Here is a 55927-nt window from a genome sequence, read left to right as displayed (position 1 = left end):
AACAAGCCTGCGGGCCTGGTGGTGCACCCGGCTGCCGGCCACGCCGATGGCACCTTGCTCAACGCCTTGCTGCACCACGTGCCGGACATCATTAATGTCCCGCGTGCCGGCATCGTGCATCGTCTGGACAAGGACACCACCGGTCTGATGGTGGTGGCCAAGACCATCCAGGCGCAGACCAAACTGGTCGCGCAGCTGCAAAGCCGCAGCGTGAGCCGGATCTACGAGTGCATCGTGATCGGCGTGGTGACGGCCGGTGGCAAGATCAACGCCCCGATCGGTCGACATGGCCAGCAGCGCCAGCGCATGGCGGTGATGGAAGGCGGCAAGCCTGCCGTCAGCCACTATCGTGTGCTGGAGCGTTTCCGTTCCCACACTCACGTGCGGGTGAAGCTGGAAACCGGTCGTACCCACCAGATCCGCGTACACATGGCGCACATCAACTTCCCGTTGGTCGGCGATCCGGCGTACGGCGGTCGTTTCCGCATTCCGCCGGCGGCGAGCCAGACCATGGTCGAGTCGCTGAAACACTTCCCGCGTCAGGCCCTGCATGCGCGGTTTCTCGAGCTGGATCATCCGACCACCGGTGAGCGCATGAGCTGGGAATCGCCGCTGCCGGAAGATCTGGTCTGGCTGCTGACCCTGCTCAAGCAGGATCGCGAGGCATTCGTCGGATGAACTGGCTGACGCCGGACTGGCCCGCGCCGGCCAGCGTCAAGGCCTGTGTCACCACCCGCGAGGGCGGCGTCAGCGAGGCGCCGTTCGACAGCCTCAATCTGGGCGATCACGTCGATGATCGTCCCGAGGCCGTCGCCGAAAACCGCCGGCGACTGACCGATCACTTCTCTATAAAGCCTGCCTGGTTGCAGCAAGTGCACGGGATTGCCGTGGCCCATGCTGATCCGTCGGTTGTAGCTACGGCCGATGCCAGCTGGACGGCAACACCGGGTATCGCTTGTGCGGCAATGACCGCCGATTGCCTGCCGGCACTGTTCTGTGACCGTGCCGGTACGCGCGTGGCAGCGGCGCATGCCGGTTGGCGTGGGCTGGCGGCTGGTGTGCTGGAAGCCACCCTCGACAGCCTGGATGTGCCTGCCGAAGACATTCTGGTCTGGCTCGGCCCGGCCATCGGTCCGCAAGCCTTCGAAGTCGGCCTGGAAGTCCGGGAAGTCTTCATCAATCAATTGCCCGAAGCCGCGACCGCCTTTGTCCCGAGCCACAACGCGGGCAAGTTCATGGCCGACATCTATAAGCTGGCGCGCCTGCGTCTGGCGGTTCGCGGTGTCACGGCTGTTTATGGTGGCGGTTTCTGTACCGTGACCGATCCGCGCTTCTTTTCCTACCGCCGTGCGCCACGCACTGGTCGCTTTGCTTCCCTCATCTGGCTCACCCGCTAAGCTTGTCTGACTTGCATCAACCCCCTGATGCTTGAATCTTCCAGAATCGACCGCATCTATAGCGGTATCTGGCAGGTTTCTTTATTCAGGATGGTTTTTTAGGTCCGGCCTGCTCAAAAGGAAGGTGACCCATGCGTATAGACCGTTTAACCAGCAAATTACAGTTGGCGTTGTCCGATGCCCAATCCCTGGCTGTCGGCCACGATCATCCGGCCATCGAGCCGGCGCACTTGATGCAAGCCATGCTTGAACAGCAGGGTGGTTCGATCAAACCCCTGTTGATGCAGGTGGGCTTCGACGTCAACAGCTTGCGTAAAGAGCTGACCAAAGAGCTCGATCAATTACCGAAAATCCAGAACCCGACCGGCGACGTGAACATGTCGCAGGATCTGGCGCGTCTGCTCAACCAGGCCGACCGTCTGGCCCAGCAGAAGGGCGACCAGTTCATTTCCAGCGAGCTGGTACTGCTCGCGGCGATGGACGAGAACAGCAAGCTTGGCAAGTTGCTGCTCGGCCAGGGCGTGAGCAAAAAGGCGCTGGAAAACGCCATCAACAACCTGCGCGGTGGCGAGGCGGTGAACGACGCCAACCACGAGGAGTCGCGTCAGGCGCTGGATAAATACACCGTCGACCTGACCAAGCGCGCCGAAGACGGCAAGCTCGATCCGGTGATCGGACGTGACGATGAGATCCGTCGCACCATTCAGGTCCTGCAACGCCGGACCAAGAACAACCCGGTGCTGATCGGCGAGCCTGGCGTGGGTAAAACCGCGATTGCCGAAGGTCTGGCCCAGCGCATCATCAACGGTGAAGTGCCGGATGGCCTGCGCGGCAAGCGTCTGCTGTCCCTCGATATGGGGGCGCTGATTGCCGGTGCCAAGTATCGCGGCGAGTTCGAAGAACGCCTGAAAGCGCTGCTCAACGAGCTGTCGAAGCAGGAAGGGCAGATTATTCTGTTCATCGACGAACTGCACACCATGGTCGGCGCCGGCAAGGGTGAAGGCTCGATGGACGCCGGCAACATGCTCAAACCGGCCCTGGCCCGTGGCGAGCTGCATTGCGTCGGTGCGACCACGCTCAACGAGTACCGCCAATATATAGAGAAGGATGCAGCCCTCGAGCGGCGCTTCCAGAAAGTGCTGGTGGACGAGCCGAGCGAAGAAGACACCATCGCGATCCTGCGTGGCCTCAAGGAGCGTTACGAGGTTCACCACAAAGTGGCGATCACCGACGGTGCGATCATCGCGGCAGCCAAGCTCAGCCATCGCTATATCACTGACCGGCAGTTGCCGGACAAGGCGATCGACCTGATCGACGAAGCCGCCAGCCGCATCCGCATGGAGATCGACTCCAAGCCGGAAGTGCTGGATCGTCTGGAGCGGCGCCTGATTCAGTTGAAGGTGGAATCCCAGGCACTGAAGAAAGAAAGCGACGACGCGGCGAAGAAACGCCTGGAGAAACTCCAGGAAGAAATCGACCGCCACGAGCGTGAGTACTCGGATCTGGAAGAAATCTGGAACTCGGAAAAAGCCGAGGTACAGGGTTCTGCACAGATTCAGCAGAAGATCGAACAGTCCCGTCAGGAACTGGAAGCCGCGCGCCGCAAAGGTGACCTGAACCGCATGGCCGAGTTGCAGTACGGGGTGATCCCGGATCTGGAACGCAGCCTGCAAATGGTCGACCAGCACGGCAAGAGCGAGAACCAGTTGCTGCGCAGCAAGGTGACCGAAGAGGAAATCGCCGAAGTCGTTTCGAAGTGGACCGGTATTCCCGTGTCGAAAATGCTCGAAGGCGAGCGCGACAAACTGATGAAAATGGAAAGCCTGTTGCACCAGCGTGTGATCGGCCAGGAAGAGGCGGTGGTTGCAGTGGCCAACGCAGTGCGGCGTTCCCGTGCCGGGTTGTCCGACCCGAACCGTCCGAGCGGCTCGTTCATGTTTCTCGGCCCGACCGGTGTCGGTAAAACCGAGCTGTGCAAGGCACTGGCCGAATTCCTCTTCGACACTGAAGAGGCGATGGTGCGGATCGACATGTCCGAGTTCATGGAGAAACATTCCGTGGCACGGCTGATCGGTGCACCACCAGGCTACGTCGGTTACGAAGAGGGCGGTTACCTGACCGAAGCGGTACGGCGCAAGCCTTACTCGGTGATCCTGCTGGACGAAGTTGAGAAGGCGCACCCGGATGTGTTCAACATCCTGCTGCAAGTGCTGGAGGATGGTCGCCTGACCGACAGCCACGGTCGTACGGTGGATTTCCGCAATACCGTGATAGTCATGACCTCCAACCTCGGTTCGATGCAGATCCAGGAACTGGTGGGTGATCGTGAAGCGCAACGGGCAGCGGTGATGGATGCGATTTCCACCCACTTCCGTCCGGAGTTCATCAACCGGGTCGACGAAGTGGTGATCTTCGAGCCTCTGGCGCGGGATCAGATCGCGGGCATTACCGAGATCCAGCTGGGTCGTCTGCGCAGTCGTCTGGCCGAGCGCGAGCTGAAGCTGGAACTGAGCCCGGAGGCGATGGACAAGCTGATTGCCGTCGGTTACGACCCGGTCTACGGTGCACGGCCGCTGAAACGGGCGATCCAGCGCTGGATCGAGAACCCGTTGGCGCAGTTGATCCTGTCGGGACGCTTCCTGCCGGGCGAGACCGCGACCGGTGTCGTGGAGAACGACGAGATCACGTTCAACTGACAGCTTTGGGTGGTGAAGTAAGGAAGGCCTCGCAATGCGAGGCCTTTTTTTTCGTTAGGCTGTTGAACTCAAAGGAAAAGGCTTGTAAAGTGCGCCCCGCAGTCAGTCACCAACACGGTTTCAGCTCACTGGGCAGAAATCTGAAATAAGTTGCAAATCATTAACTTGAAAGCAATTTAGGGGGTTGACAGAGGTGTTCTAGGTTGTAGAATAGCGCGCCTCAGACACACGAACGCAGCGATGCGAAAACGATGTCGAGAAGCTGCAAGTTTCACCGTAGTAAATTGAAATGTGTAGTTCCGTGATAGCTCAGTCGGTAGAGCAAATGACTGTTAATCATTGGGTCCCAGGTTCGAGTCCTGGTCACGGAGCCAATTTCAAGCCGGGGTATAGCGCAGTCCGGTAGCGCGCCTGCTTTGGGAGCAGGATGTCAGGAGTTCGAATCCCCTTACCCCGACCATTTTTGGGTCGTTAGCTCAGTTGGTAGAGCAGTTGGCTTTTAACCAATTGGTCGTAGGTTCGAATCCCACACGACCCACCATTTTTGAAACCAGTTAACGCTGGGATCGAATCTTAAGATCAGAGGCCAAAAGCGCTGATCGAAGAAGGCGATCTTTGAAAGGTCGCCTTTTTTTTACCGGGGTATAGCGCAGTCCGGTAGCGCGCCTGCTTTGGGAGCAGGATGTCAGGAGTTCGAATCCCCTTACCCCGACCATATTAAAAATCCTCGTATCGAAAGATACGGGGATTTTTTTGCCCTTCACTCAAGTCATCGTACAACTTGCCGATAGCCCGCTAACGAAAGGGGCCTGCCATCGATCGCCCCTTGAATCCGGCCAATACAAGAAAAAGGGCGTTCGTCATGTTGCTTCGTCAGTTGAATATTGCTCCCCGTGCCGCCTTGGGCTTCGCCCTGATCGCGGTGCTGGTGGCGTTGCTTGGCGTGTTTGCCCTGGGGCAGATGTCGAGCATCCGCGAGAGCGAGGTCGCGGTGGAGAACCAGTGGCTGCCGAGCATTCGTGGCGGTGACGAGATCCGCGAGATCATGCTGCGCATCCGCACCATTTCTCTGCGCATGGCGCTGGATCCGGACCCGAACAACGTTGCTGTTTACCGCAGCCAGATGGACACCCGCGACAAGGAACTGAGCGAGAAGATCGCCGCCTACGATCGACTGGTGACTACTCCGGAAGGCCAGCAGTTGTACGATCAGTTCAAGAAAACCTTCGCAGCCTACCGCGCCGGCATCGCGCAATCGTTCGTCCTTGCCCAGCAAGGCAAACGCGACGAGCTGACAAAACTGCTGCTGGTCGACATGAAAACCGTGGTCGACGGCTCGGGCAAGCAACTCAATGACCTGGCGGATCTGTTCGCCAAACAGGTCGCGGCAGAAAGCAGTAACTCCGCCGCTCATTACGAAACCTCGCGCACCATCGTCAGCCTGTTCATCGCACTGGCGGCATTGGCGACCGTAGCCCTGGCGATGTTGCTCACCCGCAGTATCGTTCGTCCGTTGAGCACCGCCGTCAGCGCCGCAGAAAGTGTTGCGAAAGGGGATTTGACCCGACCGATCGAGACCCAGGGCAACGACGAAGTCAGCCGTTTGCTCAAGGCGCTGGCGACCATGCAACAGAACCTGCGCGAAACCCTGCAAAGCATCAACGGTTCTGCCACGCAACTGGCGACTGCCGCCGATGAGCTCAATGCGGTCACGCTCGACAGCACCCAGGGCCTGCAGCAACAGAACAACGAAATCGAACAGGCCGCCACCTCCGTCAACGAGATGACCACAGCGGTCGAAGAAGTCGCACGCAACGCGGTGTCGACCTCCGACGCGACACGCCAGTCCAGCGAATCGGCGCATCTGGGGCAAGAACGGGTCAGTGAAACCGCCAGCGCCATCAACGCCCTGGCCGGCGACGTGCAACACACTGGCGAGTTGGTGCAATCACTGGCCAACCAGTCCCAAGACATCGGCAAGGTGCTGGACGTGATCCGCGCGATTGCCGAACAGACCAACCTGCTGGCGCTCAACGCCGCCATCGAAGCGGCGCGGGCCGGGGAGAGTGGTCGCGGGTTTGCGGTGGTCGCCGACGAAGTCCGGGCGCTGGCTTATCGCACGCAGCAATCGACCCAGGAAATCGAGCAGATGGTGCAGGGCATGCGCAACGGTTCGAGCCTGGCGTTGGAGTCGATGCAGGCCAGTGCCTCGCGTGCGTCCACCACGCTGGTGCTGGCCGAGCGGGCCGGTGAGGCCCTGCAAACCATCACAGCCTCCGTGCATGAGATCCATGAGCGCAACCTGGTGATCGCCAGTGCCGCCGAAGAACAGGCGCAGGTAGCACGGGAAGTGGATCGCAATCTGGTGAACATCCGGGATTTGTCGGTACGTTCGGCGGCCGGCGCCGATCAGACCAGCGCGTCGAGTCATGAGCTGTCGAAACTCGCCAATGCATTGCAGGGCATGGTGCGGCGCTTCCAGCTGTAATTTCTCAGGCCGCAAAAAAGCCGCGCTTCTCCTCAGAGAATGCGCGGCTTTGTTTTTGCCGGGACGGACTGAATATCAGGCGCCGTCACGCTCTTTCAGGTGTTCGAACAGGCCTTTGGGCATTTTCTTGCCGTTGGCTTCGTAGTTGGCTTTGACGTTGTCGTAAGCCTCTTGCTCGTCGATGAAACCATCGTGGTTGGTGTCGATCTTGTCGAAGTCGGAGTGCGGCGCGACCTTCAGGAATTCCGCGCGGGAGACTTTGCCATCACCATCGGTGTCGGTCTTGGCCATCGACGCGTCGCCGCATTTGCCTTCACCGCATTTGCCTTCCGGGGTTTTCACCGAGGTTTCGGCCGAGGCGACCATGTAGCCCTGGGCCAGCGGTTGCGCGGCGAACACCGAGCCGGACAGCATCAGGCCGCCGGCCAGTACGGCACCGACCAGGCCAAGAGAGGTTTTGCCGATTTTCGAAGTGCGGGTCATTTCATTCTCCTTCGGTTGCACTGCGCAACCACACGTTAAGGGCGATCAATCCGGAGCAGGTGTGCTCGGGTGTGGCCATTAAGCGATGGCGGTGTATCGCGTCTGTGTCGAGGAGAGAGGCGTTTGTAAGCGAAGGTGAGGAAAGCGGGGGCAGATACAGTAAAAGACAAAACGCTGTGGGAGCGAGCAGGCCTACCCCCACAGCGTTTTACATCAGTGCAGCTTCAGGCGTGGCTCGGTGCCGCGTCCGATCTTGCTGCCCAGCATCAGCATGGCGGTGCGGAACGGGCCGTACAGCGCCATCTGGTGCATGCGGTACAACGAAACGTAGAACATCCGCGCCAGCCAGCCTTCGAGCATCACGCTGCCGGTCAGGTTGCCCATCAAGTTACCCACAGCCGAAAAACGCGACAGCGAAATCAGCGAGCCGTAGTCGGTGTACTTGTACTCCGGCAGGCTCTTGCCTTCGATCCGCAGTTTCAGCGACTTGGCCAGCAGCGACGCCTGCTGGTGCGCCGCCTGGGCCCGTGGCGGCACGTTGCGATCCGAGCCCGGTTGCGGGCAGGCGGCGCAATCACCGAAGGCGAAAATGTTATCGTCGCGGGTGGTCTGCAACGTCGGCAGCACTTGCAGCTGGTTGATACGGTTGGTTTCCAGGCCATCGATGTCCTTGAGGAAACCCGGCGCGCGGATCCCGGCGGCCCAGACTTTCAGGCTGGCCTTGATCTCGTTGCCATCGGCAGTGATCAGGCTGTCGGCGGTGACCTGGCTGACCGACGCGTTGGTCATCACATTGGCCCCGAGTTTCTCCAGCGTCTTGTGCACCGGCCCGCTGATGCGTTCCGGCAGTGCCGGCAGCACCCGTGGCCCGGCTTCGATCAGGGTGATGTGCATGTTTTCCGGTTTGATCCGGTCCAGACCATAGGCCGCCAGTTCATGGGCGGCGTTATGCAGCTCTGCCGCCAGCTCGACGCCCGTGGCGCCGGCGCCGACGATGGCCACGCTGATCTGCTGAACCACATCGGTCTGCCCGGCGTGAGCACGCAGGTAGTGATTGAGCAGTTGCTGGTGGAAACGCTCGGCCTGTTTACGGGTGTCGAGGAACAGGCAGTGCTGCGCGGCGCCCTGGGTGCCGAAATCGTTGGTGGTACTGCCGACCGCGATCACCAGCGAGTCATACGGCACTTCCCGCGCCGGCACCAGTTCCACGCCGTTTTCGTCGTAGGTGGCGGCGAGCTGGATCTTCTTCTGCTCACGATCGAGCCCGCTCATGCGCCCCAGCTGGAACTCGAAGTGGTTCCATTTGGCCTGGGCGACATAGTTGAGTTCGTCTTCGGAAGAGTTCAGCGATCCGGCGGCCACTTCGTGCAACAGCGGTTTCCAGATGTGCGTGAGGTTCGCGTCGACCAGCATGATGCTGGCGGTGCCGCGCTTGCCCAGAGTCTTACCCAGACGGGTAGCCAACTCCAGACCGCCGGCGCCGCCGCCGACAATGACAATACGATGGGACATGGTGATAGCTCGCAAGGTTTTTAAAGGAAATCGTTGTCGTCGTAACCCAAGCGAGCGCGATGCAGCTCATAGCGTCAGGTAACTGATAAATCGGCTCAACAGGCCCAGACCGATGGTCGCTGCCAGTACCACCACCAGGAGCATCCACGGCCGGAATGGCCGGCGCTCGACACGGTGCTGGGACAACTGCAGGTACTCTTCGACATGCTTCTGGTCTTCGGGGTTCAGGCGGCTGGTCATATGAGGCCTCGTCAGGGATAGACGTTGCTGAATGCGCAGACGTTACAGCGGTTTGTCTGCGAGCGTTGAACGGCGCATGTCATCCGGGCGAATGATTGCGCTTTTGTAACATCCGGCCAGTGTTTGCGCCATCCTGCTTAGGGCTTACAGGCTGATCCCGACATCGAACAGAATGCTGCGGCCCAGATTGCTGCGCAGGAAATCCGGTGCATCGGGGTGAGCGAACAACACGCGGGCGAACGTCGGCCCGACCAGTGACAGCGAACGCCAGCCCTGACGCAGATATTCGGTGGGCGGTGGAAAGTGGCTGTTGAGGTCGAGCACTTCGCGCTTGAGGCTGGCGAAGGCGATGATGTCCAGCTCCCCAAGATCCATGCCGCGTTCCTTGTAGTTGTGCGCTTTCTTGCGCAAGGTCGGCGCCAGCCTCAAGAGGAATTCGTTAGCCGGAATCCGCCGTGGCTTGGCCTCGCGGCGTACCAGTTGGCTCAGGGAAAACGCACTGCGCCGACGTTGCAGCTCGTCGCGCCATTCATCGTTGAGCCGGCGGCCTTCGTCGAGGACGAAAAACACTTCGAAGTTGGCATCGCGAAACAACACATCTGGCGGCTCACCGGCCGGGGCGAATTCGTCGGCGCGATAGGGGATATTCAAGCCTTGCAGCAGGCGCTGGCAGACCCAACGCTCACGCTCCCATTTGCGGGCATTGGACAGGAACGCGTTGGCCTGCTCGGCCGCGATGGTCAGCAGGCGTAAATAATCCGAGTCATCCATAGGCCCAAGCTTAGCGTTCAATTGCGACAAGCAGAAAGCTTTGCATCGGCAGATTCACCCGGGTGGCGGTGTAGACTTCGACACAGGAGCGCCAATCAAGGGAGTCTGCGGTGCGAATGAAGGTGATGGGAACATGATCGGTGCAGAACTGCTGTCGTCGACGAGTCTGGCCATCGGCTGGCTGATTTACCTGCCGGTGCTGCTCTGGGCGATCTGCCGTGCGCCGTGGGTTGAATTGTTCAGCGACGGCCGTCGCCAGCACCTGCTGTTCGGCACCGTGTTCGCGCTGTTTCTGTTGTGGATGGTGCGCAGGGATTTCGACACGGGTGTGTCGTATCACTTCATCGGCATGACCGCCGTGACCTTGCTGCTCGACTGGCCGCTGGCGATTGTCGGCGGACTGGTGGCGCAGATCGGGCTGGTTCTGCTGGGCCGCCAGGATCTGGTGGCGGTCGGGGTCAACGGCGCGTTGCTGATCCTGCTGCCGGTGCTGATCACCGAGGGGGTGGCGATTCTGGTCGAGCGGGCGCAACCGCGTAATCCATTTGTGTATATCTTCTGCTCGGGTTTCTTCGCGGCGGCCTTGTCGGCGCTGTCATGTCTGATTCTGAGCCTGACCTTGCTCTGGTACGACGGCCTGTTCGCGATGCCCGAATGGCTGGAAGATTTCATCGGTTATCTGTGGCTGCTGATTTTTCCGGAAGCGTTCATCAACGGCATGGTGATCAGCGCACTAGTGGTGTTCTGCCCGGAATGGCTGGAGACCTTCAACCGCACCCGCTACCTTTCGGCGCCCTGGAAGGACGACGATCCCAAGTCTTGATCCACATCAAATCCACCCCGCGCGCGGCATTTCATGCTCGGCCAAATCCCTTCAGGAGCAGCGGCATGAGCGTTTACGAGTGGGCGAGGCAGGAAACCCGGCAGAGTCTGGAAATGGCGCAGGAGGTGGGATTCGATCCGGGCCTGAGCCTGCGGGCCTTGCTCAGTGCCGTGGTGCAACAGAGCAAGGCGGTGCGCAATGCCGAAGACCTTGCCGACGAGTTGCGCTTTCTGGCGGAAAACCTCGACGACGAGCAGGACTACGGCTTCATGCGGCCCTGAGCGGGATCAATGGCGCGGGTCGAAGTCGCCGGAAAACAGTTCGTCCTCGGCATCCGGGGCCACCGGAATCTTGTGTTCTTCCGACGCCCAGGCGCCGAGGTCGATCAGTTTGCAGCGGTCCGAGCAGAACGGCCGGAATTTGTTTGCGGGGGTGAATTCCACCGGGGCGCCGCAGGTCGGGCAATTAACGGTTGGGGTCTGGCTCATGACTGGCCTCCGGATAAAGTCAGGTAAAAGTGATGCAGGCGCTCGACCTCGCTGTGCAGCCAGGCGAGGTCGCGGTCGTTGACCACCACATCGTCGGCACGGCTGACGCGGTCTTCGCGGCTGGATTGGGCCTTGAGGATCGCCTGGACCTGCTGTTCGCTGGTCTGGTCACGCTGCAGGGTACGTTCGATCTGCAGTTGCTGCGGCGCATCGATCACCAGGATTCGCTGGGTCATCGCGTACTGTCCGGACTCGATCAACAACGGTGAAACCAGAATCGCGTACGGTGATTTTGCCAGCGCCAGGTGATGGGCGATTTCCTCGGCGATCAGCGGATGCAGCAGCGCTTCGAGCCAACGGCGTTGCTCCGGCACTTCGAAGATCAGCTTGCGGAGCGCCGCGCGATCCAGCGTGCCGTCGGCCTGCAGGACATCGGGGCCGAAGTGCTCGGCAATTTTCGCCAGCGCCGGGCGACCCGGCTCAACCACCCAGCGTGCTGCATGATCGGCGTCCACGACGTGGATACCAAGATCGATGAAGTGCTGGGCGGCCGCGCTTTTGCCGCTGCCGATGCCGCCGGTCAGGCCGAGAATCCAGGGTTTTTCCACAGGGGTATTCATTTCAAACCGACAAACTGCCAATAGAAGTCGGTTATTTGACCACCCCAGAGCAAGGCAATCCAGCCGGCAATTGCCAGATAGGGCCCGAAGGGGATTGGCGTCGAGGTTTTCCGGTCGCGCAGCTTGAGCAGAATCACCCCCAGTACGGCCCCCACCAGCGACGACAGAAGAATGGTCAGCGGCAGAATCTGCCAGCCACCCCAGGCCCCGAGCAGCGCCAGCAACTTGAAATCACCGTGACCGATGCCGTCCTTGCCGGTGAGCAGCTTGAACAGCCAGAACACCGACCACAGCGCCATGTAACCCGCCACCGTGCCCCATAGCGCGTCGTGCAGCGAGACGAACAGGCCGAAGCTGTTGACGATCAAGCCCAGCCACAGCAGCGGCAGCACCAGCACGTCGGGCAACAACTGATGCTCGGTGTCGATCAGGCTCATCGCCAGCAAGCCCCAGGTCAGCACGATCAGCAGGCCTGCCGGCCAGCCAAAGCCCAGGTGCCAGGCGATGAACGCCGAGAGCAGGCCGCAAGCCAGTTCGGTGAGTGGATAACGCTTGCTGATCGGCGCCGCGCATGACGAGCAGCGGCCGCGCAAAAACAGGTAGCTGAGCAGCGGAATGTTTTCCCACGCACGAATGCGGTGGGCGCAATGCGGGCACTGCGAGTGCGGCAACATCAGGTTGTAGACCGGCAGCGGCGTTTCGACGGGCAGCCCGAGCACGTCGTGGGCCTGCTGGCGCCATTCGCGCTCGAGCATCTTCGGCAGACGCCAGATCACCACATTGAGGAAGCTGCCGACCACCAGCCCGAGTATCAGAGCGGTGAAGACAAAGGCCAGCGGATAGAGGGCGAAGAGTTCGTCGATGGGCATGTCAGATCGCTGAGCCGAGTTGGAAGATCGGCAGGTACATGGCCACGACCAGCCCGCCGACGATCACCCCGAGTACCACCATGACGAAAGGCTCCATCAGGCTGGTGAGGTTGTCGACCATGTTATCCACTTCTTCCTCGTAGAACCCGGCCACCTTGTCGAGCATGTCGTCCAGGGCGCCGGACTCTTCGCCGATGGCGGTCATCTGCACGGCCATGTTCGGAAAGATACCGGTGGTGCGCATTGCGAAGTTCAGCTGCATGCCGGTGGCCACGTCCTGGCGAATGCGCAGCACCGCGCGTTTGAACACCACGTTGCCGGTGGCGCCGGCGACCGAGTCCAGCGCTTCGACCAGCGGCACGCCGGCGGCAAACGTGGTCGACAGGGTCCGGGCAAAACGGGCGACGGCGGACTTGTACATCATGGTGCCCACCAGTGGCAGTTTCAGCAGCCAGGCGTCACGGCGGTCGCGCAGGGCCTGGGACTTTTTCAACGCATGGCGGGTGCCGAAAAACGCCACGATCAGCACACCCAGAATCGCCCACCACCATTGCTGCATGAACTCCGAAAGGCCGATGACCATCAGGGTGAACGCCGGCAGTTCGGCACCGAAGCCGGAAAACACCGACTGGAACTGCGGCACCACTTTCACCAGCAGAATGCCGGTGACGACCGCCGCCACCAGAATCACGGCGGTGGGGTAGGTCATGGCTTTCTTGATCTTGGCCTTGAGGCTTTCGCTCTTCTCCTTGTAGGTCGCGACGCGTTCGAGCAGGGTGTCGAGAGCACCGGACTGCTCGCCGGCATCGACCAGGTTGCAGTACAACTCGTCGAAGTATTGCGGCTTCTTGCGCAGGGCCGCGGCGAAGCTGTTACCGGCGGCGACTTCCTGTTTCACCTCGTCCACCAGTTTGCGCATCGCCGGGTTCTCGAAGCCTTCACCGATGATGTCGAATGACTGCAGCAACGGTACGCCGGCCTTCATCATGGTCGCCATCTGCCGGGTGAACAGGGCGATGTCCAGCGGCTTGATGCGTTTGCCGAAATTCAGCAACGACGCGGATTTCTTGCGCACCTTGCCTGGGTTGATGCCCTGCTTGCGCAACTGGGCCTTGATCAGCGCGGGGTTTTGCCCGCTCAGTTCGCCGCTGATCCGGCTGCCTTTCTTGTCGGTGCCTTCCCAGGCGTAGACGCTGATTTTCGCTGCCTTGACGGCCATGTTCAGTCCTTGGTGACCCGGTTGATTTCTTCAAGGCTGGTGATGCCTTGCATGGCCTTGATCAGTCCCGAAGTGCGCAGGTCGTTGAAGCCGTCCAGGCGCATCTGGCTGTCGATTTCCAGTGAGTTGCCCTCGGCCATGATCAGCCGCTGCAGTTCGGGCGTGTTCCTGACCACTTCATAGATGCCGGTGCGGCCCTTGTAGCCGCCGTTGCAGTGATCGCAACCGACGGGCTCATAGATCGTGAAACTGCCGATGCGTTCCTCGGGGAAGCCTTCCTTGAGCAGGGTTTCGCGGGGAATCTCGATGGGCTTCTTGCAGTGGCTGCACAGTTTGCGCGCCAGACGCTGGGCGATGATCAGGCTGACCGACGTGGCGATGTTGAAGCCGGGAATGCCCATGTTGTGCAAACGGGTCAGCGTTTCCGCCGCGCTGTTGGTGTGCAGCGTGGACAGTACAAGGTGACCGGTCTGTGCCGCCTTGATCGCAATCTCTGCTGTTTCGAGGTCGCGGATCTCGCCGACCATGATCACATCCGGGTCCTGACGCAGGAACGAGCGCAGCGCCTGGGCGAAATCCAGCCCCTGCTTCGGATTGACGTTGACCTGGTTGATGCCTTCCATGTTGATCTCCACCGGGTCTTCAGCGGTGGAGATGTTGATGTCGACGGTGTTGAGGATGTTGAGCCCGGTGTACAGCGACACGGTCTTTCCCGACCCGGTGGGGCCGGTGACCAGAATCATGCCCTGTGGCTGCTTCAGGGCGGCCAGGTACAGTTCTTTCTGCTCCGGCTCGTAGCCGAGGGCGTCGATGCCGATCTGCGCGCTGGACGGGTCGAGAATCCGGATCACCACTTTCTCGCCCCACAGGGTCGGCAGGGTGTTGACCCGGAAGTCGATCGACTTGGTTTTCGACAGGCGCATCTTCAGGCGTCCGTCCTGGGGTTTGCGTCGTTCCGAGATATCGAGGCTGGCCATGACCTTCAGCCGGGCGGCGATGCGTCCGGCCAGTTGAATCGGTGGTTTGGCCACTTCGCGCAGGATGCCGTCGGTACGCACCCGCACCCGGTAGTTTTTCTCGTAAGGCTCGAAGTGTAGGTCGGAAGAGCCGCTCTTGATCGCATCCAGCAGCATCTTGTGGACGAAGCGCACCACCGGCGCATCGTCAGCGTCCATTCCACCGATGGCGTCCTGTTTGCTGTCATCGACGGATTCGACGTCCAGCCCGTCGAGGTCGACATCGGCCATGTCTTCCAGGCCGGAGGCGTGGGTGTCGAAGAATTTCTCGATGGCATCGGTGAGCTTGTCGTCCTCTACCAGGATGGCTTCGGTGGTCAGCCCGGTGCTGAACTGAATGTCGTTGATCGCCTGGTGATTGCTCGGGTCGGAAATCCCCACGAACAGTTTGTTGCCGCGTCGCCACAGGGGCAGGGCATGGTGCTGGCGAACCAGTTTTTCGCTGACCAGGCCTTTGGGCTGGGTTTCCTTGTCCAGGCAGTTGAGGTCGAGGAACGCCATGCCGAAATGCTCCGAGGCGATTTCGGCGACCTGCGAACTCTTCACCAGTTTGTTCTGTACCAGATAGCTGACCAGCGACAGGCGATTGCGCTGGGCTTGCTGCCAGGCTTGTTGGGCGCTTTTTTCCGTGAGCAGTTCGGCCTGGACCAATTGCTTGGCCAGACCGCTCAGAGCGATGTCATTCATGGGAATCCCGGATGCAGACAGTTCATGACTTATAGCCTAGTCAAGTGACAGCGCCAAACCGCCTCGGTGCAGGTGACAAAAAGTGTCAGATAGTGCGGTTACAGGTTGTAGGAAACGGCATTGCCCCGATCTCTCGCCCAATCCTCGGGCTGGCGAAGCACTTGGCACGGGCTATGCTCGGTTCATCTCAGATCATGAGATTCCGACTCATGCATGGAGCGTGTCTATGAAAAAACAACAAGGTTTCACTCTGATCGAACTGCTGATCGTCGTGGCAATCATCGGTATCCTGGCCACCATTGCGCTGCCGCAATACACGAAGTATCAGGCACGGTCCAAGGTGACGGCGGGGCTGGCGGAAATCAGCGCGCTGAAAGTGCCGTTCGAGGACACCATCAATCAAGGTACTGACCCGACGCTGACGCTGGTGACCGGTAACGCATCCTATTCGACAACCAACTGCGGCACAGTCACTGCCTCGGGTACTGCGTCCTCTGGAGCTGGCACCATCGTCTGCACTCTGGCCAACGCACCGGCTCCGGTACTGGGCAAGACCATCACGCTGACCCGTTCTGGCGGTGCGACGGGTAACACCGCGGGCGTCTGGAGCTGCGCCTCGACAGTCAACCCTGACTACGCCCCTAAAGGTTGCCCTGGCAGCGGTACTTGATAGCTTGACCCCTGGTCATCAAATGCCTCGCTTTGCGGGGCATTTTCTTTTGCGCGGCACCTCACAAAAAGCTCCAGTCTTTTCAGCGTGTTAGGAACTTTCCCAAAAGCCGCAAGTTGCATGTAGATAATTCAGGGGTCATGCAATTTGCATGATTCCGAGAATTTTCAAATTTGTTAACTTGTTGATTTATAAAGATTTATTGAATGTTCGAAAGTTGGCACAGCGTTCGCAATATCTCCGGTAACCCTGCTGACAAGACACGCAGCAGACTTTCCAGAAAAACAGGAGTTACTCGTATGAAGAAGTTCGCTATCACTGCCGCTGCTGCTACCGCGCTGACCCTGACCATGGCCACCGGCGCATTCGCACAATCCACCCAGGCGACCCAGGCTCCAATGACCCTGGCTGCCGGTGAAATGACCAAGGCGAAAGAAGCCACTTCCGACACCTGGATCACCACCAAAGTCAAAAGCGACCTGGTGACCGAAAAAGGCATTCCAGGCACTGACATCAAAGTAGAAACCAACAAAGGCGTCGTGTCTCTGTCCTCCACTGTTGCAGTGACAGAAGCACAGAAAAAGATGGCCGTAGACATCACCAAGAAAATCAAAGGCGTCAAAGCGGTCTCCGCTGACGGCCTGAAAGCCGAGTAAGGCAAGACTTCTCGCCTGGACCGGGAGAAGACGCGACAGGCGGGCCGAGCAATACGTCTGCCGCCCTTTAGAGTTCATGCGAACGGCCACACGGAATGTGGCCATTACAGGCCCCGGCACTCGTGTCGGGGCCTGTTCTATTTCAAGGGCTGGAAAAGTGCAGAGAAGTCAGTCGCCGCGCTTGCTGTTGATCTGCCGCAGGCGATTGCCTTCGAAGCGCAGGTATTGATACATGCCGTTGCTCGGGCCGTAGGTCCATTCCTCGACCTGAAACTCTTCACGCCGATTGGCGCTGCGCTTGTAGCCCAGCACGTCGCGGCTGACCGGTTCACCGCATTTCTGCAGCACTTCGCTGGCGCGATCACCGAGGCTCACCAACTGGCTGCCACAGCGCAGGGTATCGGATGCCGAAGCCTGGCTGGCGACGAGCGCCAGCGCGATTGCGGCCAGCCATTGACTGTTCATCACTCGGCGTCCAGATGCATTTGTGTCACCACGCGACCGTCGCTTTCCGCCTCACCAAGATTGGCGTCGATGAAGTACACGCGGTCGTCGGCCAACTGGCCCTTGTCCACCAGGTAATCCTTGATGCTGCTGGCACGGTCCTGTCCGAGCTGACGCAACAGCACATCGCTGGAACTCCAGAACTTGATCACGTCGGCGCGCATTTTCGCGGTGCGTTCTTCTTTGCCCAGATCCTTCCATTCAGCCGGTGGCTGGGTTTTCAGACGGGTGCGGTAGATACCTTCGAGCAGCGGACCTTTTTCGTTGTCCGGCACCTGGATCAGCGAGGCCTGGGCCGGCACCTTGTCGCCACGGCGCTGGAGCATCTTGTAGTAGTTGTACTGGTATTCGCGTTCCAGACGTTGCTCCGCAAGCAACGGACCGTCGCTGCTCTGTGCAGCGGTGCCTTCGATTTCCAGACGCAGGGCCGGACGCTCCTTCAGGGCCTGGGACAATTTGACCAACGCCGCTTCGGCATCCTTGTTCAGTTCGCTGGAGCCCGGTGCGAAGGACACGGTGCCCAGATCTTCCGATCCGCCACCACTGACCAGACCGCCAATCAGCTTGAACGGTGCGGCGGCGGCTTTGACGATCAGGTTGCGCAGGGTCTGCCAGACAATCGGCATCACGCTGAATTGCGGGTTGTTGAGGTCACCGGTGACCGGCAGCTCGATGGAAATCTTGCCGTCCACGTCCTTGAGCAGCGCAATCGCCAGTTTCAGCGGCAGGCTCACGGCATCCGGGCTGTCGACTTTCTCGCCCAGTTGCAGTTGCTCGACCACCACTTTGTTCTCGGCCTTGAGCTGGCCCTTGGTGATCAGGTAGTGCAGGTCGAGATTGAGCCGGCCCTTGCGGATCCGGTAACCGGCGAACTTGCCGGAGTAGGGGGTCAGGGTGGTCAGTTCGACCCGTTTGAAACTGGTGGCGATGTCGAGGCTGGCCATCGGGTCGAACGGGTTGACCGCGCCTTTGATGGTCACCGGCGCATAGCGGTCGACCTTGCCCTTGACGTCGACGCTGGCGGGTTTCGCCTGCCGACTGTCGATGGTGCCGATCTGGCCATTGAGCTGCTGGATCGCGGTGGCGAAATTCGGCGTCAGGCTGAAGTCGGCGAAGTTGGCCGAGCCGTCATTGATCACAATGCCGCCCATGTGAATGCCCAGCGGTTTCGAGTTGCCGGCGGGTTTGGCCGCTGTGGTTTTCGTTCCGGAATCGGCAGGTTGCGGGATCAGCAAATCATCGATGTTGGTGGTGCGATCATCGTTGATCATGAAGCGCGCATACGGCTGGAACAGGTTGACCTTGTCGATCGACAGGCTGTCGCCGTGTTGGTAATTCAGCCCTTCGACCACCACCTGCTGCCACTTGAGGAAGTCCCGGGTCTTCAGAGTGTCGAGGGTGTGCAACTGATCGACCTGAGCGCGACCGGTGACGCTGAGTGCCAGCGGCTCGGTACTTTTCAGGTTCACTTTCAGGTCACTGCCGAGCATGCCGCTGCGCAGTTCAAGACGAATGAACGGGTTGATGTAGGACTGGGCGACGCGCAGGTCGATGTCCTGGGTTTTCACGTTGAGCTGGGCGGTGACCGGCGCCAGATTGACCACGCCGTCGGCGTTGATCTTGCCTTGCTTGCCCAGGCCAGCGTCGAGTTTGACGTTGAAGGGCGAGCCGTTGAGGCTGTCGAAATTCTGCAGATCGACGTTCAGCGGCGTGACATCCAGCGTGACCTCGGGCTTCGCCGAGCGGTCCGCCAGATGCACTTTGTAGTCACGCAGTTGCACGTCCTTGAGCAGCACTTGCCATGGCTTGCCCGGCGCGGTCGGTTCCGTTTTCGGCGAGTCGGCGGCGGCCGGCGTGCTTTTGGGCTCAGCCGCTGCTTTGGCGGCAGGTTTGGACGGCTGGCTGGCGAACAGTTTTTGCCAGTCCAGTTGTCCGTCCGCTTCGAGGGCGGCCCAGGTTTCGAGCTTCTGGCTGCGGATCTTGCCGACCACCACTTGCTGTTTGGCCAGGTCTACCGTGGTTTCGCTGACGTCGAGGCGGTCGAGTTTTGCCAGCGGACGTCCGTCCGGTGCCTTGATCGCAAACGGCGCGACGCTGACCGCCACGTTGCTCAACAGCAGTTCGGTTTCCTTGGACAGGTTGAGCTTGTAATCGGTGCTCAGGCTGACCACACCGTTTTCCAGCACCAGCGGTACGGCGTCGCGCACATAGGGCCAGAACGCTTTCATCTGGCCATCGGTGACCTTGAGCGTGCCTTCGGAGGCAATCGGGATCAGGCTGAAATTGCCTTTCCAGTCGATCTGCCCACCAGCCGGGCCGATGGCGACCAGGGTCATGTCGGCGTTGTCCTCAGGCAGGGTGCTGAGATTGTTCAGTTCGAAATCGAGTTTGTCGTAGAGGAATTCGATCGGCTCGCTCGGGCGTGCATCCTCGAAATGCACGTTGCCGCCAGCCAGTTTGATCCGGTCGATACGCAGCGGAAACGGCTTGGCATTCGGATCGGCCGGCGTCGGTTCGCTGGCCGGCAGTTTGAACAGACCGAGCAGATTGAGTTTGCCGTCCTTGGCGAACAGGATTTCGGTCTTGGGTTTGTCCAGTTCGATGTCGGACAGATGCAGGGCTTTTGTCCACAGGCTGTCGAGTTGCAGGTTGGCGTACAGGCGTTCGAAACCGACCTGTTCCTTGCCCGGCTCGCCGATGACCAGACCCCACAGCGTGACTTCGAGGCTGAACGGATTGAGTTCGATACGCTGGATGTGCGCAGGCACCGTGGCGTAGTTGGCCAGTTGCTGGTTGGCCACGCGGAGCGCGATGCCCGGCAGAATCAGAAACCCCAGCAGGCTGTAGAGGGCCAGAGCAGTCAACAGGGCGCCAATCGCGCGAATCAATCCTTTGGGCATGTGCGGCTTCATCTGTCTGAATCGGAGTGCCTTGGAGTATGGCACGCGATTCCGGTTCCGAAGTGCATTGCGCGAGACAGGATTGTTCAGATTTGTCTGTAATGTCTGTAGGAACCGCCGAAGGCGGCTCCTGCTGGGGGGAAATTCAGAGCTGGAGAATCAGGGTCTTGAGTGGCGGTTGCCCGTCCAGTGAAGGGAAATCCCGGCCCGGGGTCATCACGCTCCATTCACGCACCGGTCGCCCGGCTTTCTCGGCGCAGCGCAGCACCTGTTCGCGCCAGTCGTCCATGCTGACTTTTGCCAGGTTGTTGCAGCAGATCAGCACGCCATTCTCGGCGGTGGTCAGCAGGGCTGGCTTGAGCAGGCTCTGATAATCGCGCAGCAGGTCGACGGTACCGAATGCACTTTTGGCCCAGGCTGGCGGGTCGAGCAATACCAGATCATATTGGCGCTGTTCGAGACGTTGATAGCTCGGCAGTTTCTGCCCGCGACGCTGACTGATCGGCAGGCCGGCCAGCTGGCGGATCGCCGGGAAGTAGTCAGACTGGATGAATTCCATGGTCGGCAGCTGCGGATTGAGCAAGCCGTTCTCGCGGCCGACTGCCAGGTTACCCTCGGCGAAGTCCAGGTTGCACACCTCGCGTGCACCACCGGCGGCCGCGCTGAGACCGACGCCGCAGGTGTAGGCGAACAGGTTGAGCACGCTTTTGCCTTTGGCGTGATCCTTGACCCAGCCGCGGGTGTTGCGCAGGTCGAGGAACAGCAGCGGATCCTGGCCGGCATGGCGTCCGCGCACGCGGTAGTTCAGGCCCCACTCGTGGCCGACCAGATCGACCAGCGCTGCATCCTCGGCGCGGTACACGCTGTCTTCACGATCGATGCGCGAGTTGCCACGGGAGCGGTCGTTGTAGACCAGCAGGGTTTGCAAGCCCAGCGTTTCGTTCACCGTGGCGTGCAGTTGCAGCAGGTCGGCGAGTTCCAGCGTCTGGTGGAAGCTCTGCACCATCAGTTGCGGGCCGTAACGGTCGACGGTCAGGCCGCCGGCGCCTTCCTGGCTGCCATGGAACAGGCGATAGCAGTCGGTGCCTTGGCGGTGCAGCTCGGCGAGTAGGTCCTGGCGTTGATCGAGGGCGGCGCGCAGCGCCTGATTCAGGGAAGACATGCTTGCGCCTTGCTGGAGGGAATCGGGGCGCGGGAGTTTAGCAGCTACTGAGCTTCATCTCAGCCCCATCCGCCGTTGGGCCCGATGCACCGAACCATTGCGCATCGCCCAGCGCAACATCGGTGCGCTGCGCTTGACGCTGGCGCGGATCAGCTGGCGTTGCAGCGGATTCTGCCGGGCATCCAGCAAGTCGCTGGCCCAGTCCGGCAGCAGGTCGATGCCGGCCTTCATCATCAGGTCGCCAAATGGCCGTGCCAGTACGCTGGGTGCCGGGGCATCGAGCAGCAGGCGCAAGACTTCGCGGCTACGATCGTCGCACACCAGTTGCGGGCGCATGCGTTGCAGGTAATCGGCCACGGCCTGGCGCGATTTCGGCACATCGCGAGCCCCCAGGCGTTCAGCGACCACGGCGATTTCCGCGTAGTAACGGTCCTGATTCTGCGGTGACAACTGCGGGTTGCGGTAACGCAAATGGGCGGCGAGAAAGTTGCTGACTTCGGCCACGTGTACCCAGGTCAGCAGATCCGGATCACTGGCCGCATAGGGCCGGCCATCCGGCGCGGTGCCCACCACTTGCAGGTGAATGGTGCGAACCTTTTCGATCAGCCATTCGGCGTCCCGTTTGGAGCCGAACGTAGTGCCGGAGACAAACTGACTGGTTCGGCGCAGGCGACCGAGCATGTCCTGGCGGAAATTCGAGTGATCCCAGACGCCGGCCAGCGCCAGTGGATGCAGGGCTTGCAGTAGCAAGGCACTGATGCCGCCGATCAACATGCTGCTGAAGTCGCCGTGCACTTGCCAACTGATCGAGTCCGGGCCGAACAGGCCGGGATCGCCCTTGGGGTTTTCCAGATCGAGCTGGCCGAGGGACAGACCGGTCAGGCTCATGAGCTGGTTTTCGATACGGCTGCGGATGAATTCCATGGCAACTCAGTGGTGAAGGGCGGCGCGGCCGGTTGACCGCGCCCGTGATTCTACTGGTTAAGGCGCTTGTCGATCAGCCCCTGCACCACGCTCGGGTCGGCCAGGGTCGACGTGTCGCCGAGGCTGTCGAGTTCGTTGCAGGCGATCTTGCGCAGGATCCGCCGCATGATCTTGCCCGAGCGGGTTTTTGGCAGGGCCGGGGCCCACTGGATCAGGTCCGGTTTGGCGAAGCTGCCGATCTCCTTGCTGACGTGGGCCAGCAATTCCTTCTTCAGTTCGTCGTTGGGTTCGGCGCCGTTCATGGGCGTGACGAAGGCATAGATGCCCTGGCCTTTGACGTCGTGGGGATAACCGACCACGGCGGCTTCGGCGATGCTGTCGTGCAGCACCAGCGCGCTTTCGACCTCGGCGGTGCCGATGCGATGGCCGGAGACATTGATCACGTCATCGATGCGACCGGTGATCCAGTAGTCGCCATCCTCGTCGCGACGGGCGCCGTCGCCGGTGAAGTAGTAGCCGGGGTAGGGTTTGAAGTAGGTGTCGACCATGCGCTGCGGATCGCCGTAGACGCTGCGGATCTGCGCCGGCCAGCTCGACTTGATCGCCAGCACGCCACTGCCGGCGCCCTTGATTTCCTTGCCGTGCTCGTCGAGCAGTACCGGTTGCACGCCGAACATCGGCTGGGTGGCGCAGCCCGGTTTGATCCGTTGGGCGCTGACCAGCGGGCTGAGCATGATGCCGCCGGTCTCGGTCTGCCACCAAGTATCGACAATCGGGCAGCGTTGTTCGCCTACGACGTTGAAATACCATTCCCACGCTTCCGGGTTGATCGGCTCACCAACGCTGCCGAGCAATCTAAGGCTTTGTCGCGAAGTTTCCTGCAAGGGGCCGGCGCCTTCACGCATCAGTGCGCGCAGTGCGGTCGGCGCGGTGTAGAAGATGTTGACCTTGTGTTTGTCGATCACCTGCCAGAACCGCGAAGTGCTCGGGTAGCTCGGTACGCCTTCGAAGATCAGGGTGGTTGCGCCGTTGGCCAGCGGGCCGTAGACGATGTAGCTGTGGCCGGTGACCCAGCCGACGTCGGCGGTACACCAGAACACTTCGCCGTCGCGGTAGTCGAGGACGTACTTGAAGGTCATCGCCGCTTGCAGCAGGTAACCGCCGGTGGTGTGCAGCACGCCCTTGGGTTTACCGGTGCTGCCGGAGGTGTAGAGGATGAACAGCGGGTCTTCGGCGTCCATCGGTTCCGGCGGGCAATCGTCGCTGACGTCGCGCACGGCCTGGTGATACCAGAGGTCGCGGCCTTCGACCCAGTCGACCTTGTCCTGGGTGTGTTCGACCACCACGACGGTGCTGACCTTGGGACAGCTTTGCAGGGCCTTATCGACATTCTGTTTCAGCGGCACGGACTTGCCACCGCGCACGCCTTCGTCGGCGGTGATCACGGTGCGGCAGTCGGCATCGAGAATACGATCGCGCAACGAGTCCGGGGAGAAACCGCCAAACACCACCGAGTGAATCGCGCCGATCCGCGCGCAGGCGAGCATGGCGTAAGCCGCCTCGGGGATCATCGGCATGTAGATGCACACCCGGTCACCTTTCTTCACGCCGCGGCTTTTCAGCACGTTGGCCAGGCGGCAGACGTGGTGATGGAGTTTGTTGTAGGTGATTTGTGTGGATTCGGCGGGATCGTCGCCTTCCCAGACAATGGCGGTCTGGTCGCCGCGCTTTGCCAGATGGCGGTCGATGCAGTTGTAACTGACGTTCAACTTCGCCCCGGCGAACCAGGAAGCCTCGCCGGTCTTCAGGTCATAGCGCTGGACGGTCTGCCACGGCGTGCTCCAATCGAGGAAGCGGGTGGCCTGTTCGGCCCAGAAGGTGCTGGGGTGTTCAATGGATTCGCGGTACAGGCGATGGTAGTCGTCCTGACTCAACTGGGCAGCCCGGCGGACGGCATCGGCTTTGGGGAACGTGCTGATATCGAACATGACGGTTCCTTATTCTTGTTGTGCGACAAGGATAAAGATGCGCCGAGAGCGGGGAGGGTTCAATACCTGTAAACAAACACCCCCTCATGGCGAGGGGGTGTGTCGAGTACCCGATCAGCCGCGGTGACGGCCGCGGAAGTAGTTGATCAGGCCTTGAGTGGACGCATCTTCGGCGGCGGTTTCTTCGCTGCCGACCAGGCGGTTGTAGACGCCCTTGCCCAGCTCTTTACCCAGTTCCACGCCCCACTGGTCGAAGGCGTTGATGCCCCAGACCACGCTTTGCACGAAGACTTTGTGTTCGTACATCGCCACCAGTGCGCCGAGACGGCGCGGGCTGATGCGCTCGACCACCAGGGTGTTGCTCGGGCGGTTGCCCGGGATCACCTTGTGCGGTGCCAGTTTCTGCACTTCGGCTTCGCTCATGCCTTTGTCGCGCAGCTCGGTTTCGGCTTCCGACAACGTCTTGCCGAGCATCAGCGCCTGGCTCTGGGACAGGCAGTTGGCGTACAGCCACTGATGGTGGTCGGACACCGGGTTGAAGCTGACGATCGGCACGATGAAGTCGGCCGGAATCAGTTGGGTGCCCTGGTGCAGCAACTGGTGGTAAGCGTGCTGGCCGTTGCAGCCGACACCGCCCCAGATCACCGGGCCGGTATCGGTCGACACCGGAGTGCCGTCCTGACGCACGCTCTTGCCGTTGGATTCCATGTCCAGCTGTTGCAAGTGCTTGGTGATGTTACGCAGGTAGTGGTCGTACGGCAGGATCGCGTGGCTTTGCGCGCCCCAGAAGTTGCCGTACCACACGCCGAGCAGGGCCAGCAGCACCGGCATGTTCTGTTCGAACGGCGCGCTCTGGAAATGCTGGTCCATGGTGTAGGCACCGGACAGCAGTTCCTTGAAGTTGGACATGCCGATGGCCAGGGCAATCGGCAGACCGATGGCCGACCACAGCGAATAACGACCGCCGACCCAGTCCCACATCGGGAAGATGTTCTCTTCGCGGATACCAAACGCCACGGCCGCCGCATTGTTGCTCGATACGGCGATGAAGTGGCGATACAGCTCGGCTTCCGAACCGCCCTGGGCCAGGTACCAGGCGCGGGCGGCCTGGGCGTTTTTCAGGGTTTCGAGGGTGTTGAACGACTTCGACGACACGATGAACAGCGTGGTCTCGGCGCGCAGTTTTTGCGTCAGCTCGTGGAATTCGCTGCCGTCGATGTTCGCCAGGTAATGGCAGCGCACGCCTTTCTGGGCATAGGACAGCAAGGCTTCGGAGACCAGCTCCGGGCCGAGGAACGAACCACCGATACCGATGTTGACCACGTCAGTGATCGGCTTCTCGGTGTAACCGCGCCACAGTCCGTCATGGATCTTGCCGACCAGATCGGTGATCTGGTTCAACACCTTGTGGACTTCAGGCATCACGTTGACGCCATTGACCGACAGCTTGTCGCCCACCGGGCGACGCAGGGCGGTGTGCAGCGCCGGGCGGCCTTCGGAGGAGTTGACGATTTCGCCGTCGAACAGCGCCTTGATCGCGCCCTTGAGATCGACTTCGTTGGCCAGACCCACCAGCAGGTTGCGGGTCTCGGCGTTGATCAGATTCTTCGAATAATCGAGAAACAGTCCGCAGCTGCTGAGGGTGAACTGAGTGAAGCGCTGCGGATCGGCGTTGAAGGCTTCGCGCATGCTGAAATCCTGCATGGCTTGGCGGTGGTCTTTCAACGCTTGCCAGGCAGGCAGAGCGGTAACGTCATGAGGAGTGCGGTAGTACGCCATCGCTGCGGTTTTCCTTTTTTACTTGAACGGCCTTTTGAACACTGAAAAGACCTCCCCGCCATGTTTGGGCGAGGGGGCAACTGCGTCGACACGATTACATTAGCGCAGGGCGAATACAGTAAACCCAGCGCTGCGATCTGTCTTGGCTTCTTCTGACCTGTAACCTGTACTTTTTTAACATCGATAACAGGAGCGGCCGACAGACGGAGACAATGCGAGGATGTCCCAGCTGATCGCGCGGGTTGGACGGCGGGCAGTTTGCCCGATGGGCAGGTGGGCAGCAATACGATCCGGGAGGGGGGATGTCACACGAATGTGGGAGCGAACAGGCTCGTTCCCACATTCTGCTGTTGCGGTGTTCAGGCGGGGGTATCGAGGTTCAGGTGCAGGTTGTCGATCAATCGAGTGGTGCCGAGGAACGCTGCAGCCAGAATTACCAGATCACGATCTTCCGCCGTGGCCGGACGCAGGGTCAGGGCGTGGCGGATTTCCAGGTAATCCGGGCGCAGGCCGGCGGCTTCCAGCTGTTGCCGCTGTGCCAGGATCAAGGCCGGGAAGTCGCGCTCCCCCTGCTTGATCGACTCGGCAATGCTGCTCAGGGCGCGGTAAACGACGGGCGCTACGGCGCGTTGCTCCTCGCTGAGGAAACCGTTGCGTGAGGACAGCGCCAGGCCATCGGCAGCACGTACGGTCGGTTCGCCGATGATCTGGATCGGCATGTTCAGGTCATGCACCAGTGCACGGATCACGGCCAGTTGCTGGTAGTCCTTCTGACCGAAGATCGCCAGATCCGGCTGGACCATGTTGAACAGCTTGCTGACCACGGTCGCCACGCCTTCGAAGTGTCCCGGCCGGCTGGCGCCGCACAGGCCTTCGGAAAGCTGCGGCACGCTGACCCGGGTCTGCCCGGCCATGCCGTCGGGGTACATTTCTTCGACGGTCGGGGCGAACAGCAGGGAGCAACCGGCTTCCAGCAGTTTTTCCTGATCCGCCGCCAGGGTACGCGGGTATTTGTCGAGGTCTTCGCCGGCGCCGAACTGCAGCGGGTTGACGAAAATGCTCGCGACCACGAAGTCCACTCGCTGCTTGGCTTTAGTGATCAACGCGATGTGGCCGCTGTGCAGGTTGCCCATGGTCGGCACGAAGCCGATGCGCTTGCCTTCACTGCGGGCGCGCGCCACGGCGGCGCGCAGTTCACGTACGGTTTTGACGGTGTTCATGCAGAGAATCCGTGTTCGATCCCAGGGAAAGTGGCGGCTTTGACTTCGTTCACATAAGCCTTCAATGCGGACTGGATGCTGTCCTGACCCTGCATGAAGTTCTTCACGAATTTCGGTACGCGGCCGCTGATCGACAGGCCGAGCATGTCGTGCAGCACCAGGACCTGACCGTCGGTGTCAGTGCCGGCGCCGATGCCGATCACCGGGATTTTCACGGCGCTGGTGATTTCGGCAGCCAGTTCGCTCGGCACGCATTCCAGCAGCAGCATGGCCGCGCCGGCCTGCTCCAGGGAGATCGCGTCGGCGCGCATCTGGCGTGCCTGGTTTTCGTTGCGCCCCTGCACTTTATAACCGCCGAGAATGTTCACGGCTTGCGGGGTCAGGCCCATGTGGGCGCAGACCGGCACACCGCGTTCGGCCAGCAGACGGATCGATTCTGCCAGCCACAGCGCACCTTCGACCTTGACCATGTGTGCGCCGGCCTGCATCAGCATGGCGCTGTTGGTCATGGTTTGTTCGAGGGTGGCGTTGGCCATGAACGGCAGGTCGGCCAGGATCAGGGCGTCGGTGTTGCCGCGCTTGACGCAGGCGGTGTGGTAGGCCATTTCCGCAATGGTCACCGGCAGGGTGCTGTCGTGACCTTGCAGGACCATGCCGAGGGAGTCGCCCACCAGCAGCACTTCGACACCGGCCTCGTTGCAGGCGTGGGCGAAGGTCGCGTCATAGCAGGTCAGCATGGTGATCTTTTCACCTTTCTGCTTGAGGCTCTGGAGCGTGGTCAGGGTGATGGCTGGCATGTAAGAAATCCTCGTTCAGGCGCTTTGGAAACTACTGCGAGTAACGCGCGTGATTCGTCATCTATTCAGGCGCACGCTCTTTTGTCGTGCTTATAAGACCTGGATTGCGCCCTTGTATGCCGGGTTGGCGGCAGCGGGACGCCTATAGTCGTGATGAGGCCTCAGGAAGTCAATTGCATGTGTTACCGCATTGTTACGACGGGAGTGTTACCGGCGTTACTGATGCGATTCAGCGGGCCGGCGGGCCTGATTTGCAGGTTTTTTGTCCTACAAGAACGCAAAATACGGGAGCAGGTCTGCTCCCGCATCGGCGGTTTGGGTCAGGCGTGGGAGAGGCGTTCGAGGCCGACGAACGGGCAGGCTGCGAGCAGATCGGCAAGGGTGCGGCCATCGGCCAGGCGCAGATCTTCGGGGGCCAGTTCGGCCAAGGGATAAAGTACGAACGCGCGTTCCTGCATGTGGTAATGCGGGACTTTCAGGCGCGGCTCATCGATCAGACGGTCACCGAACAGCAGAATGTCCAGATCCAGCGTGCGCGGGCCCCAGCGTTCCAGGCGTTCGCGACCCTGGCCGTTTTCGATGGCTTGCAGGGCATTGAGCAGTTCCAGCGGAGCGAGTGTGCTGTCGAGTGCTGCGACTGCGTTGGTGTAACGCGGCTGACCCGGCAGCAGCGAGTCGCTCTGGTAAAAGGCAGACACACCGACCAGTGCTGTACTCGGCAGTTGCGCCAATGAGTCAACCGCGCTGCGCAGTTGTTCGGCCGGGTCAGCCAGGTTGCTGCCCATGCCGATGTAGATGCGTTCCATGCCTTATTCGCCCGAAGCGCTCGGTGCGCCGGCGCGTTTGCGCTTGGAACCGCTGCTGCGGCGACGCTTGCGCGGAGCACCGCTGGCGCCGTCTTCCTTGCCGCTGAGGTCGCGGATCATGTCGCGGCGCTCGCTGTCGTTGGCGTCCTGATAGTCGGTCCACCATTCGCCCAGGCCATCGGTCTGCTCGCCGGCGCTTTCACGCAGCAGCAGGAAGTCGTAGCCGGCGCGGAAGCGCGGATTGTCGAGCAACAGGTCGGCGCGTTTGCCGCTGCGGCGTGGCAGGCGTTCCTGCATGTCCCAGATCTCGCGGATCGGCATGGTGAAACGTTTTGGAATCGCAATGCGCTGGCACTGTTCGGCGATCAGCTCGTGGGCGGCTTCCTGCATCGCCGGAATCGGCGGCATGCCACGTTCCTGCAAGCGCAACACGCGAGCCGGCAGGGCTGGCCATAACAGGGCGGCAAACAGGAACGCCGGGGTTACTGGTTTGTTCTGCTTGATCCGCAGGTCGGTATTGGTCAGTGCTTCGCTGATCAGCGTGTGGGTGTATTCCGGGTTGTATTCCAGCGCATCGGCGCTGGCCGGGAACAACGGTGCGAACAGTTGCAGGTCGACGAGCATCTCGAAGGTGATGGCGCCATGGCCGGAGAGGAACAGCTTGAGCACTTCCTCGAACAGCCTGGCCGACGGAATTTCGCGCAGCATCGGTGCCAGTTCGCGGATCGGCTGGACGGTGTGCTTTTCGATGCCGAAGTTGAGCTTGGCGGCGAAACGCACGGCCCGCAGCATCCGCACCGGGTCTTCCTGGTAACGCTGTTTCGGGTCGCCGATCAGGCGGATCAGATGATTGCGGATGTCGTGCACGCCGTTGGCGTAATCGAGGATGCGCTCGCTGACCGGATCGTAATACAGGGCGTTGATGGTGAAGTCGCGACGTTGCGCATCTTCTTCCAGAGTGCCGTAGACGTTATCGCGCAGAATACGCCCGCTCTCGTTGCGCGAGGACTGGTTGCTGTCTTCGTCGTCTTCGTTTTGCGGGTGGTTGGCGCGGAAGGTCGCGACCTCGATGATTTCGCGACCGAAATGGATGTGCACCAGCTTGAAGCGGCGGCCGATAATCCGCGCATTGCGGAATTCGGCGCGAACCTGCTCGGGGGTGGCGCTGGTGGCGACGTCGAAGTCTTTGGGCGTGATGCCCAGCAGCATGTCTCGCACGCAGCCGCCAACCAGGTAGGCCTGGTAGCCGGCGCCCTGCAGACGTTCGACGATGTTGACCGCGTATCGGCTGAATTGCGCCTTTTGCAGCGAATGTTGGCCGCTGTTGAGGACTTCAGGCGTGCTACGGATGTGTTGCGTACGACGCAGTGGAGTTCGGAATGACTGGAACAGCTTCTTCAGCATGGGATGCACTGTTTGAAGGAATGTTCGGCCATACCAGAGAATGACCGCATGATGGGCGGGGATTCTAGCATTTAGTCGAGGGATGGTGTAGGACGCTGCCGATTTGCGCTGCAGGCCGCAGGCTAGAGGGGTGAAGATGCGTCAGGAGGGGAGCTTTTCCCGTGAGGGAGAAACTACAAGGGGAGCCGAAGCTCCCCAAGAAGTAGTTGCGTGCTCTTTTTATTATTGATTCGGGCTTCTTGTTTTTGTTGAGTGCCCTCGTCATGAAGCTTTTCCTTCATGACCCTCCCAATCGGGAGCCAAGAGCAAACGGATTGCTTTGGTCGCTGAATTGCAGTGATCTCTCGATCCAACCAGTACAGGCTCTGTCTTAGGACAGTTTTTGTTGTTCTCGGCCTGGTCGTGGGGCAAGCCCCAAATACAACGCCTCTCCAAAAGAATCAGTTAGCTGCGCCTCTCGCCGTCTTGTTTTTATTGTGCGTGAGTCGATTCGTCTTATTTTTATTGTCTTGTGCATTGCTTGTTATTGTTCTTGTACCAAACATATAGCAGGGGTCGTGCCAACTTTTGCGAACCCCAATAAAACAAGGGGTTAGGTCGATATAACCGTTTTCGCAGGGCGAAAAAAAGCCGGGGTTTCGTTACCGATAACCCCGGCTTCTGTTACGTGAAAAGACTGAGGTAACAGTTTTTTCACACATTCAACGGTTACCTGCACACTCGACAGGTAACGTTCAGCTCTCGCTGGCGACCCCGGTCTTGCGCCGTGGAATGCCCAGGCGCTGTCGGCGTTCCCACAGGCATTTGCGGCTGACGCCCAGTTTGCGCGCCAGTTCGGTCTCGGTCATGTGGTCCTGATGCTCAAGAACGAAATGCTGGAAGTAGTCTTCCAGCGACAGGTCTTCGGTCGGTTCGTGGCTGCTGTTGCTGGCGTTACCGGCGGGTTGCGCCGGCAGGCCGATGAATTCGTCGTCCTCCAGATCCCCCAGTTCGATGTCGATGCCCAGCAGGTCGGCGGAAATTTCCGGGCTTTCGCTCAGGATGACGGCGCGCTCGACGGCGTTTTCCAGCTCCCGCACGTTACCCGGCCAGGAATAGTGCCGGATCGCCTGTTCGGCATCGGCGGCAAATTTCAGGTCGGTGCGGTTGATGCGTGCGCTCTGACGAGCGAGGAACGCATTGGCGATTTCGTTGACGTCGGCACCACGCTCGCGCAGGGCCGGCAGTTTCAACGCGATCACATGGAGGCGGTAATACAAGTCTTCACGGAACTGGCCGATTTTCGCCAGGCTCTTGAGGTCACGGTGGGTCGCGGCGATCAACCGTACATCGACCTTCTGCGACTGCACCGAGCCGACCCGGCGAATTTCGCCTTCCTGCAATACGCGCAGCAGGCGAGCCTGGGCTTCCAGAGGCAGTTCGCCGATCTCGTCAAGGAACAGCGTGCCGCCGTCCGCCGCTTCCACCAGGCCGGCACGACCGGCGCTGGCACCGGTGAACGCACCTTTCTCGTGCCCGAACAGTTCGGACTCGATCAGGCTTTCCGGAATGGCGGCGCAGTTCACCGAAATCATCGGTGCCTTGGCGCGTTTCGACAGATTGTGCAGGGCGCGGGCCACCAGTTCTTTACCGGTGCCGGATTCGCCCTGGATCAGGACATTGGAGTCCGTCGGGGCGACTTTGCGGATCTTGCCGTAAAGGTCCTGCATCGGAGGGCAGGAGCCGATGATGCCGATTTCGCCGTTGCTGTTGTCGATGGCGGATTTGCCGTTGCCGTTGGCCGATTTGGCAGGAGCTGCTTCGCCGACAGCCGGTGCCGACTGGCGATCACGCAGGATCCGGGCGACGGCCTGAAGCATTTCATCGTGGTCGAAAGGCTTGGCGATGTAATCCACCGCGCCCATCTTCATCGAGTCGACCGCCGAGCGCAGGCTGGCGTAGCTGGTCATGATCAGCACCGGCGTGCCCTGGCCGAGCTTGATCAGCTCGGTGCCCGGAGCACCCGGCAGACGCAGGTCGCTGACGATCAGATCGAATGTGGGAATACTGAAGCGTTCTTGTGCTTCCTGCACTGAACCGGCTTCGCTGACCTGGTACTGGTTGCGTTCCAGCAGGCGGCGCAAGGCGGAGCGGATAATGGTTTCGTCTTCGACGATCAAAATGTGCGGCATTGATTCGATACTCTCGACGGTCTCAGTTCACAGCGGACGTCGCTTCGACATGACGCGGCAATGTCACCCGGATACGGGTGCCGCGCTGGCTCTGAACATCAGCCGGGCTGTCGATGGTGATTTGTCCATAATGCTCTTCAACGATGGAATAGACCAGTGCAAGGCCCAGACCGGTGCCTTCGCCAGGATCCTTGGTGGTAAAGAAAGGTTCGAACAATCGGTCCATGATGCTCGATGGAATGCCGCTGCCTTCGTCCTCGACGATCAGATCGACCGTGTGTTCGCCGGCTTCGCTCTTGACCCGCACCGCACTGCCGGCAGGCGAGGCGTCACGGGCGTTGGAGAGCAGATTGATCAGCACCTGGGCGAGCCGTTGCGGGTCACCTTCGACCCAGTGATCGGGGTCACACAGGTTGTAGAACTGGACTTCGAAATTGCGCCGGTTCAGGGCCAGCAGACCAATGGCATCCTGAGCCACCTCCGCCAGACAGACGGGCTCGTCACTGTGCTGATGGCTGCCGGCGTGGGCGAAACTCATCAGCGACTGGACGATGCGTGACACGCGTTTGGTCTGCTCGAGGATCTGGCCGCTGATTTCCGTCAGTTCGCCGTCTTCTTCGCGTTCTTCCCGCAGGTTTTGCGCAAGGCAGGCAATGCCGGTGATCGGGTTGCCGATTTCATGGGCCACGCCAGCCGCGAGTCGACCAATGCTGGCCAGACGCTCGGAGTGCACCAGTTTGTCTTCGAGCATCTGGGTTTCGGTCAAATCTTCCACCAGCAACACCAGGCCGCTGTTACCTGGCGCCAGCGGCTCGTCGATCGCCGCTTTGTGCAGGTTCAGCCAGCGGGTCTGGCCATCAAGGGTCAGGTGCTGTTTGTGCAGGTGTTCATCGGGCAGGTTGATGAAGCCTTGCAGCAATTCTTTCCACGGATTGGCGATGGTGCTCAGGCGCGATCCGACCACTCGTTGCGCGGCAATCCCGGTCAGTTCTTCCATGGCCTTGTTCCACATCAGGATCTCCTGATCCTTGGCCAGCGAGCAGACGCCCATCGGCAGTTCCTGCAGGGTCTGGCGGTGGTAGCGGCGCAGGGCGTCGAGTTCGGCAGCCAGACCGGTGAGGCGCGAGTGGTAATCCTCGAGGCGGCTTTCGATGAAGTGGATGTCTTCGGTGACGTAGTTTTCGCCGCCGGCCTTGTACGGCAGAAAGGTTTCCACCATGTCCTGGGCCACGCTCGGGCCCATCAGGCCGGACAGGTTGGCTTCGATCCGGTCGCGCAATCGACGCAAGGCATAAGGGCGGCGTTCATCGAAAGGCAGATAGAGGTCGCGCAGCGCCTGTTCGACTTCCTTTTGCGCAGCCTTGGCGCCCAGTGGTTTGGCCAGTTGCGTGGCAAATTCCTGAGGCGAGGCGGCATGCAATTCCCGACGTTGCGGGCGCCGCACGTTATCCACAGCGCAGGCTTCGGCGGCGCTGGCCTCTTCCGGGCTGGCATTGGTGAACAGCGAAATCAAAGTGAACATCAGGACGTTGGCCGCCAGCGAGGCGATTGCCGCCATGTGCCAGCTGGTGTCGTCCAGCACGTAGATCATGTTCAGTAGCGGAATATAGAAACCCTGCAGATTGCCGACCAGCGGCAGCAGCATGGTCACCACCCACACCAGAATCCCCGCCAGCAGCCCGGCAATGAAGCCCCGACGGTTGGCGGTCGGCCAATACAGTACCGACAGCACGCCGGGCAGGAATTGCAAAGTCGCCACGAACGCGACGATGCCGAGGTTGGCCAGATCCTGTTCAGCGCCGAGCATCAGGTAGAAGCAGAAACCGGCCATGATGATCGCAACGATCAGCGCCCGGCGGGTCCATTTCAGCCAGCGGTAGATGTTGCCTTCAGCCGGTGGCTGGTAGAGCGGCAGCACCAGATGGTTCAGGGCCATGCCCGACAGCGCCAGCGTGGTGACGATGATCAGGCCGCTGGCCGCCGACAGACCGCCGACATACGCCAGTAACGCCAGCGACTTGCTGTTGGCGGCGATGCCGATGCCGAGGGTGAAATATTCCGGATTGGTGGTGGCGCCGAGTTTCAGGCCGGCCCAGAGAATCAGCGGCACCGCCAGGCTCATCAGCAGCAGGAACAGCGGCAGGCCCCAGCTCGCGCTGACCAGCGAGCGCGGGTTGAGGTTTTCGGTAAAGGTCATGTGATACATGTGCGGCATCACGATCGCCGAGGCGAAAAACACCAGCAGCAACGTGCGCCAGGGGCCTTCCTGCAGCGGCGTGTGCAGGGCGGCGAGGGCGGTTTGGTTCTGCAACAGCCACAGTTCGAGTTGTTGCGGGCCGTCGAACACACCATACAAGGCATAGAGACCGACGCCGCCGAGAGCGGCCAGTTTGATCACCGATTCGAATGCAATCGCGAACACCAGTCCTTCGTGTTTTTCACGGGTGGCGATATGGCGCGAACCGAAGAAGATCGTGAACAGGATGATCAGCGCACAGAACGCCAGGGCCACGCGATTCTGCACCGGCTCGCCGGTGAGGATGCCAATGGAATCGGCCACGGCCTGAATCTGCAACGCCAGCAACGGCAGTACGCCGATCAGCATGAATATCGTGGTCAGCGCACCGGCCCAGGTGCTGCGGAAGCGGAAGGCGAACAGGTCCGCCAGCGACGAAAGTTGATAGGTGCGGGTGATCTTGAGGATCGGATACAGCAGCACCGGCGCCAGCAGAAACGCACCGGACACCCCGAGATAACTGGACAGAAAGCCGTAGCCGTACTGATAGGCCAGACCCACCGTGCCATAGAACGCCCACGCACTGGCGTAGACCCCCAGCGACAGGGTGTAGGTCAACGGATGGCGAATGATCGCCCGGGGGATCATGCCCCGTTCACTGATCCACGCCACACCGAACAACGCGGCCAGGTAGGCGGCGCTGATCAGCAGCATCTGGGTCAGGCTAAAGCTCATCGGCATCTTTTTGGCTCTGCAGGATGAAGGTCACGACAATCAGGATCAGCCAGAGCAGATAAGGGCGATACCAGGCGCCCGTAGCGTCGATCCACCAATCCATGATGGCGGGAGAAAACAGGTAGATCCCCACGACCAGAAGCAGGACCAAGCGATAGATGTACATCCCGGCCTCTCTTTTTTATGCGCGTGCCCGAAAACGTGCGGCGATGGTAACGGATGGGCGCGCCACTGCAAGTGTCGTCACAGCAGTTGCGCTTCGGGCAGGGTCAGTGTGCGCGGGATTTTCGAGGCATCCCAGTGAGCGCTGCCCCATTTCAGCAGCTCCTGCGGCGAGGCGTGGGCCAGCTCAGGTCCCGGCTCTTGCCCCAATGCACGCAAGGCTCTCAGCAACAATAGTGTGGCCTGATCGGCTTCCAGCGGTGGCGAGCGATAGGACTTGCCGAGCTTGTTGCCGTCCGGCTGGATAATCAACGGCAGGTGCAGGTAGCGCGGTTGGCGCAGGCCCAGCAGTTCTTGCAGATAGAGCTGGCGTGGCGTCGAGTCGAGCAGGTCGGCGCCGCGCACGATGTCGGTGATGCCCTGCCACGCATCGTCCAGCACCACCGCCAGTTGATAGGCGTAGAGGCCGTCGCGGCGGCGGATCACGAAATCACCCACGTCACGACCCAGGTGCTGGCGGTATTCGCCCTGCACCCGGTCGATGAAGTGATATTTCAGCTCCGGCACGCGCAGGCGGATCGCGGCGTCTTCCTGGCCATGGCCGGCATTGCGGCACAGTCCCGGATAAATGCCGTGATAAGGCTCCAGTTGTTTGCGCGAGCAGGTGCAGGCGTACGCCAGGCCGTGATTGAACAGGCTGTCGAGGACCTGGGCGTAGGCTTCGTGTCGGTCGCTCTGACGCACCATCTCGCCATCCCATTCGAAACCGTAGCTCTCCAGCGCCTTGAGAATCGCGGCTTGCGCGCCAGGTTCTTCCCGGGGCGGATCAAGATCTTCCATGCGCACCAGCCATCGGCCGTTCACCGAGCGGGCGTCCAGATAAGAGGCGAGAGCAGCTACCAGCGAACCGAAGTGCAGGTGGCCACTGGGCGTCGGGGCGAAGCGGCCGATGTAGGCGGGGGAGGTGTTGGCAGTCATGAGGGCGATGTTACTTGAAGAGTAAAAAACGGCAGAAACAAAAACGGAGCGTTCGCACGCTCCGTTTTTCGTTCAGGTCGGGATTACTTGCCGACCTGCTTTTCCTTGATTTCCGCAAGGTTCTTGCAGTCGACGCACATGTCGGCGGTCGGACGGGCTTCGAGGCGCTTGACGCCGATCTCGATGCCGCAGGAATCACACCAGCCGTACTCTTCGTCTTCGATCAGTTGCAGGGTCTTGTCGATCTTCTTGATCAGCTTGCGCTCGCGGTCGCGGGCGCGCAGCTCGAGGGCGAACTCTTCTTCCTGGCTGGCACGGTCGGCCGGGTCAGGGAAGTTGGCTGCTTCGTCCTTCATGTGATCAACAGTGCGGTCGACTTCCTGCATCAACTCCTGCTTCCACTTGGACAGGATCTTGGTGAAGTGCGCGCGCATGGGGGCGCCCATGTACTCTTCGCCCTCTTTAGGGACGTAAGGCTCGAAACCGCTGAGTGTCTGACTTGCCTGTTGCTTTGCTTGGGTGGGCATGAAATGGACCGCCTCTACTCTTGTAATCCATTGCGCAGGATTGCTCCATCACCGACACCTGCCGGCCCTGCGGCTGCAAGCGGGCGAACTTACCAGATCAATTCGGCCCGCGCTACTCCCGGATGTCGAGCCCGCGGCCGGCGGTGCCTGCAAATGTTTGCCAAGCCATGTCTGGTGGTGCTGGAGACCTGACAATCACTGATTTTAGTCAATCCTGGAGCGTACGTTTGTCTTGTTACAGTCCAGCGTTCCTGAGGCTGTGACCACTGCGGGTTCTCGCTCGTTCCGGCAGATGGGTAGAATCGTTTCTTTTCACTCGTTGAAGGAAGGCCAATGGCTCAGCCCTACAGTGCGCGCAGTCGTGCGATCGAACCGTTCCATGTGATGGCGTTGCTGGCGCGGGCCAATGAATTGCAGGCCGCCGGCCACGATGTGATCCACCTGGAAATCGGCGAGCCGGACTTCACGACCGCCGAACCGATCATCCGCGCTGGCCAGGCTGCGCTGACGGCGGGCAAGACCCGTTACACCGCAGCGCGTGGGATTCCCGAGCTGCGGGAGGCGATCTCTGGTTTCTACCAGACACGTTATGGTCTGAATATCGATCCGCGGCGGATTCTGATTACACCGGGCGGCTCCGGGGCGCTGTTGCTGGCCAGTGCGTTGCTGGTGGACCCGGGCAAACACTGGCTGCTGGCCGACCCCGGTTATCCGTGCAACCGGCACTTTCTGCGACTGGTCGAGGGCGCGGCGCAGCTCGTTCCTGTCGGGCCGGACGTACGCTATCAACTGACGCCTGATCTGGTGGAGCGCCACTGGGATCACGACAGTGTCGGTGCGCTGGTCGCTTCACCGGCCAATCCGACTGGCACGATTCTGACCCGCGATGAGCTGGCGGGGTTATCCACAGCCATCAAGGCGCGCCACGGGCATCTGGTGGTGGACGAGATCTACCACGGCCTGACCTACGGCACCGATGCCGCCAGCGTGCTGGAAGTCGACGACAGCGCGTTTGTCCTCAACAGTTTCTCCAAATATTTCGGCATGACCGGTTGGCGTCTCGGCTGGCTGGTGGCGCCGGATGCGGCGGTCAGCGAGCTGGAAAAACTCGCGCAGAACCTCTACATCAGCGCACCGAGCATGGCCCAGCATGCTGCGCTGGCCTGTTTCGAGCCGGACACCATTGCGATTCTCGAGGAGCGCCGCGCCGAATTCGGCCGTCGCCGTGATTTCCTGCTGCCAGCATTGCGGGAGTTGGGATTCAATATCGCCGTAGAGCCGGAAGGCGCGTTCTACTTGTATGCCGATATCAGCCAGTTCGGCGGTGATGCCTTCGCGTTCTGCCGGCATTTCCTTGAAACCGAGCACGTGGCGTTTACCCCGGGGCTGGATTTCGGTCGCTATCAGGCCAGTCATCATGTGCGGTTTGCCTACACGCAAAACCTCCCTCGCTTACAGGAAGCAGTGGAGCGCATTGGTCGCGGCTTGAAGAGCTGGCAAGGCTGATGCGCTTTCATCCTCCTCTTGAAGAAGGCCGGTTGATCCGCCGTTACAAGCGCTTTCTCGCTGACATCGAAACCGTTGGCGGCGAACTGCTGACGATTCACTGCCCGAATACCGGCTCGATGCTCAATTGTCAGGTCGAAGGCGGGCAGGTCTGGTTCAGTCGCTCCAATGACCCCAAGCGCAAGCTGCCCGGCACCTGGGAAATCGGCGAAACCCCGCAGGGGCGGCTGTTCTGTGTGAACACCGGGCGCGCCAATGCGCTGGTCGAAGAGGCTTTGCAGGCCGGTGTCATCAGCGAGTTGAACGGGTTTACCGCACTAAAGCGCGAAGTGGCCTACGGACAGGAAAAAAGCCGTATCGACTTTCGCCTCGAATACCCGACAGGTCCGGCGTACGTGGAAGTGAAAAGCGTCACGCTGGGTTTCGACGGTACGGCGGTGGCGGCCTTTCCCGATGCGGTGACAGAGCGCGGTGCCAAGCATTTGCGTGAGCTGGCGCATTTGGCGCGCGACGGGATTCGGGCGGTGCAGTTGTACTGCGTGAATCTGACCGGTATCGAAGCGGTACGCCCGGCCGTGGAAATCGACGCTGCCTACGCCGCTGCCTTGCGTGAGGCGGTGGCGTCCGGCGTCGAGGTGCTGGCTTATGGTGTGCGGTTAAACCATGAGGAAATGTTGATCGATCGTCGCCTGGACGTATTGCTCGACGGTTAAACGTCGACCCACAGCCCTTGGGCATCTTCACGGCAATCGATGGACGTCAGCGATTGCCCGGCGCAGGGGCCCGCCACACATTCACCGTCCTCGATCAGGAACAGTGCGCCGTGTGTGGCGCACTGAATCAGGCTGTTGCTCGGGTCGAGAAACTGGTCGGGTTGCCATTCGAGCCCGACGCCCCGGTGCGGGCAACGGTTGAGGTAGACGTACGCCTGGCCGGCCCGGCGTACGGCGAACAGTTTTTTGCCATCGATCTCGAAACCGCGGCTGGTGGCTTCGAGCAAATCGGCGCCCGTGCACAGAAACTTCATGGCTATCCTCAGGTGTCAGCTCGTGTCCGGATATGTCCGAGCTTGACGTTTAAATGCAAACAATTATCAAATGGCCGCCTTCGCCCGCCGCGCGGTGGCCGCTGCCGAGGATACTTGGCCTGCTGCCCCGATGCCCGGGAAAATCCTATAAAGGAAGCTGTCTATGCGCCTGAGTACCCGCGTTGCCGTGCTGTGTGTCGGACTTTTGGTCAGCTACCAGGCTGCAGCGGCCCAATTGCCGCAACGCTGGGTCAGTGCCGGCGGTGCGTTGTCCGAATGGGTGAGTGCGTTGGGCGGCGAGGCGAAACTGGTGGGCGTGGACACTACCAGTCAGCATCCAGAGTCTCTCAAGTCGCTGCCGAGCATCGGTTATCAGCGCAGTCTGTCGGCGGAAGGCATTCTCAGCCTGCGCCCGGACATCCTGATCGGCACCGAGGAAATGGGCCCGCCACCGGTGATCTCGCAGGTTCGCAGTGCCAAGGTGCAGGTGGAGTTGTTCTCCGCTCAGCCGGACCTGCCGACGCTAGAGAAAAACGTCACCCATCTGGGCCGGTTGCTGGGCGCCGAGACTCAGGCGACTCAGTTGCTGCAAAGTTATCAACAGCAACTTGATGCACAGAAGGCACGAGTGGTTGAGGTGCAGTCGAAACAGAAAGCTCCGGGTGTGCTGTTGCTGCTCGGACATGCCGGCGGCAAACCATTGATTGCCGGCAAGGACACCGCTGCCGACTGGATGCTGCAACAGGCGGGCGGACACAACCTGGCCACTCACACCGGCTACAAGCCGTTTTCCGTGGAATCCCTGGCCGGGCTCGATCCTGAGGTGCTGGTGTTCGCTGATCGTGCGCTGACTGGCGAAGCGGCGAAAGCGGCCTTGTTCAAGGAAAACCCGATCCTCAATTCCAGTCGTGCGGCCAAATCCGGACGAGTGCTGGAGTTGGACCCGACGCTGCTGGTCGGCGGGCTCGGACCGCGTTTGCCTGCTGCGTTGAAAACCCTGTCTGACGGTTTCTATCCGACCCAGAGTAGCCAATGACCACGCTGGTCAAACCCCGTGGCTTGTTCATCGGCCTGATTCTGCTGTGTCTGTTGGCGATCTGGTTGTCGCTGGCTCTGGGGCCGGTCAGCCTGCCGCTGTTCGATACTTTGCGCGCGGCATTGCGCATGATCGGCGTGCCGCTGGCGCCGGACGGGCTGGAGCAGGCTGAGCTGATTCTCGGGCAGATCCGCCTGCCGCGGACACTGCTCGGGTTGGCGGTCGGTGGCGTGCTGGCGTTATCCGGCGTGGCGATGCAGGGCCTGTTTCGCAATCCGTTGGCCGATCCCGGGTTGGTTGGCGTATCCAGTGGCGCTGCTTTAGGCGCGGCGGTGGCGATTGTCGGTGGTTCGTTTTTCGGTGGTCTGCCGGAGTGGTTCGGCCCGTATCTGCTGTCTGTGTGTGCGTTTCTCGGCGGTCTTGGGGTGACGGCGCTGGTCTATCGGCTCGGCCGTCGCAACGGGCAGACCAATGTCGCGACCATGTTGCTGGCGGGCATCGCCCTGACTGCGCTCGCCAGTTCGGCGGTGGGACTTTTTACCTATCTGGCGGATGACGCTACCCTGCGAACCCTGACTTTCTGGAACCTCGGCAGCCTCAACGGTGCGAGTTATGCGCGGTTGTGGCCGCTGCTGATCATCAGCGCCGGCGTCGCGTTGTGGCTTCCGCGCCGGGCGAAGGCTTTGAATGCGTTGTTGCTCGGGGAATCGGAAGCCGGGCATCTGGGGATCGATGTCGAGCGGCTCAAGCGTGAGCTGGTGTTCTGCACGGCGCTGGGTGTCGGTGCCGCGGTGGCGGCGGCGGGGATGATCGGCTTTGTCGGGCTGGTGGTGCCGCATCTGGTGCGTTTGCTCGCCGGGCCGGATCATCGGGTGTTGTTGCCGGCTTCCGTGCTGGCCGGGGCCAGTCTGTTGTTGCTGGCGGATCTGGTAGCGCGGCTGGCACTGGCGCCGGCAGAGTTGCCGATCGGTATCGTCACCGCATTCATCGGTGCGCCGTTCTTCCTTTATCTGTTGTTGCGAGGACGTGCCTGATGCTGCGTGCGCACAATCTGCACATCCGCCGTGGCCGCAAGACGGTACTGGCGGACGTCAGTCTGCAATTGGAACCGGGTGAGGTGCTCGGCGTGCTCGGCCCCAACGGTGCCGGCAAGAGCACGTTGCTCGGAGCGTTGTGCGGTGAACTGAGCGCCAGCGAAGGCAGTGTTCTTCTCGACGGTGAAAACCTTGGCCACTGGGGCGGCACTCAGCGTGCGCAGCGGCTGGCGGTATTGCCCCAGGTGTCGACGCTGGATTTCGCCTTTCGCGTCGAAGAAGTGGTCGGGATGGGGCGTTTGCCTTATCAGACCGGCAGAGTGCGCGACGACGAGATTGTTGCCGACGCATTGGCGGCCGCTGATGCCGGACACCTGAGCGGGCGCAGTTATCTGGCGTTGTCCGGTGGCGAGCGCCAGCGGGTACACCTGGCCCGCGTGCTGGCTCAGTTATGGCCGGGGCAGGCCGGGCAGACCTTGTTGCTGGATGAGCCGACTTCGATGCTCGATCCGCTGCATCAACACACTACGCTGCAAGCCGTGCGCGAGTTTGCCGATCGTGGCGCGGCGGTGATGGTGATCCTGCATGATCTGAACCTGGCGGCGCGCTATTGTGATCGCATCTTGCTGCTTGAAGGCGGGCGCCCGGTGGCGCTGGACACGCCGCAGCAGGTGTTGCGTCCGGAGTCGCTCAAGGCTGTTTTCGGTCTGGAGGTGTTGGTGCAGTCGCACCCGGAGCGCGGGCATCCGCTGATCATCGCCCGCTGATTTCGTCATCGAGGTGAAAGCATGCGTGGGATTTTGCTGTTTGCGGTGTTGTTGCTTGGCGGTTGCCAGCATGTCGCTCCGCCACCGGTCACTGGCGAGATTCGCGACTTGCGTAACGGAACAATGATTACCCCGCGAGAGTTGCTGACGCGTCTGGCCGAGCCGGCGCGGGTGATCGTCGGTGAGCAGCACGACAATGACGATCACCATGCCGTGCAATTGTGGTTGCTGCAGAGTCTGGGCGAAAAGCGCCCACAGGGTAGCCTCTTGCTGGAAATGCTGACCCCCGATCAACAATCGCGGGTTGATGGTGTGCGGCGTGCACCAAAGCCTCCCGCTGATCTTCCGGTCGAGCTGGCATGGCAGGAGGGGTGGGACTGGAATCTCTACGGGCCGATTGTCCGGTTTGCCTTCACGCAACCGTATCCGCTGCTGGCGGCGAATCTCGATAACAGTGAAATTCGTGCGTTCTATCGCCAGCCTCCGGTTCTGCAAGGGGAACGCAGTAACGCCGAGTCGGTGAAAAACGAATTGGCCGGGCAGATCAGTGATTCTCACTGTGGCTTGCTGCCTCAGTCGCAGATGCCGGCGATGCTGGCGGTGCAGCAGCAACGGGATCGGCGGATGGCCACAAGATTGTTGGCGGCGCCTGCGCCGGCGTTGTTGTTCGCGGGTGCGTTCCATGCGCGCAAGGATGTGGGTGTGCCGCTGCATATGCTGGATCTGGGCGCACCCGAAGCGCCGACGGTGCTGATGCTGGCGGAGCAGGGCAGCGAGGTCACGGTGGCCATGGCCGATTATGTCTGGTTCACTCCTGCGACACCGAAGCCTGATTACTGTGCCGAGATGCGCAAACAGTTCGGCCAATGACTTTCCTGCGGGCAAAAAAAGACCCGGAAAAACCGGGTCAAATAACCGTGATTAGCCTGATGAGGAGATAATCTGAGAGTCCGAACCAAGGGCTTTTCAGAATATCGACTGATCTCGCGATCAGTTGTGATAATCATAGCGATTCTCATTAACAAGTCAATGTCTGTTTTTCCATTTCTTTGGTTTCGTCTGGCGAATGGCTGAAAAGCCCTGAAAACACTGGACTTTAGCCTGGACGGACAATTGCTGTGAGCTGCTTGTTGAGCTGGTCGATGCGTCGCGCCATGCTTTCGATCAGGCTGTGGGCGATTTTCGGATTGCTGCGGGTCATGCTCAGAAACTGATCGCCGGGAATCAGCATCACGGTGCTTGGCTCGCAGGTAACGACGGTTGCGTTGCGGGGTTCGCCGGTGAATATCGCCATGGCGCCGAAAATTTCGTCCCTGGGAACTTCGCCGACCTTGTGCCCGTCGACGAACGCTTGTGCATGTCCTTCGATGATCACGAACACGTGATCGGCGGGATCGCCTTCGCGGATCAACACTTCTCCGGCCTCGACCCGTTTAAAGCCATTGGTGCTGCGAAATTCCCGTGGCTTCAGTTCGCCAATCGCATGGGCCAACAGCGCCATCTGGCCCAACAGATAGTGCAGAAACTGCTCCGAGCGCGCAGGTTCTGAATACACATGCTGGAACAAATCGTGTCGACGGAAGGGCAGCAAACTCAATGGCCCGTCGGAGCAAAGAATGCAATCCGCCCAGTCAGGACCCTGCTGCAGGCCAATCAGATCACCTTCTTGCCAATAGAACAGCGCTCGACCTCCGAAGCGGCCATTGATGACGCCGTCCATCAGTAGAAACAGTTGATCGCCCGGCAACCGTGCCATCAGATCATCCGTGGCTCCCAGCTCCAGCAGGGGCCCGCACGGTGCAAGGTCCCGCAGAAATTGACCGGGCAGGTTCTGCAAACGGTTGATCATGGCTTCGGCCGGCGCCGATTGTTCCCCGAGCAGATACATGAAGGTGGGTGCCCGTCAGTTCTTGTGGCGAGAGGAAATGGCTTCGAGCTGTTTGTTCAGAGCGTCCTTGCGTTCGGCGGGAATGTCGTTCCAGTGCACATCCATCAACGCCCCTTCGATCGCATACAACAACACCTTCGACGCCCGGAAACCGCGCGTACGCACGGCCCGATAGGCATCCACGGCGCCCAGGCGACGCAGATCCGAGGCGCTGTGGATGCCCACGGCATGCAGCCATTGCGCCGACGTCTTGCCAAGATTCTTCAGGTGTTGCAGTTCATCATTCATCAAGCCTCCTTGCGACGGCCGAATGGGGCGTGGGCGATCTTCTCAGGAGTGTAGCCATCAGTAGGAAAAGCGTGGTTGTTTGGTCGGATTCGACGCAAAAGCTTCTAAGAAAGGTCAGGTTTTCACTGAAGAATCAGGATGGGGAGGACGCGGGATAGCACAAATGGCACGCAGTCCAGCGCAAAGCGGGGGCGCTGGACGGGTTGGCCTTTCGCAGGCTTAGCGGGTGCGATAGCGCAGGCGGGTACCGAAATTCATCGACATCAGAATTTCGTCTGCACTCAGCTCCGGTGGGAAGTAAGCACCGGAAATCTGCGCGTGGGCCAGGCTGGCGCCCTCCAGGGAGGCGTTGCGAAAGTCGATACCGCGCAGGTCGGCGGAACGGAAGTAGGCGTCCCGGAAATCCACGCCATCAGCATTCAGTTCGCGCAGGTCGAGGCCACGAAAATCACCGCCGACCATGTCGATCGGGCCGTCTTTCGGACGTTCTTTGTTGAAACCGGTTATGTCGTCTTTGTGCAGCAAGGCATACAGCGGGGTGTCGAGAAGTTTCGGCTGGCTCATGTCAGATCACCTGTTGGTTTTATGACGCCAGTATAGTGCCACTATTTGACGGCCGTGAAGCGAGCGAGGGCTTCACGGCCGAAATAGTTTCTTACAGACCTGGCAGGCGCTGGCGGATTTGCGCCACGACGGTATCCAGGGTGCCGGATTCGTTGGTCTGCACGCGTTTGCTGCGCAGGATTTCCTCCGGGGTCAGCGCTTCACGATTGGCCTGCTGGGCCTCGATCACGGCCAGTGTGGCGTCGGACGGATCCTTCTTGTCTGCCTGACGAATCGCCAGCCAGCTCTCGATCACTGCTTGTGGGGCGTTGCAGTCGAGGATCAGGAACGGCGTGCCGGTGGCCTCGGCAACCTTGGCTGCGCTGTCACGTTGTTCGCGCTTGAGGTAAGTGGCATCGATCACCACCGGGAAGCCGGCGTGCAGGATTACTTCGGCGATTTCATGCAGACGAGCATAGGTCGCGGTGCTGGCGTCGGCGCTATAAATGCCGGCCTGAACATCATTGGCGACGGTTTGCTCACCGAACAGACGCTTGCGCTCTACATCGGAACGCAGGCGAATCGCGCCCAGTGCTTCGACCAGACGCATGGCCACGTGGCTTTTGCCTACAGCGGATACGCCGTGGGTGATCGCCATGAAGCGCGAAGGAATGGTGCTGTAGCTTTCTGCCAGGTTGGCGTAGTTGCGGTACTGGCGCAGGGTGGTGGCGCGCTGCACCGGCGTTGCGTCGGCAGGCATGCTGAACAGGGCCACTTTCGCACGCACCAGTGCCCGGTAAGCCTTATAGAAGTTCAACACTTCCAGGCCCTGGTAGTCACCGGTCAGCTCCAGGTACTGGCTGATGAAGCGACGGGCCAGGGATTTCAGGCCGCGGTCTTCCAGGTCCATCGCCAGGAAGCCAGTGTCGGCCCAGACGTCGGTGAAGCGGAACGGCTCGTTGAATTCGATGCAGTCGAAGATCACCACTTTACCGTCGATCAGCGTGGCGTTGCCCAAGTGAATGTCACCGTGGCATTCGCGGGTGAAACCTTCGGCCTTGCGCTGGGCGAACAGGGGCTTCAAACGTTCGAAGCTGCTTTCGGCCCAGGCTTGCAGGGCATCCAGTTGCAGCAGGTCGGCTTTGTCGCTGAGGAACGGCAGGATCTGCTCGAAGTTCTGGCGAACCGGCGCCATCACGCTTTCCGGAGTACCGGCATCGTGCTCGGCCGGGACTTTCGGCGCGCTGAGGTGGAAACGGGCAATCTGCTCGGCCATTTCGTCGATGTGCGTGGTGGTCAGCTCGCCATTGGCCTGCAGGGTGCTCAGCAGACCGGTCTGCGGGAACTGGCGCATTTTCAGCACGTATTCGATAGCCGGGCCTTCGCCACCCAGTTGCGGGGCTTCGACAGTGCCGGTGACTGGAATCACTTCCAGATACAAATCTTCGGTCAGGCGCTGGTTGAGGCGCAGTTCTTCGCCACAGAAGTGCTCGCGGGATTCGAGGCTGGTGAAGTCGAGAAAGCCGAAGTTCACGGGCTTCTTCACTTTATAAGCGTAAGGACCGGTGAGCAGAACCCACGAGATATGGGTTTCGATGACCTGGAACCCTTCGACAGGGTGCGGGTATAGGGCCGGGTTTTGCAGGGCAGCGATCAGGGACTGGCTCACAGGCGATCCTTCAGAGACTGGGGAAATTCGAGGTCGCCATTATGGCCGCTCGCCAGCCCGACGCAAACCTCGGAGCGCTCCTGTTGAGTATGAATAAAGTGCGTATAATCCGCCGCCATGACTCGTACTCGATCCCCCCGCCCTCCTAAAAAACCACCTTCCCGGGGCCTGCGCCCATGGTTGGGCTGGGCCCTGAAACTCAGTCTGGTCGGTCTTGTGGTACTGGCCGGCTTCGCCGTTTACCTCGATGCCGTGGTGCAGGAGAAGTTCTCCGGCAAGCGCTGGACCATCCCGGCCAAGGTATACGCGCGGCCGCTCGAGCTGTTCGTCGGACAGAAGCTGAGCAAGGACGACTTCCTCACTGAACTCGATGCCCTGGGCTATCGCCGCGAAGCCGTGAGCAACGGCCCCGGCGCGGCGGCGGTCAACGGCAACACCGTCGATTTGAACACCCGTGGTTTCCAGTTCTATGAAGGACTGGAAAAACCGCAGCCAGTGCGCGTGCGGTTCTCCGGTGACTACGTGGCCGAGCTCTCGGCGACGAACGGTTCGAAGCTGTCGGTGGTGCGTCTGGAGCCGCTGCTGATCGGCGGTATCTACCCGAAAAACCTTGAAGACCGGATTCTGATCAAGCTCGATCAGGTGCCACCGTACCTGCTGGAAACCCTGGTCGCCGTGGAAGACCGGGATTACTACAGTCACTGGGGCGTGTCGCCGAAGTCGATTGCCCGGGCGATCTGGGTCAACACCTCCGGCGGCAAGATGACCCAGGGCGGCAGTACGTTGACCCAGCAACTGGTCAAGAACTTCTACCTCACCAACGAACGCAGCCTGACCCGCAAGCTCACCGAAGCGATGATGGCGATGCTGCTTGAGCTGCATTACGACAAGAAGGAAATTCTTGAGGCTTACCTCAACGAAGTCTTCGTCGGTCAGGATGGCCAGCGTGCGGTGCACGGTTTCGGTCTGGCCAGCCAGTTCTTCTTCGGCCAGCCATTGTCCGAGCTGAAACTGCATCAGGTCGCACTATTGGTCGGCATGGTTAAAGGTCCTTCCTATTACAACCCGCGGCGCAATCCGGAGCGGGCGCTGGAGCGACGTAATCTGGTGCTCGACGTGCTTGAGCAGCAGGGTGTCGCTTCCGCCGAACAGGTCGAGGCTGCGAAGAAAATGCCGCTGGGCGTGACCTCGCGCGGCAAGCTGGCCGACAGTTCATTCCCGGGCTTCATCGACCTGGTTAAGCGCCAGTTGCGTGAAGACTACCGCGACGAAGACTTGACCGAGGAAGGTCTGCGGATCTTCACCAGTTTCGACCCGATTCTGCAGATGAAAGCCGAAGCCTCGGTGAATGACACCTTCAAGCGTCTGTCGGGCCGCAAGGGCGCCGACGATGTGGAAGCCGCAATGGTCGTGACCAATCCGGAAACCGGTGAAGTCCAGGCGATGATCGGTAGCCGTCAGGCCAGTTACGCCGGGTTCAACCGGGCTCTGGATGCGGTGCGACCGATCGGCTCGCTGGTCAAACCTGCGGTTTATCTGACCGCACTGGAAAAGCCGAGCCAGTACACGCTCACCAGTTGGCTGTCGGACGACCCGCTTTCCATCAAGGGCGCGGACGGTCAGGTCTGGAAACCGCAGAACTACGATCGTCGCTCCCACGGTACGGTGTTCCTTTATCAAGGGCTGGCGCACTCCTACAACCTGTCGACCTCGCGTCTCGGGTTGGCGGTAGGCGTTCCGAATGTCCTCAAGACCATCGGGCGACTGGGTGTAACCCGGGAGTTCCCTGCATTCCCGTCGATGCTGCTGGGTGCCGGTGGCATGACACCGATCGAAGTGGCGACCATGTACCAGACCCTCGCCAACGGTGGTTTCAATACGCCGATGCGCGGGATTCGCAGCGTGCTGACGGCCGAAGGCGAGCCGCTCAAGCGTTATCCGTTCCAGATCGAACAGCGGTTCGATCCTGCCTCGATCTACCTGATCCAGAACGCCATGCAGCGCGTCATGCGTGAAGGTACCGGCAGCTCGGTTTACAACGTATTGCCCAAGACCCTGACACTGGCCGGCAAGACCGGTACCAGTAACGATTCGCGAGACAGCTGGTTCGCCGGTTTCAGTCAGGACTTGCTGGCGGTGGTCTGGCTCGGTCGCGACGATAACGGCAAGACACCGTTCACAGGTGCTACCGGTGCGTTGCAGGTTTGGACCAGCTTCATGCGCAAGGCCGATCCGCTGCCACTGGACATGCCGCAGCCGGATAACGTGGTTCAAGCGTGGGTCGATTCGCGGACAGGCCAGGGTTCTGATGCCAACTGTCCGGGCGCCGTGCAGATGCCGTATATTCGCGGCAGCGAACCGCCACCCGGCGCGTCCTGTGCGGGTGAAAGCCCGGCGTCGGGCGAATCGGTGATGGATTGGGTCAAGGGCTGGATGAATTAAGCGAAGAGGGTTTCAAGTGAACAAGTGGTTGATTCCAGCGGTGACCGCCGTGGCTTTGCTCAGCGGCTGCTCCACCGTACAGCGTGGTTCGATCCCGGTGGTGGATGCGGGGACGACCGTGTCCAACAGCGAGCGTCTTTCGGCCAATGGCGGCTTCCGCAAGACGACGGTGAAACGACCTGTGCAGGGGCAGGCGCAATCGCAGGCTATCCCGCAAGGCGATACCGGCGTGGTGGTGATGGTTCCGGGTGGCGGCGCCACAACATCGGCGCCGATCAGCACATCGCCGATCGTTCCGGGGCCGGCCTCAGGTGGCATTACGCCGGGGCCATACAACCCTTCGCCGGTCGAGTCCGCGCCGATCAGCTCCGGCAGTTACAGCATGCCTTCGACGCCGAGCGGTATTCCTTCGGCCAGCAGCGGAGGCGGTCTGTCTGCCGATGAGCAACTGGACGGCCCGGTGCTTGCCCTGCTGAGCACGGCGCAGCAACAACAGGCTGGCGGCGACCTGAATGGCGCTTCTTCCAGCCTTGAGCGCGCTCAACGCGTAGCTCCGCGTGAGCCGCAAGTGCTTTACCGCCTGGCACAAGTGCGCATGGCTCAGGGCGATGCCCCGCAAGCCGAGCAAACCGCCCGCCGCGCGCTGACCATGGCCAATGGTCGTCCGGACTTGCAGGCCAGCCTGTGGGAACTGATCGCTCAGGCGCGTGAGAAACAAGGTGATTCCGCCGGCGCCGCACTGGCCCGTCAGAAGGCCAAGGTTTCGCTGTGATGGACGCTCGCTTTTCGAAAGTCGCCGATCAACTGTTGTTGATCGAGCGCGAACTGCGTGCCCAGGGCTGGTGGGATGACGTCCAGCCTTCGGTCGAAGCCTTGAGCAGTGTCGAGCCGTTTTCGGTTGACACCCTCGATTTCGAACAGTGGCTGCAATGGATCTTCCTGCCGCGGATGAAGATGATCCTCGAACAGAACTTGCCATTGCCCAATGCCTCGGGCATTCAGGAAATGGCCGAAATGGTCTTCGCCCAACGCAACCTGCAGGGCAAGGACCGGCAGCTGCAGGTGTTGCTCAAAGAGTTCGACCTGCTGATCACTGCTTCGCGCTGAACGGTCGACTGCCAGTGATCACTGGCAGTTTTCGGCGATCTGTTTCTGCGTCTCTGCGATACGCTCCTGACGTTGCGTATCGCTCAGCCGACGCAACTCCCCCTCGGTCTCCTCCCTCAGGCGCGGATTGTTCTGCAGCTGCGCCAGGTTTGTGCGCGCCTGTTCGCAGAAGGTCTTGAGCTGAGCCTGTTGCTCGGCGACCTGTTTCCTGACCTTGTCGTCGATGGCTTTCTGATCGCCCAGCGCACCGCTGCCGGGCATTGCAGTCGGGCGCGGAGAGGGCGAGGGCGGCGTTTGCAGGGTGGTCGCCGATTGCCCCTGCGGCGGCTGCGCATCGAAGTGTGTGACACCTTGGGCATCGACCCATTTGTAGATCTGACCGGCCATGCACCAGGGGCTGAGGCCGATCAGCAGTATGACGAGGAGCGTTCGCATGCTGATTCCTTGGCAAAATTGCGCAATTGACGCTAACAGAGTAGCGCTTTTCAGGTTTTTTCTTGCGTTCTCATGTGCTTACCCACAATTAAGCACATTGACGGCTTGACTTGGAGAGGGCGAAACAGAAGAATCCAAAGTCCGCTGTACAGGGACTGCCAGAAGCAGACCCTCTCGGCAGATCATGAGGCGCATATCCGCGTCGACCTGTTACACCCGCAACGCGTTACCTCGCGCTGGGTGGGAAAGGCCCGCAACACTTGGGACGATCCCAATACTTGCTCAGTCAGTGCTGACGTAGTCGGCGACCACCGTCGCTCATGCTCTGCCGAGAAGTAAACCTATTAAGACCCGTTCGCCTTTTTGTGGACGGTATTCTGGCGTTTTAGAGGTGAACAACGTGGAGCTTTTATCTGGCGGTGAGATGCTCGTCCGCTTCTTGCGTGACGAAGGCGTCAAATATATCTACGGGTACCCGGGTGGTGCTCTCCTTCATGTTTACGATGCCCTGTTCAAAGAACCGGAAGTGACCCACATCCTGGTTCGTCACGAACAAGCGGCTACCCATATGGCTGACGGCTACGCCCGTGCCACCGGTAAAGCCGGCGTGGTATTGGTGACTTCCGGTCCAGGCGCCACAAACGCCATCACCGGTATTGCCACGGCCTACATGGACTCGATTCCAATGGTGATCATTTCCGGTCAGGTGCCAAGCACCATGGTCGGCACCGACGCGTTCCAGGAAACCGACATGATCGGTATCTCCCGGCCGATCGTGAAGCACAGCTTCATGATCAAGCACGCGTCGGAAATCCCGGAAGTCATGAAGAAAGCCTTCTACCTGGCGCAATCCGGTCGTCCGGGCCCGGTCGTGGTCGATATCCCGAAAGACATGACCAACCCGGCCGAGAAGTTCGAATACATCTTCCCGAAGAAAGCCAAACTGCGTTCCTACAGCCCGGCCGTTCGCGGTCACTCCGGGCAAATCCGCAAGGCGGCAGAAATGCTCCTGGCGGCCAAGCGTCCCGTGCTCTACTCCGGCGGTGGTGTGATTCTCGGCAACGGCTCCGCGCCGCTGACCGAACTGGCGCAAATGCTCAACCTGCCGGTCACCAATACCCTGATGGGCCTGGGTGGCTATCCTGGCACTGACCGTCAGTTCATCGGCATGCTCGGCATGCACGGCAGCTATACCGCGAACCTGGCGATGCACCATGCCGACGTGATCCTGGCAGTCGGTGCGCGTTTCGACGATCGCGTGATCAACGGTGCGCCGAAGTTCTGCCCGAACGCCAAGATCATCCACATCGACATCGACCCGGCTTCGATTTCCAAGACCATCAAGGCCGACGTGCCAATCGTGGGTCCGGTGGAGAGCGTCCTGACCGAAATGGTCGCGATCCTCAAGGAAATCGGCGAAACCCCGAACAAGGAAGCGGTCACCAGTTGGTGGAAGCAGGTCGATGAGTGGCGCGGTGATCGCGGCCTGTTCCCTTACGACAAGGGTGACGGCAGCAAGATCAAGCCGCAGACCGTGATCGAAACCCTGTGCGAAGTGACCAAGGGCGACGCCTTTGTGACCTCCGACGTGGGCCAGCACCAGATGTTCGCTGCGCAGTACTACAAGTTCAACAAGCCGAACCGCTGGATCAACTCCGGTGGCCTGGGCACGATGGGCTTTGGTCTGCCAGCCGCAATGGGTATTGCCTTGAGCTTCCCCGAGTCTGACGTTGCGTGCGTCACCGGTGAGGGCAGCATCCAGATGAACATCCAGGAGCTGTCGACCTGCCTGCAATACGGTTTGCCGGTGAAAATCGTGATCCTGAACAACGGTGTACTGGGCATGGTGCGTCAGTGGCAGGACATGAGCTACGGCAGCCGTCACTCGCATTCGTACATGGAGTCGCTGCCTGATTTCGTCAAGCTGGCCGAGGCCTATGGTCACGTCGGCGTGCGCATCACCGAATCGAAAGATTTGAAGTCGAAGATGGAAGAAGCGTTCGCCCTGAAGGATCGCCTGGTCGTGATCGATATTTCGGTCGACACCAGCGAGCACGTCTACCCGATGCAGATCAAAGACGGCTCGATGCGCGATATGTGGCTGAGCAAGACGGAGCGTACCTAATCATGCGGCACATTATTTCCTTGCTTCTGGAAAACGAACCCGGTGCTTTGTCTCGCGTAGTCGGCCTGTTCTCGCAGCGCAACTACAACATCGAAAGCCTGACCGTGGCGCCAACCGAAGACCCGACCCTGTCGCGTCTGACGCTGACCACTGTCGGCCACGATGAAATCATCGAGCAGATCACCAAAAACCTGAACAAGCTGATCGAAGTGGTCAAGCTGGTGGACCTGTCGGAAAGTGCTCACATCGAGCGCGAACTGATGCTGGTCAAGGTCAAGGCCACTGGCGCCCAGCGCGCCGAGATCAAACGCACCACCGATATTTACCGTGGACAGATCGTCGACGTCAGCGCCAGCGTGTATACCGTTCAACTGACCGGTACCAGCGACAAGCTCGACAGCTTCATTCAGTCCATCGGCACCGCATCGATTCTGGAAACCGTCCGCAGCGGCGTTACCGGTATTGCCCGCGGCGACAAAGTACTCAGCATCTAAACCAAATTAGCGATTGGCCTGAACGGCCTGGATATAAAGGGGAAATTCATGAAAGTTTTCTACGATAAAGACTGCGACCTGTCGATCATCCAGGGCAAGAAAGTTGCCATCATCGGTTACGGCTCCCAGGGCCACGCTCAAGCGTGCAACCTGAAAGACTCCGGTGTCGACGTTACCGTCGGTCTGCGTAAAGGTTCGGCCACCGTTGCCAAGGCAGAAGCCCACGGCCTGAAAGTGACCGACGTGGCTGCCGCTGTTGCCGGCGCCGACCTGGTCATGATCCTGACCCCGGACGAGTTCCAGTCCCAGCTGTACAAGAACGAAATCGAGCCGAACATCAAGAAAGGCGCCACCCTGGCCTTCTCCCACGGCTTCGCGATCCACTACAACCAGGTTGTTCCGCGTGCCGACCTCGACGTGATCATGATCGCGCCGAAAGCCCCGGGCCACACCGTACGTTCCGAATTCGTGAAGGGCGGCGGTATTCCTGACCTGATCGCGATCTACCAGGACGCCTCGGGCAACGCCAAGAACGTTGCACTGTCCTACGCCGCCGGCGTGGGTGGCGGTCGTACCGGCATCATCGAAACCACCTTCAAGGACGAGACCGAAACCGACCTGTTCGGCGAACAAGCCGTTCTGTGTGGCGGTACCGTTGAACTGGTAAAAGCCGGTTTCGAAACCCTGGTTGAAGCTGGCTACGCGCCGGAAATGGCCTACTTCGAGTGCCTGCACGAACTGAAACTGATCGTTGACCTCATGTACGAAGGCGGTATTGCCAACATGAACTACTCGATCTCCAACAACGCTGAATACGGCGAGTACGTGACTGGTCCGGAAGTGATCAACGCCGAATCCCGTCAGGCCATGCGCAACGCCCTGAAACGTATTCAGGACGGCGAATACGCCAAAATGTTCATCAGCGAAGGCGCAACCGGCTACCCTTCGATGACCGCCAAGCGTCGTAACAACGCCGCTCACGGTATCGAAATCATCGGCGAGCAACTGCGCTCCATGATGCCGTGGATCGGTGCCAACAAGATCGTCGACAAAGCCAAAAACTAAGTCTTCGACCCTTGTAAGAAAAAACGCGGCCTTGGCCGCGTTTTTTCGTATGGGCGGGCGGTTCTGGTATAAAGCTGCATCGTTTGTGGCCGAACCGTCGTCCCAGACACCTGTCGAAAATGTCCAATCCGTTGCAAGGTAATGTCCATGAGCGAACGTCCCGAAGAGCCGAACCAGGCTTCAGACGCCGAAAGCCTGCTGCCCATCGATGAACATGTCGAAGAAGGGCATGACGCAGAAGGTCGTAAAGTCCGGCATCGTGGTATCTATCTGCTGCCGAACCTGTTCACCACTGCGAATCTGTTCGCGGGGTTTTATTCCATCATCAATTCGATGAGTGCCCAGGCCGCCTTGAGCGCCGGTGATTCGGCGAATGCGAGCAAGTACTTCGCCTTCGCGGCCATCGCGATCTTCGTCGCCATGGTGCTCGATGGTCTCGACGGCCGCGTGGCACGCATGACCAACACGCAAAGTGCATTCGGTGCCGAGTACGACTCGCTGTCGGACATGGTTGCCTTTGGCGTTGCGCCGGCATTGCTGGCATTCGGTTGGGCCCTGGGTGACATGGGCAAGGTCGGCTGGATGGTCGCCTTCATCTATGTGGCGGGTGCGGCGTTGCGTCTGGCGCGCTTCAACACTCAGGTCGGCACTGCCGACAAGCGCTACTTCATCGGCCTGGCCAGCCCGGCTGCTGCCGGTGTGGTAGCGGGGATTGTCTGGGCATTCAGCGACTACGGAATCCAGGGTTCGAAGATGTCGTTCCTCGTTGCATTGATGGTAGCGGCTGCCGGCATGCTGATGGTCAGCAACATCAAATACAACAGCTTCAAGGAGCTGGATCTGAAAGGGCGCGTGCCATTCGTTGCGATTCTGGCGGTGGTGCTGGTGTTCGCCGTGGTGTTCAGTGATCCTCCGCGTATCCTGCTGCTGGTGTTCCTCGCCTATGCGGCTTCGGGCCCGGTGCAGTACCTGTTGCATCTTCGTCGCCACAAAAACGTCGAGTGATGTAATTTCCCTCATACTCCGCAGTCTATGGGTGCATCTGTCCTCCAAAACTGCGGAGTTGTCATGCTGATCAAATTCCCCAAAGCGTCCGACTGCCACGAGTCGGACGTCACGCCTGAATCCATTTATCTCTCTCGCCGACAATTGCTCGGTGCTACGGCGGCCGGCCTGGCTGTGAGCAGTCTGCCGCGTTGGGCCAGTGCCGAAGAGGCGGCCCGTTATGCCGATGTCGAGCCCGGACACGCGCCCGCCTGGTTTGCCGAGAAGCAGCCTTCTATTAAATGGGGGGCCGTGAACGTCAAGGATGAGGCGATCACGCCCTATAAGGACGCGACCCACTACAACAACTTCTATGAGTTCGGCACCGACAAGGGTGACCCGGCGGCGAATGCCGGATCGCTGAAGACCGAACCGTGGAGTGTGGTGGTGGACGGGGAGGTGGGTAAGCCGGGGCGCTATGCACTGGAAGACTTCATGAAACCTTACCAGTTGGAGGAGCGCATCTATCGCCTGCGTTGTGTCGAGGCGTGGTCGATGGTCATTCCCTGGATCGGCTTTCCCATTTCGG

Annotated in this window: 52 protein-coding genes, 4 tRNA genes and 1 pseudogene (2 of these 57 only partly in view); 27 read left to right on the top strand and 30 right to left on the bottom strand. The window is 60.5% G+C overall.

The features are described 5' to 3' along the window. From rluD to R1A29_RS24560, 9 genes and pseudogenes are all read left to right on the top strand, one after another. Positions 1-678: the 3' portion of a 23S rRNA pseudouridine(1911/1915/1917) synthase RluD gene (rluD, locus tag R1A29_RS24600; protein WP_085712174.1), read on the top strand. The gene continues 285 nt to the left of window position 1, outside the view; only the last 678 of its 963 coding nucleotides appear in the window; the start codon falls outside the window, past its left edge; it ends in the stop codon at positions 676-678. Further along, on the top strand, positions 675-1397 hold the full coding sequence (pgeF, locus tag R1A29_RS24595) for a peptidoglycan editing factor PgeF (protein WP_438299822.1): 723 nt from the start codon (positions 675-677) through the stop codon (positions 1395-1397). The genes rluD and pgeF overlap by 4 nt, the downstream gene beginning before the upstream one ends. A gap of 131 nt (positions 1398-1528) precedes the next feature. Beyond that, positions 1529-4093 (top strand): ATP-dependent chaperone ClpB, encoded by a 2565-nt coding sequence (gene clpB / locus R1A29_RS24590; protein WP_438299821.1) that lies wholly within the window; start codon positions 1529-1531, stop codon positions 4091-4093. A gap of 298 nt (positions 4094-4391) precedes the next feature. Continuing rightward, positions 4392-4467: transfer RNA gene (locus R1A29_RS24585), tRNA-Asn, on the top strand. A 9-nt stretch (positions 4468-4476) separates the two neighbouring features. After that, a tRNA-Pro gene (locus tag R1A29_RS24580) sits at positions 4477-4553 on the top strand. Between the two features lie 5 nt (positions 4554-4558). Next, positions 4559-4634 (top strand) — tRNA-Lys (locus R1A29_RS24575). Positions 4635-4731: 97 nt separating this feature from the next. After that, positions 4732-4808: transfer RNA gene (locus tag R1A29_RS24570), tRNA-Pro, on the top strand. A gap of 147 nt (positions 4809-4955) precedes the next feature. Next, positions 4956-5726: pseudogene (locus R1A29_RS24565) on the top strand (MCP four helix bundle domain-containing protein); the annotation flags it as partial. After that, positions 5718-6581, top strand: a complete 864-nt coding sequence (locus tag R1A29_RS24560) for a methyl-accepting chemotaxis protein (RefSeq protein ID WP_438302088.1) — start codon at positions 5718-5720, stop codon at positions 6579-6581. The pseudogene R1A29_RS24565 and the gene R1A29_RS24560, both read left to right, overlap by 9 nt. Positions 6582-6656: 75 nt before the next feature. Here the strand turns inward: R1A29_RS24560 and R1A29_RS24555 are convergent, their stop codons facing one another. The 4 genes from R1A29_RS24555 to R1A29_RS24540 all read right to left on the bottom strand — a co-directional run bounded on the left by R1A29_RS24555 (position 6657) and on the right by R1A29_RS24540 (position 9587). Continuing rightward, complete coding sequence (locus R1A29_RS24555; RefSeq protein WP_114885602.1) at positions 6657-7064, bottom strand: HvfA family oxazolone/thioamide-modified RiPP metallophore; 408 nt, start codon at positions 7062-7064, stop codon at positions 6657-6659. 213 nt (positions 7065-7277) lie between these two features. After that, positions 7278-8576 (bottom strand): NAD(P)/FAD-dependent oxidoreductase, encoded by a 1299-nt coding sequence (locus R1A29_RS24550; protein WP_438299820.1) that lies wholly within the window; start codon positions 8574-8576, stop codon positions 7278-7280. Positions 8577-8642: 66 nt separating this feature from the next. Beyond that, the gene (locus tag R1A29_RS24545; protein WP_065261571.1) at positions 8643-8816 is read right to left on the bottom strand and encodes a DUF3094 domain-containing protein; all 174 of its coding nucleotides are present in this window, start codon (positions 8814-8816) and stop codon (positions 8643-8645) included. A 144-nt stretch (positions 8817-8960) separates the two neighbouring features. Continuing rightward, positions 8961-9587 (bottom strand): DUF1780 domain-containing protein, encoded by a 627-nt coding sequence (locus tag R1A29_RS24540; protein ID WP_065261573.1) that lies wholly within the window; start codon positions 9585-9587, stop codon positions 8961-8963. 133 nt (positions 9588-9720) lie between these two features. Between R1A29_RS24540 and R1A29_RS24535 the strand changes: the two genes are divergently transcribed. Both R1A29_RS24535 and R1A29_RS24530 read left to right on the top strand, forming a co-directional pair. After that, positions 9721-10410 (top strand): energy-coupling factor ABC transporter permease, encoded by a 690-nt coding sequence (locus R1A29_RS24535; RefSeq protein WP_438299819.1) that lies wholly within the window; start codon positions 9721-9723, stop codon positions 10408-10410. Between the two features lie 65 nt (positions 10411-10475). Beyond that, positions 10476-10691, top strand: coding sequence for a hypothetical protein (locus R1A29_RS24530; protein WP_208939726.1), 216 nt, complete (start codon positions 10476-10478; stop codon positions 10689-10691). A 6-nt stretch (positions 10692-10697) separates the two neighbouring features. Here R1A29_RS24530 and yacG read toward each other — a convergent pair whose 3' ends face one another. From yacG to pilB, 5 genes are read right to left on the bottom strand one after another with little or no spacing between them, the layout of a single operon-like run. Then, positions 10698-10898: a DNA gyrase inhibitor YacG gene (yacG, locus tag R1A29_RS24525; RefSeq protein ID WP_085712167.1), complete on the bottom strand. Its 201-nt coding sequence runs from the start codon at positions 10896-10898 to the stop codon at positions 10698-10700. Beyond that, complete coding sequence (coaE, locus tag R1A29_RS24520; RefSeq protein WP_102621090.1) at positions 10895-11518, bottom strand: dephospho-CoA kinase; 624 nt, start codon at positions 11516-11518, stop codon at positions 10895-10897. Before coaE ends, yacG begins: the two co-directional genes overlap by 4 nt. Beyond that, positions 11515-12387 (bottom strand): prepilin peptidase, encoded by an 873-nt coding sequence (locus tag R1A29_RS24515; protein ID WP_438299818.1) that lies wholly within the window; start codon positions 12385-12387, stop codon positions 11515-11517. The genes coaE and R1A29_RS24515 overlap by 4 nt, the downstream gene beginning before the upstream one ends. A 1-nt stretch (position 12388) precedes the next feature. Continuing rightward, positions 12389-13606, bottom strand: a complete 1218-nt coding sequence (locus R1A29_RS24510) for a type II secretion system F family protein (protein WP_438299816.1) — start codon at positions 13604-13606, stop codon at positions 12389-12391. 2 nt (positions 13607-13608) lie between these two features. After that, positions 13609-15309 carry a type IV-A pilus assembly ATPase PilB gene (pilB, locus tag R1A29_RS24505; protein WP_423204317.1) on the bottom strand — a complete coding sequence of 567 codons (1701 nt, stop codon included), beginning with the start codon at positions 15307-15309 and terminating at the stop codon, positions 13609-13611. Positions 15310-15535: 226 nt separating this feature from the next. Here pilB and R1A29_RS24500 point away from each other — a divergent pair, with 226 nt between their 5' ends. Next, positions 15536-15979 (top strand): pilin, encoded by a 444-nt coding sequence (locus R1A29_RS24500; protein WP_085732829.1) that lies wholly within the window; start codon positions 15536-15538, stop codon positions 15977-15979. Between the two features lie 299 nt (positions 15980-16278). Next, a complete protein-coding gene (locus tag R1A29_RS24495; RefSeq protein WP_065261581.1) occupies positions 16279-16635 on the top strand; it encodes a BON domain-containing protein in 357 nt (118 codons plus the stop codon). Positions 16636-16803: 168 nt separating this feature from the next. Here R1A29_RS24495 and R1A29_RS24490 read toward each other — a convergent pair whose 3' ends face one another. From R1A29_RS24490 to dksA, 15 genes are all read right to left on the bottom strand, one after another. Beyond that, positions 16804-17100 carry a DUF2845 domain-containing protein gene (locus R1A29_RS24490; protein WP_114885591.1) on the bottom strand — a complete coding sequence of 99 codons (297 nt, stop codon included), beginning with the start codon at positions 17098-17100 and terminating at the stop codon, positions 16804-16806. Continuing rightward, a complete protein-coding gene (locus R1A29_RS24485) occupies positions 17100-20051 on the bottom strand; it encodes a DUF748 domain-containing protein (protein WP_438299815.1) in 2952 nt (983 codons plus the stop codon). Before R1A29_RS24485 ends, R1A29_RS24490 begins: the two co-directional genes overlap by 1 nt. Positions 20052-20184: 133 nt before the next feature. Further along, positions 20185-21201, bottom strand: a complete 1017-nt coding sequence (locus tag R1A29_RS24480; RefSeq protein ID WP_408987270.1) for a class I SAM-dependent rRNA methyltransferase — start codon at positions 21199-21201, stop codon at positions 20185-20187. A 54-nt stretch (positions 21202-21255) separates the two neighbouring features. Beyond that, positions 21256-22125, bottom strand: coding sequence for an oxygenase MpaB family protein (locus R1A29_RS24475; protein ID WP_438299814.1), 870 nt, complete (start codon positions 22123-22125; stop codon positions 21256-21258). A 50-nt stretch (positions 22126-22175) separates the two neighbouring features. Then, the gene (gene acs, locus R1A29_RS24470) at positions 22176-24113 is read right to left on the bottom strand and encodes an acetate--CoA ligase (protein WP_438299813.1); all 1938 of its coding nucleotides are present in this window, start codon (positions 24111-24113) and stop codon (positions 22176-22178) included. Between the two features lie 114 nt (positions 24114-24227). Further along, positions 24228-25892, bottom strand: a complete 1665-nt coding sequence (gene pgi / locus R1A29_RS24465; RefSeq protein ID WP_438299812.1) for a glucose-6-phosphate isomerase — start codon at positions 25890-25892, stop codon at positions 24228-24230. A gap of 359 nt (positions 25893-26251) precedes the next feature. After that, positions 26252-27112, bottom strand: a complete 861-nt coding sequence (gene panC, locus R1A29_RS24460) for a pantoate--beta-alanine ligase (RefSeq protein WP_438299811.1) — start codon at positions 27110-27112, stop codon at positions 26252-26254. Further along, complete coding sequence (panB, locus tag R1A29_RS24455; protein WP_438299810.1) at positions 27109-27909, bottom strand: 3-methyl-2-oxobutanoate hydroxymethyltransferase; 801 nt, start codon at positions 27907-27909, stop codon at positions 27109-27111. Before panB ends, panC begins: the two co-directional genes overlap by 4 nt. A gap of 320 nt (positions 27910-28229) precedes the next feature. After that, on the bottom strand, positions 28230-28715 hold the full coding sequence (gene folK, locus R1A29_RS24450; protein WP_438299809.1) for a 2-amino-4-hydroxy-6-hydroxymethyldihydropteridine diphosphokinase: 486 nt from the start codon (positions 28713-28715) through the stop codon (positions 28230-28232). A gap of 3 nt (positions 28716-28718) precedes the next feature. Continuing rightward, entirely contained in the window at positions 28719-30119 is a 1401-nt protein-coding gene (locus R1A29_RS24445) for a polynucleotide adenylyltransferase PcnB (protein WP_438299808.1), read from the bottom strand. A gap of 734 nt (positions 30120-30853) precedes the next feature. Further along, positions 30854-32290, bottom strand: a complete 1437-nt coding sequence (locus R1A29_RS24440; protein ID WP_438299807.1) for a sigma-54-dependent transcriptional regulator — start codon at positions 32288-32290, stop codon at positions 30854-30856. A gap of 22 nt (positions 32291-32312) precedes the next feature. Further along, positions 32313-35267: a sensor histidine kinase gene (locus R1A29_RS24435; RefSeq protein ID WP_438299806.1), complete on the bottom strand. Its 2955-nt coding sequence runs from the start codon at positions 35265-35267 to the stop codon at positions 32313-32315. Beyond that, positions 35251-35427, bottom strand: a complete 177-nt coding sequence (locus tag R1A29_RS24430; RefSeq protein WP_003176118.1) for a hypothetical protein — start codon at positions 35425-35427, stop codon at positions 35251-35253. Before R1A29_RS24430 ends, R1A29_RS24435 begins: the two co-directional genes overlap by 17 nt. Positions 35428-35504: 77 nt before the next feature. Beyond that, positions 35505-36401: a tRNA glutamyl-Q(34) synthetase GluQRS gene (gluQRS, locus tag R1A29_RS24425; RefSeq protein ID WP_438299805.1), complete on the bottom strand. Its 897-nt coding sequence runs from the start codon at positions 36399-36401 to the stop codon at positions 35505-35507. A gap of 83 nt (positions 36402-36484) precedes the next feature. Further along, positions 36485-36928 carry an RNA polymerase-binding protein DksA gene (gene dksA, locus R1A29_RS24420; protein ID WP_065261594.1) on the bottom strand — a complete coding sequence of 148 codons (444 nt, stop codon included), beginning with the start codon at positions 36926-36928 and terminating at the stop codon, positions 36485-36487. A 333-nt stretch (positions 36929-37261) separates the two neighbouring features. Here dksA and R1A29_RS24415 point away from each other — a divergent pair, with 333 nt between their 5' ends. Beyond that, positions 37262-38434 (top strand): pyridoxal phosphate-dependent aminotransferase, encoded by a 1173-nt coding sequence (locus R1A29_RS24415; RefSeq protein WP_085712146.1) that lies wholly within the window; start codon positions 37262-37264, stop codon positions 38432-38434. Continuing rightward, the gene (sfsA, locus tag R1A29_RS24410; RefSeq protein ID WP_438299804.1) at positions 38434-39147 is read left to right on the top strand and encodes a DNA/RNA nuclease SfsA; all 714 of its coding nucleotides are present in this window, start codon (positions 38434-38436) and stop codon (positions 39145-39147) included. Before R1A29_RS24415 ends, sfsA begins: the two co-directional genes overlap by 1 nt. Here sfsA and R1A29_RS24405 read toward each other — a convergent pair. Continuing rightward, positions 39144-39461, bottom strand: a complete 318-nt coding sequence (locus tag R1A29_RS24405; RefSeq protein WP_085712144.1) for a Rieske (2Fe-2S) protein — start codon at positions 39459-39461, stop codon at positions 39144-39146. The two genes, sfsA and R1A29_RS24405, sit on opposite strands and share 4 nt — an antisense overlap. Positions 39462-39624: 163 nt before the next feature. On the opposite strand from R1A29_RS24405, the gene R1A29_RS24400 reads away from it, so the two are divergent. Genes R1A29_RS24400 through R1A29_RS24385 form a run of 4 tightly spaced genes read left to right on the top strand, consistent with a single transcriptional unit; the run spans position 39625 to position 43168 of the window. Continuing rightward, positions 39625-40497, top strand: a complete 873-nt coding sequence (locus R1A29_RS24400) for a heme/hemin ABC transporter substrate-binding protein (protein WP_438299803.1) — start codon at positions 39625-39627, stop codon at positions 40495-40497. Positions 40498-40547: 50 nt separating this feature from the next. Beyond that, on the top strand, positions 40548-41531 hold the full coding sequence (locus R1A29_RS24395; RefSeq protein ID WP_170931651.1) for a FecCD family ABC transporter permease: 984 nt from the start codon (positions 40548-40550) through the stop codon (positions 41529-41531). Further along, positions 41531-42298, top strand: coding sequence for a heme ABC transporter ATP-binding protein (locus R1A29_RS24390; protein ID WP_438299802.1), 768 nt, complete (start codon positions 41531-41533; stop codon positions 42296-42298). Before R1A29_RS24395 ends, R1A29_RS24390 begins: the two co-directional genes overlap by 1 nt. 21 nt (positions 42299-42319) lie before the next feature. Next, entirely contained in the window at positions 42320-43168 is an 849-nt protein-coding gene (locus tag R1A29_RS24385; RefSeq protein WP_438299801.1) for a ChaN family lipoprotein, read from the top strand. Between the two features lie 226 nt (positions 43169-43394). On the opposite strand, the gene R1A29_RS24380 is transcribed toward R1A29_RS24385, so the two are convergent. The 4 genes from R1A29_RS24380 to R1A29_RS24365 all read right to left on the bottom strand — a co-directional run bounded on the left by R1A29_RS24380 (position 43395) and on the right by R1A29_RS24365 (position 46686). Beyond that, a complete protein-coding gene (locus tag R1A29_RS24380) occupies positions 43395-44186 on the bottom strand; it encodes a Crp/Fnr family transcriptional regulator (RefSeq protein ID WP_438299800.1) in 792 nt (263 codons plus the stop codon). Between the two features lie 15 nt (positions 44187-44201). Then, positions 44202-44474 carry a TfoX/Sxy family protein gene (locus R1A29_RS24375; RefSeq protein ID WP_003228231.1) on the bottom strand — a complete coding sequence of 91 codons (273 nt, stop codon included), beginning with the start codon at positions 44472-44474 and terminating at the stop codon, positions 44202-44204. Positions 44475-44693: 219 nt separating this feature from the next. Further along, a complete protein-coding gene (locus tag R1A29_RS24370) occupies positions 44694-45038 on the bottom strand; it encodes a pentapeptide repeat-containing protein (protein WP_085712138.1) in 345 nt (114 codons plus the stop codon). A 91-nt stretch (positions 45039-45129) separates the two neighbouring features. Further along, positions 45130-46686, bottom strand: a complete 1557-nt coding sequence (locus tag R1A29_RS24365) for an AAA family ATPase (protein ID WP_438299799.1) — start codon at positions 46684-46686, stop codon at positions 45130-45132. Positions 46687-46803: 117 nt separating this feature from the next. Between R1A29_RS24365 and mrcB the strand changes: the two genes are divergently transcribed. Genes mrcB through R1A29_RS24350 form a run of 3 tightly spaced genes read left to right on the top strand, consistent with a single transcriptional unit; the run spans position 46804 to position 50235 of the window. Then, complete coding sequence (gene mrcB, locus R1A29_RS24360) at positions 46804-49128, top strand: penicillin-binding protein 1B (protein ID WP_438299798.1); 2325 nt, start codon at positions 46804-46806, stop codon at positions 49126-49128. 16 nt (positions 49129-49144) lie between these two features. Continuing rightward, positions 49145-49900, top strand: a complete 756-nt coding sequence (locus tag R1A29_RS24355; RefSeq protein ID WP_438299797.1) for a tetratricopeptide repeat protein — start codon at positions 49145-49147, stop codon at positions 49898-49900. Continuing rightward, entirely contained in the window at positions 49900-50235 is a 336-nt protein-coding gene (locus R1A29_RS24350; protein ID WP_114885549.1) for a YqcC family protein, read from the top strand. Before R1A29_RS24355 ends, R1A29_RS24350 begins: the two co-directional genes overlap by 1 nt. Before the next feature lie 18 nt (positions 50236-50253). Here R1A29_RS24350 and R1A29_RS24345 read toward each other — a convergent pair whose 3' ends face one another. Beyond that, a complete protein-coding gene (locus tag R1A29_RS24345; RefSeq protein ID WP_134828123.1) occupies positions 50254-50670 on the bottom strand; it encodes a DUF4124 domain-containing protein in 417 nt (138 codons plus the stop codon). 400 nt (positions 50671-51070) lie between these two features. Here R1A29_RS24345 and R1A29_RS24340 point away from each other — a divergent pair, with 400 nt between their 5' ends. The 5 genes from R1A29_RS24340 to msrP all read left to right on the top strand — a co-directional run. Further along, on the top strand, positions 51071-52795 hold the full coding sequence (locus tag R1A29_RS24340) for an acetolactate synthase 3 large subunit (protein ID WP_085712358.1): 1725 nt from the start codon (positions 51071-51073) through the stop codon (positions 52793-52795). A 2-nt stretch (positions 52796-52797) separates the two neighbouring features. Then, positions 52798-53289 (top strand): acetolactate synthase small subunit, encoded by a 492-nt coding sequence (gene ilvN / locus R1A29_RS24335; RefSeq protein WP_003205610.1) that lies wholly within the window; start codon positions 52798-52800, stop codon positions 53287-53289. A 48-nt stretch (positions 53290-53337) separates the two neighbouring features. After that, complete coding sequence (gene ilvC, locus R1A29_RS24330; protein WP_007959661.1) at positions 53338-54354, top strand: ketol-acid reductoisomerase; 1017 nt, start codon at positions 53338-53340, stop codon at positions 54352-54354. A 147-nt stretch (positions 54355-54501) separates the two neighbouring features. After that, on the top strand, positions 54502-55359 hold the full coding sequence (gene pssA, locus R1A29_RS24325; protein ID WP_085712132.1) for a CDP-diacylglycerol--serine O-phosphatidyltransferase: 858 nt from the start codon (positions 54502-54504) through the stop codon (positions 55357-55359). Between the two features lie 63 nt (positions 55360-55422). Then, on the top strand, positions 55423-55927 hold the 5' end (the start) of the coding sequence (msrP, locus tag R1A29_RS24320; RefSeq protein WP_438299796.1) for a protein-methionine-sulfoxide reductase catalytic subunit MsrP. 509 nt of this gene lie beyond the right edge of the window; only the first 505 of its 1014 coding nucleotides appear in the window; it begins with the start codon at positions 55423-55425; its stop codon lies off the right edge, out of view.

It is taken from the genome of Pseudomonas sp. NMS19W (genome assembly GCF_051554255.1).
Lineage (GTDB): Bacteria > Pseudomonadota > Gammaproteobacteria > Pseudomonadales > Pseudomonadaceae > Aquipseudomonas > Aquipseudomonas kribbensis.
The sequence above is the reverse complement of the archived record's forward strand: the minus strand, read 5'-3'. Positions and strand labels throughout refer to the sequence as shown.

What these genes read in the sequence shown, in the direction of transcription:
- R1A29_RS24540 (WP_065261573.1), bottom strand. Translation starts at nt 9,587, where the DNA reads ATGGATGACTCGGATTATTTACGCCTGCTGACCATCGCGGCCGAGCAG.
- R1A29_RS24345 (WP_134828123.1), bottom strand. Translation starts at nt 50,670, where the DNA reads ATGCGAACGCTCCTCGTCATACTGCTGATCGGCCTCAGCCCCTGGTGC.
- R1A29_RS24490 (WP_114885591.1), bottom strand. Translation starts at nt 17,100, where the DNA reads ATGAACAGTCAATGGCTGGCCGCAATCGCGCTGGCGCTCGTCGCCAGC.
- R1A29_RS24390 (WP_438299802.1), top strand. Translation starts at nt 41,531, where the DNA reads ATGCTGCGTGCGCACAATCTGCACATCCGCCGTGGCCGCAAGACGGTA.
- R1A29_RS24440 (WP_438299807.1), bottom strand. Translation starts at nt 32,290, where the DNA reads ATGCCGCACATTTTGATCGTCGAAGACGAAACCATTATCCGCTCCGCC.
- R1A29_RS24485 (WP_438299815.1), bottom strand. Translation starts at nt 20,051, where the DNA reads ATGAAGCCGCACATGCCCAAAGGATTGATTCGCGCGATTGGCGCCCTG.
- pgi (WP_438299812.1), bottom strand. Translation starts at nt 25,892, where the DNA reads ATGGCGTACTACCGCACTCCTCATGACGTTACCGCTCTGCCTGCCTGG.
- pgeF (WP_438299822.1), top strand. Translation starts at nt 675, where the DNA reads ATGAACTGGCTGACGCCGGACTGGCCCGCGCCGGCCAGCGTCAAGGCC.
- panB (WP_438299810.1), bottom strand. Translation starts at nt 27,909, where the DNA reads ATGCCAGCCATCACCCTGACCACGCTCCAGAGCCTCAAGCAGAAAGGT.
- R1A29_RS24495 (WP_065261581.1), top strand. Translation starts at nt 16,279, where the DNA reads ATGAAGAAGTTCGCTATCACTGCCGCTGCTGCTACCGCGCTGACCCTG.
- coaE (WP_102621090.1), bottom strand. Translation starts at nt 11,518, where the DNA reads ATGAATACCCCTGTGGAAAAACCCTGGATTCTCGGCCTGACCGGCGGC.
- R1A29_RS24560 (WP_438302088.1), top strand. Translation starts at nt 5,718, where the DNA reads ATGCAACAGAACCTGCGCGAAACCCTGCAAAGCATCAACGGTTCTGCC.
- R1A29_RS24375 (WP_003228231.1), bottom strand. Translation starts at nt 44,474, where the DNA reads ATGAATGATGAACTGCAACACCTGAAGAATCTTGGCAAGACGTCGGCG.
- R1A29_RS24535 (WP_438299819.1), top strand. Translation starts at nt 9,721, where the DNA reads ATGATCGGTGCAGAACTGCTGTCGTCGACGAGTCTGGCCATCGGCTGG.
- pssA (WP_085712132.1), top strand. Translation starts at nt 54,502, where the DNA reads ATGAGCGAACGTCCCGAAGAGCCGAACCAGGCTTCAGACGCCGAAAGC.
- dksA (WP_065261594.1), bottom strand. Translation starts at nt 36,928, where the DNA reads ATGCCCACCCAAGCAAAGCAACAGGCAAGTCAGACACTCAGCGGTTTC.
- mrcB (WP_438299798.1), top strand. Translation starts at nt 46,804, where the DNA reads ATGACTCGTACTCGATCCCCCCGCCCTCCTAAAAAACCACCTTCCCGG.
- R1A29_RS24370 (WP_085712138.1), bottom strand. Translation starts at nt 45,038, where the DNA reads ATGAGCCAGCCGAAACTTCTCGACACCCCGCTGTATGCCTTGCTGCAC.
- folK (WP_438299809.1), bottom strand. Translation starts at nt 28,715, where the DNA reads ATGGAACGCATCTACATCGGCATGGGCAGCAACCTGGCTGACCCGGCC.
- R1A29_RS24500 (WP_085732829.1), top strand. Translation starts at nt 15,536, where the DNA reads ATGAAAAAACAACAAGGTTTCACTCTGATCGAACTGCTGATCGTCGTG.
- ilvN (WP_003205610.1), top strand. Translation starts at nt 52,798, where the DNA reads ATGCGGCACATTATTTCCTTGCTTCTGGAAAACGAACCCGGTGCTTTG.
- R1A29_RS24480 (WP_408987270.1), bottom strand. Translation starts at nt 21,201, where the DNA reads ATGTCTTCCCTGAATCAGGCGCTGCGCGCCGCCCTCGATCAACGCCAG.
- R1A29_RS24545 (WP_065261571.1), bottom strand. Translation starts at nt 8,816, where the DNA reads ATGACCAGCCGCCTGAACCCCGAAGACCAGAAGCATGTCGAAGAGTAC.
- R1A29_RS24550 (WP_438299820.1), bottom strand. Translation starts at nt 8,576, where the DNA reads ATGTCCCATCGTATTGTCATTGTCGGCGGCGGCGCCGGCGGTCTGGAG.
- R1A29_RS24415 (WP_085712146.1), top strand. Translation starts at nt 37,262, where the DNA reads ATGGCTCAGCCCTACAGTGCGCGCAGTCGTGCGATCGAACCGTTCCAT.
- R1A29_RS24475 (WP_438299814.1), bottom strand. Translation starts at nt 22,125, where the DNA reads ATGGAATTCATCCGCAGCCGTATCGAAAACCAGCTCATGAGCCTGACC.
- pilB (WP_423204317.1), bottom strand. Translation starts at nt 15,309, where the DNA reads ATGAATGACATCGCTCTGAGCGGTCTGGCCAAGCAATTGGTCCAGGCC.
- R1A29_RS24555 (WP_114885602.1), bottom strand. Translation starts at nt 7,064, where the DNA reads ATGACCCGCACTTCGAAAATCGGCAAAACCTCTCTTGGCCTGGTCGGT.
- R1A29_RS24435 (WP_438299806.1), bottom strand. Translation starts at nt 35,267, where the DNA reads ATGCCGATGAGCTTTAGCCTGACCCAGATGCTGCTGATCAGCGCCGCC.
- R1A29_RS24510 (WP_438299816.1), bottom strand. Translation starts at nt 13,606, where the DNA reads ATGGCCGTCAAGGCAGCGAAAATCAGCGTCTACGCCTGGGAAGGCACC.
- R1A29_RS24445 (WP_438299808.1), bottom strand. Translation starts at nt 30,119, where the DNA reads ATGCTGAAGAAGCTGTTCCAGTCATTCCGAACTCCACTGCGTCGTACG.
- panC (WP_438299811.1), bottom strand. Translation starts at nt 27,112, where the DNA reads ATGAACACCGTCAAAACCGTACGTGAACTGCGCGCCGCCGTGGCGCGC.
- ilvC (WP_007959661.1), top strand. Translation starts at nt 53,338, where the DNA reads ATGAAAGTTTTCTACGATAAAGACTGCGACCTGTCGATCATCCAGGGC.
- R1A29_RS24385 (WP_438299801.1), top strand. Translation starts at nt 42,320, where the DNA reads ATGCGTGGGATTTTGCTGTTTGCGGTGTTGTTGCTTGGCGGTTGCCAG.
- acs (WP_438299813.1), bottom strand. Translation starts at nt 24,113, where the DNA reads ATGTTCGATATCAGCACGTTCCCCAAAGCCGATGCCGTCCGCCGGGCT.
- R1A29_RS24350 (WP_114885549.1), top strand. Translation starts at nt 49,900, where the DNA reads ATGGACGCTCGCTTTTCGAAAGTCGCCGATCAACTGTTGTTGATCGAG.
- R1A29_RS24530 (WP_208939726.1), top strand. Translation starts at nt 10,476, where the DNA reads ATGAGCGTTTACGAGTGGGCGAGGCAGGAAACCCGGCAGAGTCTGGAA.
- R1A29_RS24515 (WP_438299818.1), bottom strand. Translation starts at nt 12,387, where the DNA reads ATGCCCATCGACGAACTCTTCGCCCTCTATCCGCTGGCCTTTGTCTTC.
- R1A29_RS24430 (WP_003176118.1), bottom strand. Translation starts at nt 35,427, where the DNA reads ATGTACATCTATCGCTTGGTCCTGCTTCTGGTCGTGGGGATCTACCTG.
- sfsA (WP_438299804.1), top strand. Translation starts at nt 38,434, where the DNA reads ATGCGCTTTCATCCTCCTCTTGAAGAAGGCCGGTTGATCCGCCGTTAC.
- yacG (WP_085712167.1), bottom strand. Translation starts at nt 10,898, where the DNA reads ATGAGCCAGACCCCAACCGTTAATTGCCCGACCTGCGGCGCCCCGGTG.
- gluQRS (WP_438299805.1), bottom strand. Translation starts at nt 36,401, where the DNA reads ATGACTGCCAACACCTCCCCCGCCTACATCGGCCGCTTCGCCCCGACG.
- R1A29_RS24400 (WP_438299803.1), top strand. Translation starts at nt 39,625, where the DNA reads ATGCGCCTGAGTACCCGCGTTGCCGTGCTGTGTGTCGGACTTTTGGTC.
- R1A29_RS24405 (WP_085712144.1), bottom strand. Translation starts at nt 39,461, where the DNA reads ATGAAGTTTCTGTGCACGGGCGCCGATTTGCTCGAAGCCACCAGCCGC.
- R1A29_RS24380 (WP_438299800.1), bottom strand. Translation starts at nt 44,186, where the DNA reads ATGTATCTGCTCGGGGAACAATCGGCGCCGGCCGAAGCCATGATCAAC.
- clpB (WP_438299821.1), top strand. Translation starts at nt 1,529, where the DNA reads ATGCGTATAGACCGTTTAACCAGCAAATTACAGTTGGCGTTGTCCGAT.